Origin of the sequence: Streptomyces daghestanicus (assembly GCF_020521275.1) — a bacterium.
GTDB classification, from domain to species: domain Bacteria; phylum Actinomycetota; class Actinomycetes; order Streptomycetales; family Streptomycetaceae; genus Streptomyces; species Streptomyces griseoviridis.
The window spans coordinates 1,203,004-1,259,861 of the sequence record NZ_BNDX01000016.1; the positions used below are offsets into that span (position 1 = coordinate 1,203,004).

General features: G+C 73.1%; 50 protein-coding genes and 1 pseudogene (1 of these 51 running past the window's edge). 34 read left to right on the plus strand and 17 right to left on the minus strand.

The genetic code is table 11. The features are described 5' to 3' along the window. A protein-coding gene (locus tag Sdagh_RS32095) for a DivIVA domain-containing protein (RefSeq protein WP_189413642.1) crosses the window boundary here: on the plus strand, positions 1-709 show its 3' portion. The gene continues 515 nt to the left of window position 1, outside the view; 709 of the gene's 1,224 nt are visible here — the last part of the coding sequence; its start codon lies beyond the left edge, outside the window; its stop codon occupies positions 707-709. 296 nt (positions 710-1,005) lie between these two features. Here the strand turns inward: Sdagh_RS32095 and ileS are convergent, their stop codons facing one another. Then, positions 1,006-4,146 carry an isoleucine--tRNA ligase gene (gene ileS, locus Sdagh_RS32100; protein ID WP_189413644.1) on the minus strand — a complete coding sequence of 1,047 codons (3,141 nt, stop codon included), beginning with the start codon at positions 4,144-4,146 and terminating at the stop codon, positions 1,006-1,008. 455 nt (positions 4,147-4,601) lie between these two features. Between ileS and Sdagh_RS32105 the strand changes: the two are divergent. The 5 genes and pseudogenes from Sdagh_RS32105 to Sdagh_RS32125 form a co-directional block, all read left to right on the plus strand. Continuing rightward, positions 4,602-5,243 (plus strand): annotated as a pseudogene (locus tag Sdagh_RS32105) (TraR/DksA family transcriptional regulator); the annotation flags it as partial. Positions 5,244-5,293: 50 nt separating this feature from the next. Further along, complete coding sequence (lspA, locus tag Sdagh_RS32110; RefSeq protein WP_189413650.1) at positions 5,294-5,872, plus strand: signal peptidase II; 579 nt, start codon at positions 5,294-5,296, stop codon at positions 5,870-5,872. A gap of 44 nt (positions 5,873-5,916) precedes the next feature. Further along, positions 5,917-6,861, plus strand: coding sequence for an RluA family pseudouridine synthase (locus tag Sdagh_RS32115; protein WP_189413653.1), 945 nt, complete (start codon positions 5,917-5,919; stop codon positions 6,859-6,861). Then, positions 6,858-7,325 (plus strand): GNAT family N-acetyltransferase, encoded by a 468-nt coding sequence (locus tag Sdagh_RS32120; protein ID WP_189413655.1) that lies wholly within the window; start codon positions 6,858-6,860, stop codon positions 7,323-7,325. The genes Sdagh_RS32115 and Sdagh_RS32120 overlap by 4 nt, the downstream gene beginning before the upstream one ends. Before the next feature lie 90 nt (positions 7,326-7,415). Further along, on the plus strand, positions 7,416-9,002 hold the full coding sequence (locus Sdagh_RS32125) for a Na+/H+ antiporter (RefSeq protein WP_189413657.1): 1,587 nt from the start codon (positions 7,416-7,418) through the stop codon (positions 9,000-9,002). A 14-nt stretch (positions 9,003-9,016) separates the two neighbouring features. On the opposite strand, the gene Sdagh_RS32130 is transcribed toward Sdagh_RS32125, so the two are convergent. Beyond that, complete coding sequence (locus tag Sdagh_RS32130) at positions 9,017-10,141, minus strand: mechanosensitive ion channel family protein (protein ID WP_189413674.1); 1,125 nt, start codon at positions 10,139-10,141, stop codon at positions 9,017-9,019. 114 nt (positions 10,142-10,255) lie between these two features. Between Sdagh_RS32130 and Sdagh_RS32135 the strand changes: the two genes are divergently transcribed. After that, positions 10,256-10,825 (plus strand): dienelactone hydrolase family protein, encoded by a 570-nt coding sequence (locus tag Sdagh_RS32135; RefSeq protein ID WP_190008177.1) that lies wholly within the window; start codon positions 10,256-10,258, stop codon positions 10,823-10,825. Between the two features lie 3 nt (positions 10,826-10,828). On the opposite strand, the gene Sdagh_RS32140 is transcribed toward Sdagh_RS32135, so the two are convergent. The 3 genes from Sdagh_RS32140 to Sdagh_RS32150 form a co-directional block, all read right to left on the minus strand. Continuing rightward, entirely contained in the window at positions 10,829-11,674 is an 846-nt protein-coding gene (locus Sdagh_RS32140) for a thioredoxin domain-containing protein (protein ID WP_190077357.1), read from the minus strand. An 82-nt stretch (positions 11,675-11,756) separates the two neighbouring features. Then, positions 11,757-12,461 carry a hypothetical protein gene (locus Sdagh_RS32145; protein WP_189413682.1) on the minus strand — a complete coding sequence of 235 codons (705 nt, stop codon included), beginning with the start codon at positions 12,459-12,461 and terminating at the stop codon, positions 11,757-11,759. Between the two features lie 55 nt (positions 12,462-12,516). Continuing rightward, positions 12,517-13,854: a DUF2252 domain-containing protein gene (locus Sdagh_RS32150; protein WP_189413684.1), complete on the minus strand. Its 1,338-nt coding sequence runs from the start codon at positions 13,852-13,854 to the stop codon at positions 12,517-12,519. Positions 13,855-14,077: 223 nt separating this feature from the next. Here Sdagh_RS32150 and dnaE point away from each other — a divergent pair, with 223 nt between their 5' ends. Then, on the plus strand, positions 14,078-17,617 hold the full coding sequence (gene dnaE, locus Sdagh_RS32155) for a DNA polymerase III subunit alpha (protein ID WP_189413686.1): 3,540 nt from the start codon (positions 14,078-14,080) through the stop codon (positions 17,615-17,617). Positions 17,618-17,714: 97 nt separating this feature from the next. Here dnaE and Sdagh_RS32160 read toward each other — a convergent pair whose 3' ends face one another. Next, positions 17,715-17,882: a hypothetical protein gene (locus tag Sdagh_RS32160; RefSeq protein WP_189413687.1), complete on the minus strand. Its 168-nt coding sequence runs from the start codon at positions 17,880-17,882 to the stop codon at positions 17,715-17,717. 222 nt (positions 17,883-18,104) lie between these two features. Here Sdagh_RS32160 and Sdagh_RS32165 point away from each other — a divergent pair, with 222 nt between their 5' ends. The 4 genes from Sdagh_RS32165 to Sdagh_RS32180 all read left to right on the plus strand — a co-directional run bounded on the left by Sdagh_RS32165 (position 18,105) and on the right by Sdagh_RS32180 (position 22,073). Further along, entirely contained in the window at positions 18,105-19,334 is a 1,230-nt protein-coding gene (locus tag Sdagh_RS32165; RefSeq protein WP_190077356.1) for an NYN domain-containing protein, read from the plus strand. A 120-nt stretch (positions 19,335-19,454) separates the two neighbouring features. Then, positions 19,455-20,429 carry an ABC transporter ATP-binding protein gene (locus tag Sdagh_RS32170; RefSeq protein WP_189413691.1) on the plus strand — a complete coding sequence of 325 codons (975 nt, stop codon included), beginning with the start codon at positions 19,455-19,457 and terminating at the stop codon, positions 20,427-20,429. Between the two features lie 83 nt (positions 20,430-20,512). Next, the gene (locus Sdagh_RS32175) at positions 20,513-21,334 is read left to right on the plus strand and encodes an ABC transporter permease (protein WP_190077355.1); all 822 of its coding nucleotides are present in this window, start codon (positions 20,513-20,515) and stop codon (positions 21,332-21,334) included. Between the two features lie 34 nt (positions 21,335-21,368). After that, positions 21,369-22,073 carry an AAA family ATPase gene (locus Sdagh_RS32180; RefSeq protein WP_189413695.1) on the plus strand — a complete coding sequence of 235 codons (705 nt, stop codon included), beginning with the start codon at positions 21,369-21,371 and terminating at the stop codon, positions 22,071-22,073. Between the two features lie 85 nt (positions 22,074-22,158). Here Sdagh_RS32180 and ybaK read toward each other — a convergent pair whose 3' ends face one another. The 4 genes from ybaK to Sdagh_RS32200 form a co-directional block, all read right to left on the minus strand. Next, complete coding sequence (ybaK, locus tag Sdagh_RS32185) at positions 22,159-22,659, minus strand: Cys-tRNA(Pro) deacylase (protein WP_190008191.1); 501 nt, start codon at positions 22,657-22,659, stop codon at positions 22,159-22,161. A gap of 26 nt (positions 22,660-22,685) precedes the next feature. Continuing rightward, positions 22,686-23,426 (minus strand): LON peptidase substrate-binding domain-containing protein, encoded by a 741-nt coding sequence (locus Sdagh_RS32190; RefSeq protein WP_189413707.1) that lies wholly within the window; start codon positions 23,424-23,426, stop codon positions 22,686-22,688. 11 nt (positions 23,427-23,437) lie between these two features. Beyond that, the gene (locus Sdagh_RS32195) at positions 23,438-24,481 is read right to left on the minus strand and encodes a hypothetical protein (RefSeq protein ID WP_372478486.1); all 1,044 of its coding nucleotides are present in this window, start codon (positions 24,479-24,481) and stop codon (positions 23,438-23,440) included. A gap of 168 nt (positions 24,482-24,649) precedes the next feature. After that, positions 24,650-26,227, minus strand: a complete 1,578-nt coding sequence (locus Sdagh_RS32200; RefSeq protein WP_190077354.1) for an oxidoreductase — start codon at positions 26,225-26,227, stop codon at positions 24,650-24,652. A gap of 187 nt (positions 26,228-26,414) precedes the next feature. On the opposite strand from Sdagh_RS32200, the gene hisD reads away from it, so the two are divergent. The 8 genes from hisD to hisF are packed head-to-tail and all read left to right on the plus strand — an operon-like array spanning position 26,415 to position 32,165. After that, complete coding sequence (hisD, locus tag Sdagh_RS32205) at positions 26,415-27,737, plus strand: histidinol dehydrogenase (protein ID WP_190077353.1); 1,323 nt, start codon at positions 26,415-26,417, stop codon at positions 27,735-27,737. After that, entirely contained in the window at positions 27,734-28,843 is a 1,110-nt protein-coding gene (locus Sdagh_RS32210) for a histidinol-phosphate transaminase (RefSeq protein WP_189413713.1), read from the plus strand. Before hisD ends, Sdagh_RS32210 begins: the two co-directional genes overlap by 4 nt. Beyond that, positions 28,840-29,433 (plus strand): imidazoleglycerol-phosphate dehydratase HisB, encoded by a 594-nt coding sequence (gene hisB, locus Sdagh_RS32215; RefSeq protein WP_189413715.1) that lies wholly within the window; start codon positions 28,840-28,842, stop codon positions 29,431-29,433. The genes Sdagh_RS32210 and hisB overlap by 4 nt, the downstream gene beginning before the upstream one ends. Continuing rightward, positions 29,430-29,594, plus strand: coding sequence for a CG2302 family histidine operon protein (locus tag Sdagh_RS32220; protein WP_189413716.1), 165 nt, complete (start codon positions 29,430-29,432; stop codon positions 29,592-29,594). The genes hisB and Sdagh_RS32220 overlap by 4 nt, the downstream gene beginning before the upstream one ends. A 20-nt stretch (positions 29,595-29,614) precedes the next feature. After that, positions 29,615-30,271, plus strand: a complete 657-nt coding sequence (gene hisH, locus Sdagh_RS32225) for an imidazole glycerol phosphate synthase subunit HisH (RefSeq protein ID WP_189413828.1) — start codon at positions 29,615-29,617, stop codon at positions 30,269-30,271. A gap of 4 nt (positions 30,272-30,275) precedes the next feature. After that, the gene (gene priA, locus Sdagh_RS32230) at positions 30,276-31,001 is read left to right on the plus strand and encodes a bifunctional 1-(5-phosphoribosyl)-5-((5-phosphoribosylamino)methylideneamino)imidazole-4-carboxamide isomerase/phosphoribosylanthranilate isomerase PriA (RefSeq protein WP_190077352.1); all 726 of its coding nucleotides are present in this window, start codon (positions 30,276-30,278) and stop codon (positions 30,999-31,001) included. After that, complete coding sequence (locus tag Sdagh_RS32235; RefSeq protein WP_189413719.1) at positions 30,998-31,393, plus strand: RidA family protein; 396 nt, start codon at positions 30,998-31,000, stop codon at positions 31,391-31,393. Before priA ends, Sdagh_RS32235 begins: the two co-directional genes overlap by 4 nt. Positions 31,394-31,409: 16 nt before the next feature. Beyond that, positions 31,410-32,165 (plus strand): imidazole glycerol phosphate synthase subunit HisF, encoded by a 756-nt coding sequence (gene hisF, locus Sdagh_RS32240; RefSeq protein ID WP_189413721.1) that lies wholly within the window; start codon positions 31,410-31,412, stop codon positions 32,163-32,165. 126 nt (positions 32,166-32,291) lie between these two features. Here the strand turns inward: hisF and Sdagh_RS32245 are convergent, their stop codons facing one another. After that, positions 32,292-32,927 carry a TIGR03085 family metal-binding protein gene (locus Sdagh_RS32245; protein WP_189413723.1) on the minus strand — a complete coding sequence of 212 codons (636 nt, stop codon included), beginning with the start codon at positions 32,925-32,927 and terminating at the stop codon, positions 32,292-32,294. An 83-nt stretch (positions 32,928-33,010) separates the two neighbouring features. On the opposite strand from Sdagh_RS32245, the gene hisI reads away from it, so the two are divergent. From hisI to lgt, 11 genes are all read left to right on the plus strand, one after another. Beyond that, positions 33,011-33,418, plus strand: a complete 408-nt coding sequence (gene hisI / locus Sdagh_RS32250; RefSeq protein WP_189413725.1) for a phosphoribosyl-AMP cyclohydrolase — start codon at positions 33,011-33,013, stop codon at positions 33,416-33,418. 11 nt (positions 33,419-33,429) lie between these two features. Beyond that, positions 33,430-34,920, plus strand: coding sequence for an anthranilate synthase component I (locus tag Sdagh_RS32255; RefSeq protein ID WP_189413727.1), 1,491 nt, complete (start codon positions 33,430-33,432; stop codon positions 34,918-34,920). A gap of 52 nt (positions 34,921-34,972) precedes the next feature. Continuing rightward, positions 34,973-35,614, plus strand: coding sequence for a TIGR02234 family membrane protein (locus Sdagh_RS32260; protein WP_189413729.1), 642 nt, complete (start codon positions 34,973-34,975; stop codon positions 35,612-35,614). A 210-nt stretch (positions 35,615-35,824) separates the two neighbouring features. Continuing rightward, on the plus strand, positions 35,825-36,082 hold the full coding sequence (locus Sdagh_RS32265; protein ID WP_189413730.1) for an HGxxPAAW family protein: 258 nt from the start codon (positions 35,825-35,827) through the stop codon (positions 36,080-36,082). Positions 36,083-36,189: 107 nt separating this feature from the next. Further along, positions 36,190-36,630 (plus strand): DUF2752 domain-containing protein, encoded by a 441-nt coding sequence (locus Sdagh_RS32270; RefSeq protein ID WP_189413732.1) that lies wholly within the window; start codon positions 36,190-36,192, stop codon positions 36,628-36,630. 124 nt (positions 36,631-36,754) lie between these two features. Then, positions 36,755-37,564 (plus strand): indole-3-glycerol phosphate synthase TrpC, encoded by an 810-nt coding sequence (gene trpC / locus Sdagh_RS32275; protein WP_189413733.1) that lies wholly within the window; start codon positions 36,755-36,757, stop codon positions 37,562-37,564. Positions 37,565-37,586: 22 nt separating this feature from the next. Beyond that, entirely contained in the window at positions 37,587-37,814 is a 228-nt protein-coding gene (gene trpM, locus Sdagh_RS32280; protein WP_189413735.1) for a tryptophan biosynthesis modulator TrpM, read from the plus strand. A gap of 58 nt (positions 37,815-37,872) precedes the next feature. After that, on the plus strand, positions 37,873-39,156 hold the full coding sequence (gene trpB, locus Sdagh_RS32285) for a tryptophan synthase subunit beta (protein WP_189413737.1): 1,284 nt from the start codon (positions 37,873-37,875) through the stop codon (positions 39,154-39,156). Next, entirely contained in the window at positions 39,153-39,968 is an 816-nt protein-coding gene (trpA, locus tag Sdagh_RS32290) for a tryptophan synthase subunit alpha (protein ID WP_189413739.1), read from the plus strand. The genes trpB and trpA overlap by 4 nt, the downstream gene beginning before the upstream one ends. Before the next feature lie 63 nt (positions 39,969-40,031). Then, entirely contained in the window at positions 40,032-40,805 is a 774-nt protein-coding gene (locus Sdagh_RS32295) for a DsbA family protein (protein ID WP_189413740.1), read from the plus strand. 83 nt (positions 40,806-40,888) lie between these two features. Continuing rightward, on the plus strand, positions 40,889-41,887 hold the full coding sequence (gene lgt / locus Sdagh_RS32300; protein ID WP_189413742.1) for a prolipoprotein diacylglyceryl transferase: 999 nt from the start codon (positions 40,889-40,891) through the stop codon (positions 41,885-41,887). Positions 41,888-41,961: 74 nt separating this feature from the next. On the opposite strand, the gene Sdagh_RS32305 is transcribed toward lgt, so the two are convergent. The 6 genes from Sdagh_RS32305 to Sdagh_RS32330 are packed head-to-tail and all read right to left on the minus strand — an operon-like array spanning position 41,962 to position 49,219. Further along, positions 41,962-42,777 carry an HpcH/HpaI aldolase/citrate lyase family protein gene (locus Sdagh_RS32305; RefSeq protein ID WP_189413744.1) on the minus strand — a complete coding sequence of 272 codons (816 nt, stop codon included), beginning with the start codon at positions 42,775-42,777 and terminating at the stop codon, positions 41,962-41,964. Continuing rightward, on the minus strand, positions 42,774-43,970 hold the full coding sequence (locus Sdagh_RS32310) for a CaiB/BaiF CoA transferase family protein (RefSeq protein WP_189413746.1): 1,197 nt from the start codon (positions 43,968-43,970) through the stop codon (positions 42,774-42,776). Before Sdagh_RS32310 ends, Sdagh_RS32305 begins: the two co-directional genes overlap by 4 nt. Further along, positions 43,967-45,328, minus strand: a complete 1,362-nt coding sequence (locus Sdagh_RS32315; RefSeq protein WP_189413748.1) for an ADP-ribosylglycohydrolase family protein — start codon at positions 45,326-45,328, stop codon at positions 43,967-43,969. Before Sdagh_RS32315 ends, Sdagh_RS32310 begins: the two co-directional genes overlap by 4 nt. Then, a complete protein-coding gene (locus tag Sdagh_RS32320; protein ID WP_189413750.1) occupies positions 45,316-46,509 on the minus strand; it encodes an ADP-ribosylglycohydrolase family protein in 1,194 nt (397 codons plus the stop codon). The genes Sdagh_RS32315 and Sdagh_RS32320 overlap by 13 nt, the downstream gene beginning before the upstream one ends. Beyond that, entirely contained in the window at positions 46,506-47,849 is a 1,344-nt protein-coding gene (locus tag Sdagh_RS32325; protein WP_189413752.1) for an ADP-ribosylglycohydrolase family protein, read from the minus strand. Before Sdagh_RS32325 ends, Sdagh_RS32320 begins: the two co-directional genes overlap by 4 nt. After that, entirely contained in the window at positions 47,846-49,219 is a 1,374-nt protein-coding gene (locus tag Sdagh_RS32330; protein WP_306885397.1) for an ADP-ribosylglycohydrolase family protein, read from the minus strand. Before Sdagh_RS32330 ends, Sdagh_RS32325 begins: the two co-directional genes overlap by 4 nt. Positions 49,220-49,468: 249 nt before the next feature. Between Sdagh_RS32330 and Sdagh_RS32335 the strand changes: the two genes are divergently transcribed. The 3 genes from Sdagh_RS32335 to Sdagh_RS32345 all read left to right on the plus strand — a co-directional run bounded on the left by Sdagh_RS32335 (position 49,469) and on the right by Sdagh_RS32345 (position 56,637). After that, entirely contained in the window at positions 49,469-50,200 is a 732-nt protein-coding gene (locus Sdagh_RS32335; protein ID WP_189413754.1) for a VIT1/CCC1 transporter family protein, read from the plus strand. Positions 50,201-50,585: 385 nt separating this feature from the next. After that, positions 50,586-55,181 carry a glutamate synthase large subunit gene (gene gltB, locus Sdagh_RS32340; RefSeq protein ID WP_226536012.1) on the plus strand — a complete coding sequence of 1,532 codons (4,596 nt, stop codon included), beginning with the start codon at positions 50,586-50,588 and terminating at the stop codon, positions 55,179-55,181. Continuing rightward, positions 55,174-56,637 carry a glutamate synthase subunit beta gene (locus Sdagh_RS32345; protein ID WP_189425213.1) on the plus strand — a complete coding sequence of 488 codons (1,464 nt, stop codon included), beginning with the start codon at positions 55,174-55,176 and terminating at the stop codon, positions 56,635-56,637. Before gltB ends, Sdagh_RS32345 begins: the two co-directional genes overlap by 8 nt. Positions 56,638-56,858: the final 221 nt, after the last annotated feature.

Here is a 56,858-nt window from a genome sequence, read left to right on the forward strand (position 1 = left end):
GGGCCCGGGTCCGATGCAGGGACAGATGGGCCCCGGCCCGATGGGCGGCCCCATGGGCGGTCCGCAGGGTCACGGCGGTCCCGGCATGCCCGGCCAGGGCGGCCCGGGCGGCGACAGCGCCGCGCGCGTCCTGTCGCTGGCCCAGCAGACCGCCGACCAGGCGATCGCCGAGGCCCGGTCCGAGGCCAACAAGATCGTCGGCGAGGCGCGTTCGCGGGCCGAGGGCCTGGAGCGGGACGCCCGTGCCAAGGCCGACGCCCTGGAGCGGGACGCGCAGGAGAAGCACCGCGTCGCGATGGGCTCCCTGGAGTCCGCCCGCGCCACGCTGGAGCGCAAGGTCGAGGACCTGCGCGGCTTCGAGCGCGAGTACCGCACGCGGCTGAAGTCCTACCTGGAGTCGCAGCTGCGTCAGCTGGAGACCCAGGCCGACGACTCGCTGGCCCCGCCGCGGACGCCCGCGACGGCTTCCCTCCCGCCGTCCCCGGCGCCCTCGATGGCACCGGCCGGCGCGAGCGCCCCGTCCTACGGCGGCAACCAGTCCATGGGCAGTGGTCCGGGCGGGTCGTCCGGTCCGTCGTACGGCTCGCAGCAGCAGATGTCGCCGGCGATGACGCAGCCGATGGCGCCGGTGCGGCCGCAGGGGCCTTCGCCGATGGGGCAGGCGCCGTCGCCGATGCGCGGTTTCCTCATCGACGAGGATGACAACTGAGCGGTGCTGAGCGTTAGTACGGCGTTGTAGTCGGCGGCGTTCAGGGCGGGCCCTGGGTTTTGACCCGGGGTCCGCCTCTTTTGTTGGGTACGGGGCGTCGGCGGGGGCTGGGGGCGCGGCCCGGCGGGGCGGGGTGCCGGCCGCGCCCGCCCGTGCCGCCCTGGGGGTACCTCCCCGGCCGGTCAGGCACGGGGGGAGGCACGTATGCCAGCGGATCGGGGCGAGCACGGCGCCGCAGGGCGGGTGCGCGAAGGCCCGGCTCCCCGCACAGGGAGCCGGGCCTCGGGGAGCGGTGGTTATGCCTTGCGGAGCTGGAAGGCCAGGGTCAGGCCCTCGTCCGTGAAGGCGTCTCCGTACCCGGTTTCCGGCTCGCCCTCGGCGAAGTCCGTGGCCAGGACCTCGTCGGCGATCAGGGACGCGTGGGTGGTCAGGGCGGCGACGGTCGCCGGGTCCGTGGCCGTCCAGCGCAGGACGATGCGGTCGGCGACGTCCAGACCGCTGTTCTTGCGGGCCTCCTGGATCAGGCGGATCGCGTCCCGGGCGAGGCCCGCGCGCCGCAGCTCCTCCGTGATCTCCAGGTCGAGGGCGACCGTGGCGCCGGAGTCGGAGGCGACCGACCAGCCCTCGCGCGGGGTCTCCGTGATGATCACCTCGTCGGGAGCGAGGGTGATCGTCTCGCCGTCGACCTCCACCGACGCCGTGCCCTCGCGCAGGGCCAGGGAGAGCGCCGCCGCGTCCGCGTTCGCGACCGCCTTCGCGACGTCCTGGACGCGCTTGCCGAACCGCTTGCCCAGCGCGCGGAAGTTGGCCTTGGCGGTGGTGTCGACCAGGCTGCCGCCGACCTCGGACAGCGAGGCGAGCGACTCGACGTTCAGCTCCTCCGTGATCTGCGTGTGCAGTTCGGGGGTGAGGGTGTCGAAGCCGGTCGCCGCGATCAGCGCGCGGCGCAGCGGCTGGCGGGTCTTGACGCCGGACTCCGCGCGGGTGGCGCGGCCCAGCTCGACCAGGCGGCGGACCAGGACCATCTGCTTCGACAGCTCCGGGTCGACGGCCGTCAGGTCGGCCTCCGGCCACGCGGAGAGGTGCACGGACTCCGGGGCGCCCGGGGTGACCGGCACGATCATGTCCTGCCAGACCCGCTCGGTGATGAACGGGGTCAGCGGGGCCATCAGCCTGGTGACCGTCTCCACGACCTCGTGCAGGGTGCGCAGCGCCGCCTTGTCGCCCTGCCAGAAGCGGCGGCGCGAGCGGCGGACGTACCAGTTGGAGAGGTCGTCGACGAACGCGGACAGCAGCTTGCCGGCGCGCTGGGTGTCGTAGCCCTCCAGGGCCTGGGTGACCTGGTCGGTGAGCGCGTGCAGTTCGGACAGGAGCCAGCGGTCCAGCACCGGGCGGTCGGCCGGGGCCGGGTCCGCCTCGCTCGGCGACCAGCCCGTGGTGCGGGCGTACAGAGCCTGGAAGGCGACCGTGTTCCAGTAGGTGAGGAGCGTCTTGCGGACGACCTCCTGGATGGTGCCGTGGCCGACCCGGCGGGCCGCCCAGGGGGAGCCGCCGGCCGCCATGAACCAGCGGACGGCGTCGGCGCCGTGCTGGTCCATCAGCGGGATCGGCTGGAGGATGTTGCCCAGGTGCTTGGACATCTTGCGGCCGTCCTCGGCGAGGATGTGGCCGAGGCAGACCACGTTCTCGTACGAGGACTTGTCGAAGACCAGGGTGCCGACGGCCATCAGCGTGTAGAACCAGCCGCGGGTCTGGTCGATGGCCTCGCTGATGAACTGGGCCGGGTAGCGGGACTCGAACAGGTCCTTGTTCTTGTACGGGTAGCCATACTGCGCGAACGGCATCGAGCCCGAGTCGTACCAGGCGTCGATGACCTCCGGCACGCGCGTGGCCGTCTTCTCGCACCGGGGGCACGGGAAGGTGACCGCGTCGATGTACGGGCGGTGCGGGTCGAGACCGGACTGGTCGGTGCCGGTCAGCTCGGTCAGTTCCGCGCGGGAGCCGACGGCGGTGAGGTGGTCGTCCTCGCAGCGCCAGATGGGCAGCGGGGTGCCCCAGTAGCGGTTGCGGGAGAGCGCCCAGTCGATGTTGTTGTCCAGCCAGTCGCCGTAGCGGCCGTGCTTGACGGAGTCCGGGAACCAGTTGGTCCGCTCGTTCTCCTCGATGAGGCGGTCCTTGATCTGGGTGGTGCGGATGTACCAGGACGGCTGCGCGTAGTACAGCAGCGCGGTGTGGCAGCGCCAGCAGTGCGGGTAGCTGTGCTCGTACGGGGTGTGCCTGAAGAGCAGGCCGCGGCCGGCAAGGTCCTCGGTGAGCTGCTCGTCGGCCTTCTTGAAGAAGACGCCGCCGACCAGGGCGAGGTCCTCCTCGAAGGTGCCGTCGGGGCGGACCGGGTTCACGACCGGCAGGCCGTAGGAACGGCAGACCTTGAAGTCGTCCTCACCGAAGGCGGGGGACTGGTGGACGAGACCGGTGCCGTCCTCGGTCGTCACGTAGTCGGCGTTGACGACGAAGTGGGCGGGCTCGGGGAACTCGACCAGCTCGAAGGGGCGCTGATACGTCCAGCGCTCCATCTCGGCGCCGGTGAAGCTCTGGCCGGTGGTCTCCCAGCCCTCGCCGAGGGCCTTGGCGACCAGCTGCTCGGCGACGACCAGCTTCTCCTCGCCGTCGGTGGCGACGACGTAGGTGACCTCGGGGTGGGCCGCGACGGCGGTGTTGGAGACCAGCGTCCAGGGCGTGGTCGTCCAGATCAGCAGCGCGGCCTCGCCGGCCAGCGGGCCGGAGGTGAGCGGGAGGCGGACGTAGACCGACGGGTCGACGACCGTCTCGTAGCCCTGGGCCAGCTCGTGGTCGGACAGGCCCGTGCCGCAGCGGGGGCACCAGGGGGCGACGCGGTGGTCCTGGACCAGCAGGCCCTTGCCGAAGATCTCCTTCAGCGACCACCAGACCGAGTCGACGTACTCGGGGTCCATGGTGCGGTACGCGTCGTCCAGGTCGACCCAGTAGCCCATGCGGGTCGTCAGCTCGGTGAAGGCGTCCGTGTGCCGGGTCACCGACTCGCGGCACTTGGCGTTGAACTCCGCGATGCCGTACGCCTCGATGTCCGGCTTGCCGCTGAAGCCCAGCTCCTTCTCGACCGCCAGCTCCACGGGCAGGCCGTGGCAGTCCCAGCCGGCCTTGCGGGCCACGTGGTAGCCGCGCATGGTGCGGAAACGGGGGAAGACGTCCTTGAAGACGCGGGCCTCGATGTGGTGGGCGCCGGGCATGCCGTTGGCGGTGGGCGGACCCTCGTAGAACACCCATTCGGGGCGGCCCTCGGACTGCTCCAGGCTCTTGGCGAAGATCTTCTGCTCGCGCCAGAAGTCGAGCACCGCGTGTTCGAGCGCGGGCAGGTCGACCTGGGCGGGTACCTGGCGGTACTGCGACGGCGTGTTCAACGCGATTCCTCCGGCGGACGTGCTGCCTTCCGTCGGAGGGACGAGAGCGCTGGGCTCCCGCGGTACCACCCTCCTTGGCTCCCGTGCGCCCTGTGCGCCGGTGAGCCCCCTCATTGGGGTCGCGAGGCCGGGTCTACTCGCCCCCAGGGGGGCTTTCTTCCGGCGGCTCCGGGGTGATCTTCACGTCGCGCTCGCCCCCGGGCTCCCACCGTCCCCGGGTCGCTCTGGGCCGCGTACGCCGCTACTCGTCCCCATCCACGCTTTTCGCTCCGCCCAGTGTACGGCGCCCCGCGGACAGCGGCCGACCGGTTTCCGTGTCGGGCATACCTGCCGGGGAGCTGGGCACAACGGATGCAGGTTCGTCCACCGGGGCGGTGCGTCCCGTTGCCGCGAGGCTCAAGTCGATTTATCGTCCCAGCACGATTCGTGTGCATGATCACCATGTGTGAAGGGGCCGCGGCACGGTGGCGGGGAAGACCGCGGCGGGGACCACGCCGGCGAGGAGGACGCCGGCGGCGAAGGCCGCTTCCGAGGAGAGCGCGGTGCGGAAGGACACGGCCGGGAAGAACACGGCCGAGAAGGCGGGCGCGGCCGAGGCCGCCGAGCAGACGGGAGCCACGACGGTGGTTGCGAAGAAGAGTCCTGGCACGGCCACGGCGGCCACGACGGCCGTACCGAAGGCGCGGGGCGGTGCGGTGGAGCCCGGAGACCTCGCGGTACGCCCCGGGGAGGACCCCTGGACGCCCGAGGAGGTCGAGGAGGCCCGCGGGGAGCTCGAGTCCGAGGAGAGCCGGCTCCGGGCCGAGCTGGACTCCTCCGAACGGGCGCTCCAGGGCCTCATGCGGGACTCCGGGGACGGCGCCGGTCACGACGAGGCGGACACCGGCACGAAGAACATCACGCGCGAGCACGAGCTGGCGCTGGCGGCCAACGCCCGCGAGATGCTCTCCCAGACCGAGCACGCCCTGGAACTGCTGGACGCGGGCACCTACGGGCTGTGCGAGAACTGCGGCAAGCCGATCGGCAAGGCCCGGATGCAGGCGTTCCCGCGGGCCACCCTGTGCGTGGAGTGCAAACAGAAGACGGAGCGGCGGTAGGCGGTGCCGTACCCTCTTCCTCAGTCAGGTACCTAGGTCGAGGGACTCACGTGGCAGAGGCGGAGCGCATCATCGGTACGCCGGACACCCCGGACGCTCCGGGGGACGGGCAGCAGGAGACCGCCGACGCCGAGCGGCCCCGGGGCAGGCGCCGGATCGCCGTGCTGTTCGCGGTGGCGGTCCTGGCGTACGCGCTGGACCTGGTCAGCAAGATGATCGTGGTGGCGAAGCTGGAGCACCACGAGCCGGTCGAGATCGTCGGGGACTGGCTGCGGTTCGAGGCGATCCGCAACGCGGGGGCCGCCTTCGGCATCGGCGAGGCCTTCACCGTGATCTTCACGGTGATCGCGGCGACCGTGATCGTCGTGATCGCCCGGCTCGCCCGCAAGCTCTACAGCCTGCCCTGGGCGATCGCGCTCGGCCTGCTGCTCGGCGGCGCCCTCGGCAACCTCACCGACCGGATCTTCCGCGCGCCCGGCGTCTTCGAGGGCGCGGTGGTCGACTTCATCGCGCCCAAGCACTTCGCGGTCTTCAACCTCGCCGACTCGGCGATCGTGTGCGGCGGCATCCTGATCGTGCTGCTCTCCTTCCGGGGGCTGGACCCGGACGGGACCGTCCACAAGGACTGAGCGCGCGTACGGCGGTGTCGGCGCCGTCCGGCATACTCGACCGAGTGAGCACGCTTCCCGAGATCCGTACCCTGCCCGTGCCCGACGGCCTGGAGGGCGAGCGCGTCGACGCCGCCATCTCCCGCATGTTCGGCTTCTCCCGTACCAAGGCCGCCGAGCTGGCGGCGGCGGGGAAGGTGGCGGTCGACGGCTCGGTGGTCGGCAAGTCGGAGCGGGTGCGCGGCGGGGCCTGGCTGGAGGTCGAGATGCCGCCGGCGCCGGCGCCGGTGCAGGTCGTCGCCGAGCCGGTCGAGGGCATGGAGATCGTCCATGACGACGAGGACGTGGTCGTCATCGTGAAGCCGGTCGGGGTCGCCGCCCATCCGTCGCCCGGCTGGACCGGCCCGACCGTGATCGGCGGGCTCGCCGCCGCCGGGTACCGGATCTCGACGTCCGGGGCGGCCGAGCGGCAGGGCATCGTGCACCGCCTGGACGTGGGCACCTCCGGCCTGATGGCGGTCGCCAAGTCCGAGCGGGCCTACACCTCGCTCAAGCGGCAGTTCAAGGAGCGCACGGTCGACAAGCGCTACCACACGCTGGTGCAGGGCCATCCGGACCCGACCAGCGGCACCATCGACGCCCCCATCGGCCGTCACCCGCAGCACGACTACAAGTGGGCGGTCACCGCGGACGGCAAGCCCTCGGTGACGCACTACGACCTGATCGAGGCGTTCCGCGCCGCGTCCCTGCTCGACGTGAAGCTGGAGACCGGCCGCACCCACCAGATCCGCGTCCACATGGCGGCCCACCGCCACCCCTGCGCCGGCGACCTGACCTACGGCGCCGACCCCACCCTCGCCAAGCGGCTGGGCCTGAGCAGGCAGTGGCTGCACGCCGTCCGGCTCGGCTTCGAGCACCCCGGCACCGGCGACTGGGTGGAGTACGCCAGCGACTACCCGGACGACCTCCAGCAGGCCCTGGACCGGGTCAGGGAGGAGACCTACGCATGAGTCCGGGCCACGAGGTGCGCCTCGCCGAGGACCCCGCCGACCGCGAGGCGTGCTTCGCGGTGCGCAAGGAGGTCTTCGTCGCCGAGCAGGGCGTCGACGAGGAGATCGAGTACGACGCGTACGACGCCGTCGCCGTGCACGTCCTGGCGGTCCGCGAGGACGGCGTGCCGCTCGGCACCGGGCGGCTGCTGTACGGCGAGGCGGCGGCCGGGAAGACCGGCGGCGACCGGGGCGTGGGCTCGCTGGGGCGGCTCGCCGTGACCCGGGCGGCCCGCGGGCTGGGCGTCGGGGCCGCGCTGGTGCGGGCGATCGAGGAGGCCGCGCGGGCGCGCGGGCTCACCGCGGTCGACCTGCACGCCCAGACCCACGCCCTCGGTTTCTACGAGCGGCTCGGCTACACGGCGTACGGGCCGGAGTTCCCGGACGCGGGCATCCCGCACCGCGCGATGCGACGCGTGCTGTGACCCACAGCTTCTCCGGAGGCTGACGGGGCAGGTGAAGTGGCAGGCTGGAAGCCTGTCCAGTGATCGCCGAGACCCCCCGGAGCGCTGATTGTGGATCAGTTGGCCCTGTTGTTCGTGCTGTTGCTCGGGGCCCTGCTGAGCGTGCCGGTCGGTGACCGGCTCAAGCTCCCGGCGCCGGTGCTGATGACGGTGCTCGGCATGGTCCTGGCCCTGCTCGACTTCGTGCCCAATGTCGACATCCCGCCGGACCTGATCCTGCCCGCCCTGCTGCCGCCGCTGCTGTACGCGGCGGTGCGGCGCACCTCCTGGCGGCAGTTCGCGGCCAACAAGCGGCCCATCTTCCTGCTCGCCGTCGCGCTGGTCTTCGTCACCATGACCTGCGTGGCCGCCGTGGCCCACGCCATCGTGCCGGGGCTCGGCCTGGCCGCCGCCTTCGCGCTCGGGGCGCTGGTCGCGCCGCCCGACCCGGTCGCCGCCACCGCCGTCGCCGGACAGCTCGGGCTGCCGCGCCGGCTGGTGTCCATCCTGGAGGGCGAGGGGCTGTTCAACGACGTGACGGCCATCGTGCTCTACCACGTCGCCATCGCCGCGGCCGTCGGCGGCACCTTCTCGCCCTGGTCGGCCGGGCTCGACCTGGTGCTGTCCGCGGTGGTCGCCGTCGCCGTCGGCCTCGCCCTCGGCTGGGGCGCCAACCGGCTCCTCGACCTGCTCGGGGACGCCACGCTCCAGATCGGGCTGACGCTGCTGGTGCCGTACGCCTCCTACGTGCTCGCCGAGGAACTGCACGGCTCCGGGGTGCTGGCCGTGCTCACCACCGCGATGTTCCTCGCCGAGTACGCCTCCGACGCCGACGACGTGCTGACCCGGCTCGCCGGGCACACCGTCTGGGACGTCGTCGACACGCTGGTCACCGGGGTCGCCTTCGGGCTGATCGGCCTGGAGCTGCACAACGCGGTACGGACCGCGTCCGGCCACTGGGGCGAGCTGCTGGGCTGGGCCGGGGCCGTGGTGGGCGTGGTGATCCTGGTGCGGCTGCTGTGGCTGCTGCCGGCGACCTGGCTGACCAAACGGCTGCACGCCCGGCGCGACCAGGACGAGGACATCCCGATGAGCCTGCGGGAGACCGTCGTCATGTGGTGGGCGGGGATGCGCGGCGTGGCCTCGGTGGCGCTGGCGCTGGCCATCCCGCTCCGGACGGAGGACGGCTCGCCCTTCCCGCACCGCGAGGAACTCATCTTCATCGCGTTCGGGGTGATCCTGGTGACCCTGCTGCTGCAGGGACTGACCCTGCCCTGGCTGGTCGGGCGGCTCCACGTGCGGGCCGACACCGAGCAGGAGAAGGAGTTCGAGCGGACCCTCGCCCGGCGCGCGGCCAAGGCGGCCCGGCAGCGGCTGCGGGAGATCGAGGCGGTCGAGGAACTCCCCGAGGAGCTGACCGAGCAGATGCTGCGCCGGGCCTTCGACATCGGGGTGCGGATCAGCCCGGAGATCGGCGACGAGGAGCGGCGCGAGGCCCAGGAGCAGCGGGCGCGGCGGATCAAGCGGGTCCGCCGCATCCAGGGCGAGATGCTGAGCGCCGCCCGGCACGAGGTGCTGGCGGCACGCAGCGAACCCGGCGCCGATCCGGAGATCGTCGACCGGGTCCTGCGCCACCTCGACGTCCGCAGCCTGCGGTGAGCGCCCCCCCCCGCTCAGTGCGGCGTCCCCCGCACCGGCTGGTACGGGACGCGGCGCGCCGCGCCGTCCGGGGAGTGCTTGCGCAGCCGGTCCCGGCCGGGCGGCAGAGCGGCGTCGGCGGTGTTGACGCGGGGCAGCGCGTAGGGGTGCTCGTCGGCCAGCCAGCGGATCATCCGCTCGCGCACCTCCACCCGTACCGTCCAGATGTCGTCCGCGTCCTTCGCCGTCACCAGCGCCCGCACCTGCATGGTGTTGGGGGTGGTGTCGGTGACGGTCAGGTTGTAGGCCCGGCCGTCCCAGGCCGGGCAGGACCGCAGGATGTCGCGGAGCCGCTCGCGCATGGCGTCCACCGGCGCCGAGTGGTCGACGTACCAGAAGACGGTGCCGGTCATCTGCGGGGTGCCCCGCGACCAGTTCTCGAACGGCTTGGAGGTGAAGTACGACACCGGCATGGTGATCCGGCGCTCGTCCCAGGTGCGTACGGTCAGGAAGGTCAGCGTGACCTCCTCGACCGTGCCCCACTCGCCGTCGACCACCACCGTGTCCCCGATGCGGACCATGTCGCCGAAGGCGATCTGGAAGCCGGCGAACATGTTGCTCAGCGTGGACTGCGCGGCGATGCCGGCGACGATGCCCAGCACACCGGCCGAGGCCAGCAGCGAGGCGCCGGCGGTGCGCATCTCCTGGAAGGTCAGCAGCATCGAGGAGACCGCCACCACGCCGACCACCGCGGAGACCACGCGCATGATCAGCGACACCTGGGTGCGCACCCGGCGCACCCGGGCGGGATCGCGCTGCGCGCGGGCGTGGGCGTAACTGGTGTACGACGTCTCCACGATCGCCGCGGCGATCCGGACCACCAGCCAGGCGGCCGACCCGATCAGCACCAGGGTGAGGATGTGCCCGATCAGGCCCCGGTGCGCGGGGAAGACCCGGGCCTCGATGTACGAGCCTCTCAGCAGCGCCGCGCAGAGCAGCAGCTGGTAGGGGATGCGCGCGCGGCGCAGCAGCCCCCAGAGGGGCGTCTCCGGGTGCCGTCCGTCGGCCTTGCGCAGCAACAGGTCGGTGGCCCAGCCGATGACCAGGGTCAACAGGACCGAGCCGCCGACCACGGTCAGCGGGCGGAGTATGTTCTCCATCCCCAGAACGTAACCGGCACCGCGCCGTCTGAACCTGTGACATGGAGGACATCCCGGGCGGAACCGGCCGGGTGCGGGGGCCGTGTCGTCGTACCCGGCTGGCACGATGGGCCCATGGACATCGTGCTCTTTCACTCGACCTTCGGCCTTCGGCCCGCGGTGCGGCAGGCCGCCGACCGGCTCCGCGCGGCCGGTCATGAGGTGCGGACGCCCGACCTCTTCCAGGGCCGGACGTTCGACACGGTGGAGGAGGGGATGGAGCACAACGAGTCGGTCGGCCGGGAGGAGCTGCTGAAGCGCGCCGTGCTGGCCGCCGCGCCCTACTCGGAGCGGGGCCTGGTCTACGCCGGGTTCTCGCTCGGCGCCTCGATCGCCCAGACCCTCGCCCTCGGCGACCACCGGGCCCGCGGGCTGCTGCTCCTGCACGGCACCTCGGACATCGCGCCCAACGCCTCGGCGGACGGCCTGCCCGTGCAGTTGCACGTCGCCGAGCCCGACCCGTTCGAGACCGACGACTGGCTCAGCGCCTGGTACCTCCAGATGGGCCGGACCGGCGCCGATGTGGAGGTGTACCGCTACGCGGGGGCGGGACACCTCTACACCGACCCGGACCTGCCCGACTACGACGAGGAGGCCGCCGAGGCCACCTGGCGGACGGCGCTCGGCTTCCTCGACTCCCTGTGACGCCTACTTCAGGGCGGCGCCGACGACCTCGGTGAACTCGGCGGCGGTCATCGGCGCGTTGCCGCTGGACGTCTGGAGCTGCTTGCCGTCCATGACGAAGCTCGGGGTGCCGGTGACGCCGTCCTTGTTCGTGTTGAACGTGTTGGACATGGCCAGCGCCCAGGCGTCGTAGGTGCCCTTCTTCACGGCGTCCTGGAACTTGGCGTTGTCCTTCAGCGCCGGGACGGTGTCGGCGACCTTGATCAGGTAGTCGTCGTCCTTGAACTTGTCGTCGCTCTCCTCGGGGTGCCACTTGGCCGAGTAGAGCGCCGACTTGTACTTCAGGAAGGCCTCCGGGCTGACGTTCAGCGCGGCGCCCATGGCGCTCATGGCGTTCTTGGAGCCCTCGCCGTGCGAGCCGACCTCGAACTCGCCGTCCTTCTCGGTGTCGCCGTCGAGGAAGGTGCCGCCGACGTACTGGACCTTGTACTTGCCGTCCTCGACGTCCTTCTCCAGGGTCGGGCCGGCCGCCTGCTCGAACGCGGCGCAGACGGGGCAGCGCGGGTCCTCGTAGACCTTGAGGGTCTTCTTGGCGCTGTCCTCGCCGATGACCACGGTGGTGCCGTTCTTGCCCGTGGTGTTGGCCGGGGCGACGATCTTGGTCTCGTCGGCCACGGTCTCCCAGTGGGTGGGCTTGTTGCCCTGGACGACGGCGTAGCCGATGCCGCCGGCTATCGCCAGCACGCCGACGATGGAACAGGCGACGATGACCTGCCGCTTGACCTTGTCGCGCTTGGCCTGGCGCTCGCGCTCCTGACGCAGCCGCTCGCGGGCCGCGGTCTTCTGCTGCTGGCTGTTTCGCTTGCTCATGGTGTCGTGACTCCGTGGGGAGGCGCACACGGGCGTGTGCGGGGGTGTACGGCGTACCGGGGACTGCCGGCACTCGGTCGGTTCAGGCGAAGGCGACCGGGCGGGGCGGTCCGCGGCGTCCCAGGGAGTGGGTGAGGACGCGGTCGCGGGCGGCGGCGGTGCGGCGGACCGGGCGCGCGGCCCGGCCCGGCGCCGGAGCCGGGCGGACGGTGACCGCGGCGACCGCGAGCAGCAGCGGCCGGAAGGTGACCGCGGCGGCGGCCCGCAGCAGCTGGGCCAGCGCGTGCTCGCCGTACCGCAGCCAGGCGGCGGCCAGCAGGCCCACGCCGACGTGCGCGGCGAGCAGCAGCCAGGCGGTGCCGGGGGTGGCGTCGGCCAGCAGCGCGGCGAACCGGTCGGTGCCGGCGCCGGTCACCTGGGTGAGCGGGTTGCCGGCACTGGCGTGCAGCGCGGTGCCGTCGCCGCACAGCACGTCGAGGCCGACCGAGCGCAGCGGACCGGCGACGGGGCCGCCCGCGGGGCCGTAGCAGACGTGCTGGCCGGTGGTGAAGACGGTGTCGGCGGCCAGCTCCAGCGGGATCAGCAAGGCGGCGATCCGCCCGTAGGAGCGCTCGCGGCCGGCCAGGGCGTACGCGAGGAGGAAGACCCCGGCCGTGACCGGGGCCACCGTGGGCAGGGGCAGCGGGACCCCGGACAGCAGCACGTGCGACGCGGTGCCGAGCGTCACGACCAGTGCCGTGAACAGTGCCGCGCGTACGGCTCTGAGGGGGGTCCCGGATATGTCCATCGCACAGGAGTGTGTCACGGGCTCCGGTAAAGGAACCCTAAAGGGTGGCTGTGAGTCACAGCCCGGGGATGCGGCCGTTGCGGAACAGGTCGACGAAGATCTGGTGGTCGGCACGCGCGCGTGCCCCGTAGGCGTGCGCGAAGTCGACCAGGAGAGGCGCGAAGCCCTCCTCGTCGGCGGCGATCGCGGCGTCGATGGCACGCTCGGTGGAGAACGGCACCAGGGACTCGCCGGACTGGTCGTCGGCCGCCGCGTGCATCGCGGCCGTGGCCCGGCCCAGGTCGGCGACGACCTCGGCGATCTCCTCCGGGTCGTCGATGTCGCCCCAGTCCAGGTCGACGGCGTACGGCGAGATCTCGGCGACCAGCTGGCCCGCGCCGTCCAGCTCGGTCCAGCCCAGCCACGGGTCGGCGTGCGCCTGGAGCGCGCGCTGGGAGATGACCGTGCGGTGCCCCTCGTGCTGGAAGTAGTCGCGGATCGCCTGGTCGGTGATGTGCCGGGAGACGGCCGGGGTCTGGGCCTGCTTGATGTAGATCACCACATCGTTCTCCAGGGCGTCGCTGTTGCCCTCCAGGAGGATGTTGTACGACGGCAGCCCGGCCGAGCCGATGCCGATGCCGCGGCGGCCGACCACGTCCTTGACGCGGTAGGAGTCGGGGCGGGTCAGGGACGACTCGGGGAGCGTCTCCAGGTAGCCGTCGAAGGCGGCCAGCACCTTGTAGCGGGTGGCCGCGTCCAGCTCGACGCTGCCGCCGCCGGGGGCGAAGCGGCGCTCGAAGTCACGGATCTCCGTCATCGAGTCCAGCAGCCCGAACCGGGTCAGCGAGCGGGCGTCGCGCAGCGCGTCGAGCAGCGGCCCCTGGGCGGTGTCCAGGGTGAACGGCGGCACCTCGTCGCTCTTGGCGCCGGTGGCCAGGGCGCGGATGCGCTCGCGGTACGCGCCCGCGTACACCGTGACCAGCTCGGTGATCTGCTCGTCGCTGAGCGCCTTGGCGTACCCGATCAGCGCGACCGAGGCCGCGAAGCGCTTGAGGTCCCAGGTGAAGGGGCCGACGTACGCCTCGTCGAAGTCGTTGACGTTGAAGATCAGGCGGCCGGTGGAGTCCATGTACGTGCCGAAGTTCTCCGCGTGCAGGTCGCCGTGGATCCACACCCGGGAGGTCCGCTCGTCCAGGTACGGGCCGCGGTCGCGGCCGTCGTGGTCGCCGGCGTCCAGGTCGCGGTAGAACAGGGAGGCCGTGCCCCGGTAGAACGCGAAGGCCGACGCCGCCATCTTCCGGAACTTCACCCGGAACGCGGCCGGGTCGGCGGCCAGGAGCTGGCCGAAGGCGGTGTCGAAGACGGCGAGGATCTCCTCGCCGCGGTGCTCGTCGCTGAGCTGCGGGACCGGCATCGCTGGGTGCCTCCTGGTGCGTACGGTGCGTGAGAGCGGGTGATCGCGGTACGGATCCTCCGACCGGACCAACGTGCGGCGGGGCACGGGAGTGCCCGCGCGACGCCTCGCCCGAAGGTACGCGGGGAGGGCCCCGAAGTGTCAGCTCCGAGGCATAGACTTCGACGCTGACCCCCCGGACTGCCCGCAGCCCGTCACCCGAAGTTCTCCCAGGAGGCCGAACGTGTCCAAGCCGCCGTTCACGCACCTGCACGTCCACACCCAGTACTCGCTGCTGGACGGTGCCGCGCGGCTGAAGGACATGTTCGACGCCTGCAACAACATGGGCATGACACACGTCGCCATGTCCGACCACGGCAACCTGCACGGGGCGTACGACTTCTTCCACTCCGCGCAGAAGGCCGGGATCACCCCGATCATCGGGATCGAGGCGTACGTCGCCCCCGAGTCGCGGCGGAACAAGCGCAAGATCCAGTGGGGCCAGCCGCACCAGAAGCGGGACGACGTCTCCGGTTCCGGCGGTTACACCCACAAGACGATGTGGGCGGTGAACAAGACCGGCCTGCACAACCTCTTCAAGCTCTCCTCGGACGCCTATGCCGAGGGCTGGCTCCAGAAGTGGCCCCGGATGGACAAGGAGACGATCTCCCAGTGGTCCGAGGGGATCGTCGCCTCCACCGGCTGCCCCTCCGGCGAGGTGCAGACCCGGCTGCGGCTCGGCCAGTTCGACGAGGCGCTGAAGGCCGCCGCCGAGTACCAGGACATCTTCGGCAAGGACAAGTACTTCCTGGAGCTGATGGACCACGGCATCGACATCGAGCACCGGGTCCGTGACGGCCTCCTGGAGATCGGCAGGAAACTCGGCATCCCGCCGCTGGTCACCAACGACTCGCACTACACGTACGCGCACGAGGCGACCGCCCACGACGCCCTGCTGTGCATCCAGACCGGCAAGAACCTCTCCGACCCCGACCGCTTCAAGTTCGACGGCACCGGCTACTACCTGAAGTCCACGGAGGAGATGTACGCCATCGACTCCTCCGACGCCTGGCAGGAGGGCTGCGCCAACACGCTGCTGGTCGCCGAGATGGTCGACACCACGGGCATGTTCGAGAAGCGCGACCTGATGCCCAAGTTCGACATCCCCGAGGGGTACACCGAGGTCACCTGGTTCCAGGAGGAGGTCCGCCGCGGCATGGAGCGCCGCTACCCGGGCGGCGTCCCCGAGGACCGGCAGAAGCAGGCCGAGTACGAGATGGACGTCATCATCCAGATGGGGTTCCCGGGCTACTTCCTCGTCGTCGCCGACTTCATCATGTGGGCGAAGAACCAGGGCATCGCCGTCGGCCCCGGCCGAGGCTCCGCGGCCGGCTCGATCGTCGCGTACGCCATGGGCATCACCGACCTCGACCCGATCCCGCACGGCCTGATCTTCGAGCGGTTCCTCAACCCCGAGCGCGTCTCCATGCCCGACGTCGACATCGACTTCGACGAGCGCAGGCGCGTCGAGGTGATCCGGTACGTGACGGAGAAGTACGGCGCCGACAAGGTCGCCATGATCGGCACGTACGGCAAGATCAAGGCGAAGAACGCGATCAAGGACTCCGCGCGCGTGCTGGGCTACCCGTACGCGATGGGCGACCGCCTCACCAAGGCGATGCCCGCCGACGTCCTCGGCAAGGGCATCGACCTCGACGGCATCACCAACCCCTCGCACCCCCGCTACAGCGAGGCCGGCGAGATCCGCTCGATGTACGAGAACGAGCCGGACGTGAAGAAGGTCATCGACACCGCCAAGGGCGTCGAGGGCCTGGTCCGGCAGATGGGCGTGCACGCGGCCGGCGTGATCATGTCCAGCGAGCCGATCGTCGACCACGCCCCGATCTGGGTGCGGCACACCGACGGCGTGACCATCACGCAGTGGGACTACCCGCAGTGCGAGTCGCTCGGCCTGCTGAAGATGGACTTCCTCGGCCTGCGCAACCTCACGATCATGGACGACGCCGTCAAGATGGTGAAGTCCAACAAGGGCGTCGAGCTGGACCTGCTCTCCCTGCCGCTGGACGACCCCACGACCTTCGAACTGCTCCAGCGCGGCGACACCCTCGGCGTCTTCCAGTTCGACGGCGGCCCCATGCGCTCCCTGCTGCGCCTGATGAAGCCCGACAACTTCGAGGACATCTCCGCCGTCTCGGCCCTGTACCGCCCGGGTCCGATGGGCATGGACTCGCACACCAACTACGCGCTGCGCAAGAACGGCCTCCAGGAGATCACCCCGATCCACAAGGAGCTGGAGGAGCCGCTCAAGGAGGTCCTGGACGTCACCTACGGCCTGATCGTCTACCAGGAGCAGGTGCAGAAGGCCGCCCAGATCATCGCCGGGTACTCGCTCGGCGAGGCCGACATCCTCCGCCGCGTCATGGGCAAGAAGAAGCCCGACGAACTGGCGAAGAACTTCGTCCTCTTCCAGGCCGGCGCCCGCAAGAACGGCTACAGCGACGAGGCGATCCAGGCCCTGTGGGACGTGCTGGTCCCCTTCGCCGGCTACGCGTTCAACAAGGCGCACTCCGCCGCGTACGGACTGGTCTCCTACTGGACCGCCTACCTCAAGGCCAACTACCCGGCCGAGTACATGGCCGCCCTGCTCACCTCCGTCAAGGACGACAAGGACAAGTCGGCCGTCTACCTCAACGAGTGCCGGCGCATGGGCATCAAGGTGCTCCCGCCGAACGTCAACGAGTCCATGGCCAACTTCGCCGCCCAGGGCGACGACGTGATCCTCTTCGGCCTCTCCGCGGTGCGCAACGTGGGCACCAACGTGGTGGAGTCGATCATCAGGAGCCGCAAGGCGAAGGGGAAGTTCGCCTCCTTCCCCGACTACCTCGACAAGGTCGAGGCCGTCGTCTGCAACAAGCGGACCACGGAGTCGCTGATCAAGGCCGGCGCCTTCGACGAGATGGGCCACACCCGCAAGGGCCTCACCGCGCAGTACGAACCGATGATCGACAACGTGGTCGCGGTCAAGCGCAAGGAGGCCGAGGGTCAGTTCGACCTCTTCGGCGGCATGGGCGAGGAGGACAACAGCGAGCCGGGCTTCGGCCTGGACGTGGAGTTCTCCACCGACGAGTGGGACAAGACCTATCTCCTCGCCCAGGAGCGGGAGATGCTCGGCCTCTACGTCTCCGACCACCCGCTCTTCGGCCTGGAGCACGTCCTCTCCGACAAGGCCGACGCGGGCATCTCCCAGCTCACCGGCGGTGACTTCGGCGACGGCGCGGTCGTGACCATCGGCGGCATCATCTCCGGCCTCCAGCGCAAGATGACCAAGCAGGGCAACGCCTGGGCGATCGCCACCGTCGAGGACCTCGCCGGTTCCCTGGAGTGCATGTTCTTCCCGGCGACGTACCAGCTGGTGTCGACGCAACTCGTCGAGGACGCCGTGGTGTTCGTCAAGGGCCGCCTCGACAAGCGCGAGGACGTGCCCCGGCTGGTCGCGATGGAGCTCCAGGTCCCCGACCTGTCCAACGCGGGCGCCAACGCGCCCGTGGTGCTCACCATCCCGGCCACCCGGGTCACCCCGCCGATGGTCAGCCGCCTCGGCGAGATCCTCACCCACCACCGGGGCGACAGCGAGGTCCGGATCAAGCTCCAGGGCCCGACCAGGACCACCGTCTTGCGCCTGGACCGGCACCGGGTCAAGCCCGACCCGGCGCTCTTCGGCGACCTGAAGGTGCTGCTGGGGCCGTCCTGCCTGGCGGGCTGAGCCGACGCCGTACAGCGTGCGGCACGAGGTGCGGTACGACGTGAGGGGGCGCATCCGGCATTCGGATGCGCCCCCTCACGTCGGGCGGGTACGGCCGTCAGTTGTGGCCGAAGCGCTTCTGGCGCTTGCCGCGCACGGCCGTGTCGCCGGACGCCAGCGGCGGGGCGAGCTGCTCCTCGCGGGGTGCCGTGGCGGTCGGGGCCGTCTGCTGCGCACGCTCGGACCGGGGCTGCTTACGGTCACGGTTGTTCCTGTTCTTGGCCATGGTGGTGCCTCCTGCGGGGATTTAGGGGCCAGGGCCGCGACCAGATTCACATAGGCCGATAAAGAACGCATGTTGGACAATTACCGTCTGTGACAGAGTTCGTCGGGCCGTCCGCGGCCGGAAACGCCACGCCGAAGATCCAGTTCCGACCGTTAACCCCCGCGTGGTCGGGCAGACTCGAAGGAAGCCCGAAGCAAACCTCCCGGAAAGAGGGTGGATCGCGTGGACCGCTGCATCGTCCTGGTGGACGCCGGGTACCTCCTGGGGGCGGCGGCCAGTCTCCTCGCCGGGGAACCCTCGCGCTCCCGCATCACCGTCGACCACGCCGCCCTCATCCAGGGCCTGCGCGAACGCGCCGAGGCCGACACCGCACAGCCCCTGCTGCGCATCTACTGGTTCGACGGCGCCCCCGACCGGGTGCCGCAGCCCGAGCACCGCAGGCTGCGCGTGATGCCCCGGGTCACCGTCCGGCTCGGCGCGCTGACCCGCAGCGACGGCCGCTGGGCCCAGAAGGGCGTGGACGCCGCGATGCACGCCGAGCTGACCGAGCTGGCCCGCAACCGGGCCTGCTCCGACGTCGTCCTGGTCACCGGCGACGGCGATCTGCTGCCGGGCATGATGGCCGCCAAGGAGCACGGCGTCGCCGTCCACCTGTGGGCCGTGCAGGCCGCCGACGGCGACTACAACCAGTCCGAGGACCTGGTCGCCGAGGCCGACGAGCGCCGCGTGCTGGACCGGACCTGGATCACCAGGGCCGTCCGCCCCAAGGAGCTGACCGGGGTGTGCGCGCCCCCGCCGGCGCCCCGCCCGGAGATCGCCGCGATCCTCTCCGCGCCGCTGCCCGAGTCCGCGCTGGCCGCCGCGGCCGAGCGGCCCGCCGAGGAGCGCCCCCACCCCGCCGCCACGGCCCCCCGCAACGGGGGCGAGGAGCGGGGCCCCGCCGTCAAGGGCGTCCCCACCCCCAAGGACCTGGCCGCGCTGCGCGCCTCCGGTGCGCAGACCGCCCAGTCCGCCGGGTCCGCCCCGCACCCCGCCAACGCCACCCTGCGCTGGTCCTCCGACAAGGGCTGGGTCGACCGGCCGGCCGCCGAGCCCCCCGAGGCCGCCTCCATGCCGACGCTTGCCCAGCTCACCAGCGCCGAGCAGCGCTGGGCCGACCGGGAGGAGGACATCACGACCGTGGGCGGAGACCCGTACGAGGTCGGACAGGTGTTCGCCCGGCGCTGGGTGGAGCGGCTCGGCGACCAGGCCCACCTGCAGAAGCTGTCCGGGATGTACCCCCGCGTCCCGCACCGCATCGACGGGGAGCTGCTGCGCTACGCCGCCCGGTTCGGGCTGCTCGCCCACAAGGACGACCAGATCGACGAGCAGGACCGGTACGCGATCCGGGCCGGTTTCTGGCGGGAGATCGGCGTGCGGACGAGCGTGGAGCACAGCCCCGCGGGAGAGTGAGAGGCCCGGCGAACCGGCCCTTATGGGCCGACCCGGGCGCGGCCCGGACGGGCGGACCCCTTAGTCTCGTCCCTTGTGAGTACGCGCGCGGCACAGGCACTTCGACCCGGTGGCGATGCCGTGTGCGTGGTGCGGGGGCTGACCAAGACCTATGCCGCGGTACGCGGCCGGCGCGGCACCCCCGGCACCCCCGAGGTCCGGGCCACCGACGAGGTGACGCTGGACATCCGGCGCGGTGAGATCTTCGGACTGCTCGGGCCGAACGGCGCCGGCAAGTCCACCCTGGTACGCCAGTTGACCGGGCTGATGCGCCCCGACTCCGGCACCGTGCACATCCTCGGCCACGACATCGTCCGGCACCCGGAGCGGGCCGCGCGCATCCTCGCCTACCTCGGGCAGGAGTCGACCGCGCTGGACGAGCTGACCGTCTCCCTCGCCGTCGAGACCACCGGGCGGCTGCGCGGCCTGGAGGCGCGGCGGGCCCGTGCGGAGACCGACGCCGTCCTCGGTGAACTCGGCCTGACCTCCCTCGCCTCCCGCGCCCTGAAGAAGCTCTCCGGCGGGCAGCGGCGGCTGGCCTGCTTCGCCACCGCGCTGGTGGGGGAGCGCCCGCTGCTGGTCCTGGACGAGCCGACCACCGGCATGGACCCGGTGGCCCGCCGGGCCGTCTGGGCCGCCGTCGACCGGCGCCGCGCCGAGCGCGGCACGACGGTGCTGCTGGTCACCCACAACGTCATCGAGGCGGAGACGGTCCTGGACCGGGTCGCCGTCCTGGACCGGGGCCGGGTCATCGCCTGCGACTCGCCGGCCGGGCTGAAGGAACGGGTCGCCGGTGAGGTCCGGGTCGACCTGGTGTGGCGCGAGGCCGCGCCGCTGCACGTCCCCGAGGTGGCCGCGCTGCGCGACCGGATCACCGAGTCGGGCCGCCGCTGGACGCTGCGGCTCGCCCCCGAGGAGGCCCGCGCCGTCGTCGCCACGGTCACCGGCGGTTCCGCCTTCGCCGCCCTGGACGACTTCACGCTGGCCACGCCCAGCCTGGAGGACGTCTACCTGGCGCTGGGCGGTGCCGCGCGGCAGGGGCTGGTGAGAGCGTGAAGGGCGGAGCGCCGAGCACGCCGGCCGTCACGGCCGTACGTACCGAACAGGACGCCCGCCGGAGCGAAGAGGAGCAGCGCGACGTGAGTGTCGTACCCGCCGATGTCCTGCCGGGCGGTGTCCTGGCCGCCGAGGAGACGACCGCGGACGAGGCCGAGCTGGCGCCGCGGGCGCGGCTGTGGCCGTCGCTGGTGGCCGTCTACCGGGCGCAGCTCTCGCGGGCGCGGGTCGCGCGGATCCCGCTGCTGTTCGTGGCCACCTTCCAGTCCATCGGCATCATGATCCTGATGCGCGGGGTGGTGGACGGCGGCGGCGAGGCGCAGGCCGTGGTCGCCGGGTCGGCGGTGCTGGTCGTGGCGTTCGTCGCGCTGAACCTGCTGGCCCAGTACTTCGGGCAGCTGCGGGGCAGCGGCGGCCTCGACCACTACGCCACGCTGCCGGTGCCGCCGGCCGCGGTGGTGCTGGGCGCGGCGGGCGCGTACGCCTCCTTCACCGTGCCGGGGACCGTGGTCACCGCGGTCTTCGGCTGTCTGCTGTTCGGGCTGCCGCTGACCCACCTGTGGGTGCTGGTGGCGGTGATCCCGCTGGCCGGTGCCGCGCTGGCCGGGCTGGGCGCGGCGCTGGGGCTGCTCGCGCCGCGGCCGGAGCTGGCCACGCTGCTGGGGCAGCTCGGCATGTCGGCGGCGCTGCTGCTCGGGGTGCTGCCCGCCGACCGGATGCCGGAGGTGGTGCGCCTCGCCCGGGACCTGCTGCCGTCGACGTACGGCGTGGAGGCGTTCGCGCGGACGTTCGGGGAGCGGCCCGACTGGGCCTTCGTCCTCGGCGACCTCGCGGTGTGCGGGGCGGTCGGCGTGGTCTCGCTGGCCGTCGCCACCTGGGCCTACCGCCGGGCGGCCGTCCGGTGACGCGCCGCACAGCCGGGCCTGGCACGATGTCAGGGTGACCGCACCGCTGACTCCTCCTCCGCCACCCCACGAACATTCGTCCGCGTCGCAGCAGGACGGGCCGGGGCCGGTGCCGCCGGCCGGCGCGCACGGGGCGGACCTCGCGTCCGGCAGGTATGACCGGCCCGCTGAACAGGACGGCCCGGGGATGAAGACCGAACTGCGGCAGGCCGCCGTGGTCACCGTGCTGCTGACGGTCTGCGGGGCGCTGCTGGGCGTGCTCTGGTGGCGGCTGGCGCCGAGCGTACCGCTTGTCGGGGATGTGGTGGACAAGAGCTGGGTGGTCTACCTCAAGGACTCCGAGGGCGAGCAGGCGGTCGGTGTCGACGGGACCTTCACCCTGCTCGCGCTGGCCTTCGGCGTGGTGAGCGCGCTGGCCGTCTTCCTGGTACGGCGGCGCGGCGGCGTACCGCTGGTCGTGGCGCTCGGGGTCGGCGCGCTGCTCGGGTCGCTGCTGGCGTGGCGGCTCGGGGTGTGGCTCGGGCCGACCGGGGACGTGCTCGCGCACGCGCGGCAGGCGGGCAAGGGGGTCACGTTCCCGGCGCCGCTGAAGCTGGGGGCGAAGGGGGCGCTGCTGGCGTGGCCGCTGTCGGGGCTGCTGGTGCACCTCGGGCTGACCGCGCTGTTCGCGCCGCGGGACCCCGAACCGTACGCGTACGAGCCCTACCTGCAGTCACCGCCGCAGGGGCCCGGCGAGTAGCCGGCCGCCCCCGGGCGCCGCTCCGTCGCGGCCGGTCGCGCGGTTCCCCGCGCCCCCGGGGGCACGGTCGCCGGCGCCGGTTTCCTCAGGCGCGGCCGACCGGGGCCAGGACCGCTTCGGTGAGGTGGGCCAGGTCGGTGGGGGACAGCTCGATCTCCAGGCCGCGCCGGCCCGCCGAGACGCAGATCGTCGGGTGCGACGGCGCCGAGTCGTCGAGCACGGTGGGGAGCCGCTTGCGCTGGCCCAGCGGGGAGATGCCGCCCCGGACGTACCCCGTGGTGCGCTCGGCGAGCGCCGGGTCGGCCATCGTGGCGCGCTTCCCGCCGACCGCCGCCGCCAGCGCCTTGAGGTCCAGCTTGCCCGCGACCGGGACCACCGCGACCGTCAGCCTGCCGTCGACGTCCGCCACCAGCGTCTTGAAGACGCGGTCCGGTGAGACGCCCATCGCCTCGGCGGCCTCCTCGCCGTAGGACGGGTGCGCGGGGTCGTGGTCGTAGGAGTGGACCGTGTACTCCACCCCCGCCGCCGTCAGGGCCACCGTCGCCGGTGTGCCCCCCGGCTGCTGCTTCTTCGCCTTCTTCGCCATCGTCGGCAGGTACCTCGGTCGCGTGATCAGTTGAGACTGGTCGGGGCCCGCGTCAGATCCGCCGCGGGCAACGAGGGCAGCGTACGGATGACGGCCGTCTCGGTGCGAAGGAGTTTCAGCTCGTCCCGGAGGCGGGAGGCGGTGTCGGGCGCCTGGAGCAGCCGCTGCTTGGTCGGGGTGTCCAGCATCATCGCGGCGGCCACCAGGTACGACACCACGCCCGGCTCGTCCGGCAGCTCGGCGCCGGTGGTCAGCGTCCGCTCCCGCGCCCCGGCCAGCCGCTTCTGGTACTGCCGGAACGCCCGCAGCACCCCCTCGGCCAGCGCGCCCGCCTCGTCGCCGGGCTCCTCCTCCAGGTACTCCAGCTCGCCCGTGAGGAACGGGCCCGAGGCGTCCACGGAGAGCAGCCGCACCCGGGTCGTGCCGGTCGCCAGCACCTCGAAGGTGCCGTCGGGACGCTCCCGGATCGTCGCGGCGTCCGCGACACAGCCCACCTTGTGCAGCGCCTTGGCCGGGTCGGTGCCGAACCCGGCCGCGGCCCCGCGCTCGGGCTCGGCGGTCGGATCGGGCAGCCCCGGCAGGCTGGGCGCCACCTCGTGGCCGTCCCGGATCGCCATGACGGCGAACCGGCGCGGCTCCTCCTCGGGGGTCTTCAGCAGCTCGCGCATCATGGCGCGGTAGCGCTCCTCGAAGACGTTGAGCGGAAGCACCAGCCCCGGGAACAGCACCGAGTTCAGGGGGAAGAGCGGAAGCCGGACGGTGGTCACGAAAGGGAAGCCTAATGCGCTCCGGGACCGGCGGGGGACCCGCGCCCGCCGCAACCCGCCGCCGGGGTCCGGTCCGCCACCGCCGCGCGGACGCCCTCGCGCACCTGGAGGAAGCGGCCGAGCGCGTCGTCCGCCTCCCGGTCCCACGGGAAGGAGGTCGCGTACGGGCCGGTCAGCCGGAGCTGCTCCAGGGCGTCCGACCAGCGCTCCAGCCGGACCAGGACATAGACGAGCAGGTTGCGCAGCTCCGCCGGCCACGGGTCGGCGGCCGGCTGGGCCGCCGACAGCGCGAGGGCCAGATCGGCCGCCGTCTCCAGCCGCGCCGGTTCCACCGCGCCCGCCCCGCCCTCGGTCAGGCAGCGGAAGGCGGCCCGCAGCGGCAGCTCCCGCAGCGGTGAGCCCTCGGGAGCGTCCCGGGCGGCGGTCTCGGCGAAGTCCAGGCACTCGCGGTGGGCGCCGGGGGAGGCGGCGGCCAGGTAGGCGAGGGCCGCGACATGGCAGCCGTAGTGGTGCGGGCAGCGGCGGACCGCCTCGGCCCACAGCCGCTCGAACTCGGCGTGCCCGGCGCCCCGTCCGCGCGCCGAGTCCAGCGCGACCCGCCAGGGCACCGGGTCGTCGCCGCCGCGCTCGGCGGTGTCGGCGACCATCGGCGCGATCTCGCGCAGCAGCCCGGCGCGGTCCGGCGACTCCCAGCACCGGTCCACCGCCAGCCGGACCGCGACCAGCCGGCCGTCCGGGTCGTCGGGGGCGGCGGCGTGCCAGGACCGCAGCCACTCGGGGCGGGAGCGGGCGAAGGCGGCCAGCCGGGACACATACCGGTCGCGGTGGTCCCAGTCGGCCCGGTCGCGGGTGCCGGCCAGCAGCGCGGCGGCGGGCCCGTGCGCGCCGTGCGCCGCGGCGACCAGGGCGGGGGCCAGGCGGTCGTCGGGCGCGTCGAGGAGCACCTCCTCGCCGGCCGGGGAGCCGGCGAAGGCGCCCGCGAGGGCACCGGCGGCCGGGCGGCGGGAGGCGCCGCGCAGCCGGGGCGTGGGGAGGAACGCGCGTAGACGGGCCATGGTGTCGACCATTGAAGGACCGCTGGTCGGCACGGCGCCAGAGGGTTCACCGAACCTCTGGAAAGTTGTAGAGACGTCGGTAAAGGGAGAGTAAAAGGTGAAGATTCCTCGCGTTCTGTCGGGTTCGGGCGAAGATCCGCAGCCGGGGCGCGGCGGGGGTGCGGGAGGTCAGTTCCGCCGCAGGGTGCGGGTCGCCCCCGCCGCCACCGTCGTCGCCAGCACCCAGCCCAGCAGGACCAGCGCCGCCGCCAGCCACTGCCAGGCGCCGGCCAGCCGCCAGAAGCTCACCTGCCCCAGGTCGACGATGGGCAGCAGCAGGTCCAGCGCGAGCAGCCAGGGGTTCCACGCCGGATGCTCGCCGCTCTTGAGGGGCGGCAGGTCGGAGTAGGTGAACGCCAGCGAACCGGCCGCCCACAGCAGCGCCAGCCACACCGCCGCCCGGCCCGGCCGGTAGCCGTAGCCCACCGTCAGGTCCTGGAGGTACCCCCAGAGCTTGGTGCCGAGGGGCAGGCTCTCCCGGCGGCGGCGCTGCTTGGCGAGCAGCACCTCGCGGGCCTCCTCCTCCGCGCCCCCCGCCTTCAGCACGGCCGCCAGCAGCTCGTACGGCTCCGGGCTGTACTCGGCGGTCGCGGCGGACAGCCACCGGAGCCGGTCGGCCAGCGGGAACGGGCCGCGCGGCACGATGTTCTCGTAGGTGAAGCCGCCCATGTGCAGCCGGCCCGGGCCCGGCCAGCTGTCGGCGCGGTCCATCAGGTTGACGATCCGTGCCCCGGACAGCGCCACCCGGCCCCGCGCGGGCCGCTCCCCGAGGAAGCGCAGCTCGGGCGTCTGCACCCGGCGCAGCGACAGGTCCTGGTTCTCGGTGAGGGCGAACCGGGCCTGCTCGAGGTCGAGGGCGTCGCCGAAGCGGCCGTCGTCCAGCCGTATCCCGCCCTGGCTCTCGAAAGGCTGGATGCGGGTGCCCTCCACCGGAGTCGTGCCCATGAGCTGCGGTCCGCCGACACCCGCCGGGGTCAGGTACAGGGTGCGCTCGACGGTCAGCTGCGGCGCGTTCAGCGCCCAGCGGCCGCCCGGGTTGGAGAGCCGGGCGCCCCGCAGGCTCAGCGACACTCCGATCTGGGCGCCGCGCAGGCTCAGTTCACCGCACGACTCCAGCATCTCCGCCTGGAGGTCCTGGCCGACGGACAGGCCGTCCCCGGCGATGGACCGGCCGCTGCGGTCGCGGTGCACCACCGCCTGGCTGAGCAGCAGGTCGGTGCCTATCCGCGCGTCGGTCAGCCGCACCCCGCCCGGGAAGCGGCAGCGCGGCAGGTGCAGGTCACCCTCGGTCTGCAGCCGGGCCGCCTCCAGCCGGGGCACCCAGCAGTCCACCAGCCGCAGGGTGGTGAAGCGCGCCTCCGGCAGCAGCACCTCCCGATCGAACCGGCAGCGGCGCAGCTCGACGTAGGGCGCCACGGTCCCGCCCGCCAGGTCGAGCACGCCGGTGATCCGCACCCCGACCAGCTTCAGCGAGGACACCCGGCCCGCGAGCGCGGGCGGCCCGTCCAGCAGCAGCCAGCACACCACGCGGGCCCGCACGGACCGCTCGGGTCCCCACGGCAGCCCGCCGGACGGATCGTCGGCAGCGGCGTCGCCGCTGCTCAGGTCGTACACGCTGCCGTTGCGGAACGCCTGCCACATGCCCGCCTCGGCCGCGGTCAGCTCGTCGGGCAGCTCCGCCGCGCGGAGTCCGGCCCTCTGGGTCACGGTCGTCACTTCCTCCCCGGCTGTGTCCGGAACATCCCCTCGTACAACCGTTCATGCCCAAGGAGTCAGGGGTTGAACACTCTTGGTGACGAAGAACTGGAAAAACTCACGCTCGGTCATCTCGGCCCCGTATCAGTGAGTGATACGCGCGGACGGTGCCCGACGCGGGTCTGAGAGAATTGGTCGCGTGATCTCCCGAATCGATCTGCGCGGCGACGCCCTCCCCGAGGGCCCCGCCCTGCGCGACCTGCTGCCCCGAGCCGACTTCGACGTCGCGGCCGCCCTGGAGAAGGTGCGGCCCATCTGCGAGGACGTGCACCATCGGGGCGACGCGGCGCTGATCGACTTCGCCGAGAGGTTCGACGGCGTGCGGCTCGAGCGGGTCCGGGTGCCCGCCGAGGCGCTCACCCGCGCCCTGGACGAACTGGACCCGGCCGTGCGCGCGGCCCTGGAGGAGTCCATCCGCCGCGCCCGCGTCGTCCACCGCGAGCAGCGCCGCACCACGCACACCACCCAGGTCGTACCCGGCGGCACGGTCACCGAGAAGTGGGTGCCGGTGGACCGCGTGGGCCTGTACGCGCCCGGCGGCCGCTCGGTCTACCCCTCCTCCGTGATCATGAACGCGGTGCCCGCGCAGGAGGCCGGCGTCCCCTCCATCGCGCTCGCCTCCCCGGCGCAGGCGGAGTTCGGCGGCCTGCCGCACCCGACCATCCTCGCCGCCTGCGCCCTGCTCGGCGTGGACGAGGTGTACGCGGCCGGCGGAGCCACCGCCGTCGCGATGTTCGCGTACGGCACCGAGTCCTGCCCGCCCGCCACCATGGTCACCGGCCCCGGCAACATCTGGGTCGCCGCCGCCAAGCGCTACTTCACCGGGAGGATCGGCATCGACGCCGAGGCCGGCCCGACCGAGATCGCGGTCCTCGCCGACGCCGGCGCCGACCCGGTGCACGTCGCCGCCGACCTGATCAGCCAGGCCGAGCACGACCCGCTCGCGGCGGCCGTCCTGGTCACCGACTCCGCCGAACTGGCCGACGCGGTGGAGCGGGAACTCCAGCCGCAGGTCGCCGCCAGCAAGCACGTCGAGGACCGGATCGTCCCCGCGCTCAAGGGCGAGCAGTCCGCGATCGTTCTCGTCGACGGCATCGATGCGGGCCTCCGGGTCGTCGACGCCTACGGCGCGGAGCACCTGGAGATCCAGACCGCCGACGCCGCCGAGGTGGCCGGGCGGGTGCGCAACGCGGGCGCCGTCTTCGTCGGCCCCTGGGCGCCCGTCTCGCTCGGCGACTACGCGGCCGGGTCCAACCACGTCCTGCCCACCGGCGGCTGCGCCTGCCACTCCTCGGGCCTGTCCGTGCAGTCCTTCCTGCGCGGCATCCACATCGTCGACTACACGCGCGACGCGCTCGCCGAGGTCGCCCACCACGTGGTGACGCTGGCCGAGGCGGAGGACCTGCCGGCCCACGGCGCGGCGATCAAGGCGAGGTTCGGCTGGAAGGTGCCCGGTCAGTGACTCCGCGTATCGACGATCTCCCCGTACGGGACGAGCTGCGCGGCAAGTCCCCCTACGGCGCGCCCCAGCTGGACGTCCCCGTACGGCTGAACACCAACGAGAACCCCTACCCGCTCCCCGAGGAGCTGGTCGACCGCATCGCCGAGCGGGTCCGCGAGGCCGCCCGGAACCTCAACCGCTACCCCGACCGGGACGCGGTCGAGCTGCGCACCGGGCTCGCCGCGTACCTCACCGACACCACCGGCCACCGCGTCGGCGTGGAGAACGTGTGGGCGGCCAACGGTTCCAACGAGGTCATCCAGCAGCTCCTGCAGACCTTCGGCGGCCCCGGCCGCACCGCCCTGGGCTTCGAGCCGTCGTACTCGATGCACGGCCTCATCGCGCGCGGCACCGGCACCGGCTGGATCTCCGGTCCGCGCAACGAGGACTTCACCATCGACCTCGCGGCGGCCGAGCGGGCCATCGCCGAGCACCGTCCCGACGTGGTCTTCATCACCACCCCCAACAACCCCACCGGCACCGCCGTCCCGCCGGAGACCGTCCGCGCCCTGTACGACGCGGCGCAGGCGGCGAAGCCGTCGATGGTCGTCCTGGACGAGGCGTACATCGAGTTCAGCCACGGCGACTCGCTGCTGGCGCTGCTCGACGGCCGCCCGCACCTCGTCGTGTCGCGCACCATGTCGAAGGCGTTCGGCGCGGCCGGGCTGCGCCTGGGCTACCTCGCCGCCGACCCGGCCGTGGTCGACGCCGTCCAGCTCGTCCGGCTGCCGTACCACCTCTCCGCCGTCACCCAGGCGACCGCGCTGGCCGCCCTGGAGCACACCGGCACGCTGCTGAAGTACGTCGAGCAGCTCAAGTCCGAGCGGGACCGGCTGGTTTCCGAACTGCTCGCGCTCGGCTACGAGGTGACCGAGTCGGACGCGAACTTCGTCCAGTTCGGACGGTTCGACGACGCCCACGCGGTCTGGCGGCAGATCCTCGACCGGGGCGTCCTGGTCCGGGACAACGGCGTACCGGGATGGCTGCGGGTCACCGCCGGCACCCCGGCCGAGAACGACGCGTTCCTCGACGCGGTACGTGAACTGAAGAAGGAGCAGACGGCATGAGCCGCGTAGGACGCGTGGAGCGCGTGACCAAGGAGACCTCGGTCCTCGTCGAGATCGACCTCGACGGCACCGGCAGGACCGACATCGCCACCGGCGTCGGCTTCTACGACCACATGCTTGACCAGCTCGGCCGGCACGGTCTGTTCGACCTCACCGTGAAGACCGAGGGCGACCTGCACATCGACTCCCACCACACCATCGAGGACACCGCCCTCGCGCTGGGCGCCGCCTTCAGGCAGGCCCTCGGCGACAAGGTGGGGATCTACCGCTTCGGCAACTGCACGGTCCCGCTGGACGAGTCCCTCGCCCAGGTGACCGTCGACCTGTCCGGCCGCCCCTACCTCGTGCACACCGAGCCCGAGACCATGGCGCCGATGATCGGCGAGTACGACGTCACCATGACCCGGCACATCCTGGAGTCCTTCGTCGCCCAGGCCCAGGTCGCGCTGCACGTCCACGTCCCCTACGGGCGCAACGCGCACCACATCGTGGAGTGCCAGTTCAAGGCGCTCGCCCGTGCGCTCAGGTACGCCTCCGAGCGGGACCCGCGCGCCGCCGGCATCCTGCCCAGCACGAAGGGCGCGCTGTGAACGGCACCTCGACCGTACTGATCGTCGTCGGGCTCTTTCTGCTCGGCGGGATCATCTCCTTCGCCAAGCAGCAGATGCCCAAGAGCCTGATCGTGCTGCTCTCCATCGGCGCCGCGATGTGTCTGCTCGCGGGCATCCTGCGACTGGACGTGTGGAATTGAGCACCCCCATGAGCACTCCCATGAGCACCTCGACGAGCACCCCCAAGAAGAAAGTGGTCGTCTTCGACTACGGCTTCGGCAACGTCCGCTCCGCCGAGCGGGCCCTCGCCCGCGCGGGAGCCGACGTGGAGATCACCCGCGACTTCGACACCGCCATGAACGCCGACGGGCTGCTGGTGCCCGGCGTCGGCGCCTTCGCCGCCTGCATGAAGGGCCTCAAGGAGGCGCGCGGCGACTGGATCGTCGGCCGGCGCCTGGCCGGCGGGCGCCCGGTGATGGGCATCTGCGTCGGCATGCAGATCCTCTTCGCGCGGGGCATCGAGCACGGCGTGGAGGCCGAGGGCCTCGACGAGTGGCCCGGCACGGTCGGCCCGCTCCAGGCCGACGTCGTCCCGCACATGGGCTGGAACACCGTCGACGCCCCGGACGGCTCCCAGCTCTTCGCCGGCCTGGACGCCGACGCCCGCTTCTACTTCGTCCACTCCTACGCCGTCCACGACTGGACGCTGGAGTCCCACAACCCGGCGCTGACCGCCCCCAAGGTCACCTGGTCCACCCACGGCGAGCCCTTCGTGGCCGCCGTGGAGAACGGCGCCCTGTGGGCCACCCAGTTCCACCCCGAGAAGTCCGGCGACGCCGGTGCCCAGCTCCTCACCAACTGGATCGGAACCCTGTAGAGACATGGCCACGCTCGAACTCCTCCCCGCCGTCGACGTCCGCGACGGCCAGGCCGTCCGCCTCGTGCACGGCGAGTCCGGCACCGAGACCTCCTACGGCTCCCCGCTGGAGGCCGCCCTCGCCTGGCAGCGGTCGGGCGCCGAGTGGCTGCACCTGGTCGACCTGGACGCCGCCTTCGGCACCGGCGACAACCGCGCACTGATCGCCGAGGTCGCGGGCGCCATGGACATCAAGGTGGAGCTGTCCGGCGGCATCCGCGACGACGACACCCTCGCCGCCGCCCTCGCCACCGGCTGCACCCGCGTCAACCTGGGCACCGCCGCCCTGGAGACCCCCGAGTGGGTCGCCAAGGTCATCGCCGAGCACGGCGACAGGATCGCCGTCGGTCTCGACGTACGCGGCGCCACCCTGCGCGGCCGGGGCTGGACCCGGGACGGCGGCGACCTCTACGAGACGCTGGACCGCCTGGACAAGGAGGGCTGCGCCCGGTACGTCGTCACCGACATCGCCAAGGACGGCACCCTCCAGGGCCCCAACCTGGACCTGCTGAGGAACGTCTGCGCGGCCACCGACCGGCCGGTCGTCGCCTCCGGCGGCGTCTCCTCCCTGGACGACCTGCGGGCCATCGCCGAGCTGGTCCCGCTCGGTGTCGAGGGCGCGATCGTCGGGAAGGCCCTCTACGCGAAGGCGTTCACCCTGGAAGAGGCCTTGGAGGCTGTGTCGTCATGACATCGGAAGCCGTGCGGCGCGTGCAGAGCGGGAATCCCTGGGAAGAGACCTTCGGTTTCGCACGCGCCGTCGCGGCGGGCGACCGGGTCGTCGTGGCGGGCACGACGGCCTTCAAGGGCGATGTGCTGTACGGCGAGGGCGACCCGTACGAACAGGCCAAGGTCGCCTTCGCCACCGCGCTGGACGCGGTCGGCGAGTTCGGGCTCGGTGCCGAGTCCGTGATCCGCACCCGTGTGTACCTGGCGCACTCCCGGGACGTCGACGCGGTGGGCCGGGCCCACAAGGAGCTGTTCGACGCGGTACGCCCCGTCACGACCCTGCTGGTCGTACAGGGGTTCATCGACTCCCGGGTGCTGGTGTCGGTGGAACTCGAAGCATTCAGAGGACAGTAAGAGGAGCCGTGGATTCATGACCCTGGCGGTCCGAGTCATCCCCTGCCTGGACGTCGACAACGGCCGGGTCGTCAAGGGCGTCAACTTCCAGAACCTGCGTGACGCGGGCGACCCGGTCGAGATGGCCAAGGTCTACGACGCCGAGGGCGCCGACGAGCTGACCTTCCTGGACATCACCGCCTCGTCGGGCAACCGGGAGACGACGTACGACGTGGTGCGCCGCACCGCCGAGCAGGTGTTCATCCCGCTCACCGTCGGCGGCGGCGTGCGCACCGCCGAGGACGTCGACAAGCTGCTGCGCGCGGGCGCGGACAAGGTCGGCGTCAACACCGCCGCGATCGCCCGCCCCGACCTGATCCGCGAGATCGCCGAGCGGTTCGGCCGGCAGGTGCTGGTGCTCTCCGTGGACGCCCGCCGCACCGAGGGCGGCTCCTTCGAGGTCACCACGCACGGCGGCCGCAAGGGCACCGGCATCGACGCGGTCGAGTGGGCGCACCGCGCCGCCGAGCTGGGCGCCGGGGAGATCCTGCTGAACTCCATGGACGCCGACGGCACCAAGGACGGGTACGACCTGGAGATGATCGCGGCGGTCCGCAAGCACGTGACCGTTCCGGTGATCGCCTCCGGCGGCGCGGGCGCGCTCGCCCACTTCCCGCCGGCCATCGGCGCCGGCGCGGACGCGGTGCTCGCGGCGTCGGTGTTCCACTTCGGTGACCTGCGGATCGGCGAGGTCAAGGAGACGTTGCGGGAGGCGGGGCACGCCGTGCGGTGACGGGCGCCGCGCCGTGCGGGGTCACGCCGCCCGAGGGGCGGGGGGCTTCGCGTCGCGAGGCGGCTGCGGGCGCGTCGTGGCCGCCCGCGGGGTCCCCGCGCCCCTGAGGGCGCTCCCGTACGGGTCTCAGAGACCGAGCTGCTTCGTCTCGTGGACCCGCGCGATCGCCGCCTCGTCGCCGTCCAGTTCCACCTTCGCCGCGCTCTGCCGCCCGAAGGCGAACATCAGCAGCTCGGACGGCTCGCCGGTCACCGTCACCACCGGCGTGCCGCGGTGGGCGACCGCCGTCTGCCCGTCCGGGCGGCGCAGCACCAGACCGGCCGGCACGCCCCGGCCCAGCATCCGGGCGGTGCGCTCCAGCCGGGACCACAGGGTGTCCTGGAACACCGGGTCCAGCTCCCGCGGCGTCCACTGCGGCTGCGCCCGGCGGACGTCCTCGGTGTGGACGTAGAACTCCACCGTGTTCGCCACCTCGTCGAGCTGCTTGAGGGCGAACGGCGAGTACCGCGGCGGCCCCGAGCGCAGCAGCCGGACCAGCTCCTCGTAGGGCTTCGCGGCGTACTCCCGCGTCACCCGGTCGAGCCGGGACGCCAGCGGTTTGATCATGGCGCCGCCGATGGCGTCCGGCCGGTGCTCGCGGACCACCACGTGGGCGGCGAGGTCCCGGGTGCGCCAGCCCTCGCACAGGGTGGGGGCGTCCGGCCCCGCGGTCTCCAACAGATCGGCCAGCAGAAGGCGTTCACGCTTGGCGAAAGTCGACATGGTCCTCACCCTACGGCCGGGCCGGGGGTCCGCACAGTGGACCGCGCCGGGCCACCGGGTCCGTACCCGGCACAATGGACGGCATGACCAGCACGCCCCCCGGCCCCTCCGGCGCCCCCGGCGCACTCGACCCGGAGGTCGCCGCCCGCCTCAAGCGCGGCGCCGACGGCCTCCTGCCCGCCATCGCCCAGCAGTACGACACCGGCGAGGTGCTCATGCTCGGCTGGATGGACGACGAGGCACTGCGCCGCACGCTGACCACCGGCCGCTGCACCTACTGGTCGCGCAGCCGCAAGGAGTACTGGGTCAAGGGCGACACCTCCGGGCACGTCCAGTGGGTGAAGTCCGTCGCCCTCGACTGCGACGGCGACACCGTCCTGGTCAAGGTCGACCAGGTCGGCGCCGCCTGCCACACCGGCGACCGCACCTGTTTCGACGCCGACGTCCTGCTGAAGGACGGCGACAACGACGCGGTAACCGGCGATCAGTAAGGTCTGCGGCCATGGACCTCGACACCTTCCGCAAGCTGGCCGCGGACCGCCGCGTCATCCCGGTCACCCGCAAGCTCCTCGCCGACGGCGACACCCCGGTCGCGCTCTACCGCAAGCTCGCCGCCGAACGCCCCGGCACGTTCCTGCTGGAGTCCGCGGAGAACGGCAGATCCTGGTCCCGCTACTCCTTCGTCGGCGTCCGCAGCGCCGCCACCCTCACCGAACGCGACGGCCGGACCCACTGGCTCGGCACCCCGCCCGTCGGCGTCCCGGTCGACGGCGACCCGCTCGCCGCGCTGCGCGCCACCGTCGAGGCCCTGCACACCCCCCGCGACCTCGCCCAGGACCTGGGCCTGCCGCCCTTCACCGGCGGCATGGTCGGCTACCTCGGCTACGACATCGTCCGCCGCCTGGAGAAGGTCGGCCCGGGGGAGCGCGACGACCTGAAGCTGCCCGAGCTGACCATGCTCCTGACCAGCGACCTGGCCGTGATGGACCACTGGGAGGGCTCGGTCCTGCTGATCGCCAACGCGATCAACCACAACGACCGGGACACCGGCGTCGACGAGGCGTACGCCGACGCCGTCGCCCGCCTGGACGCCATGGAGGCCGACCTGTCGCGCGCCGTGGCCCAGCCGCCCGCCGTGCTCCCGCCCTCCGAACTGCCCGAGTACACCGCCCGCTGGGGCGGCCCCGACTTCCAGCGGGCCGTCGAGGACGTCAAGGAGCGCATCCGGGCCGGCGAGGCCTTCCAGGTCGTCCCCTCCCAGCGCTTCGAGACACCGTGCGAGGCGAGCGCCCTGGACGTCTACCGGGTGCTGCGGGCCACCAACCCGTCCCCGTACATGTACCTCTTCCGCTTCGACGGCTTCGACGTCGTCGGCTCGTCCCCCGAGGCGCTGGTCAAGGTCGAGGACGGCCGGGCGATGCTGCATCCCATCGCCGGGACCCGGCCGCGCGGCGCCACCCCGCAGGAGGACCAGGCCCTCGCCGAGGAACTCCTCGCCGACCCCAAGGAGCGCGCCGAGCACCTCATGCTCGTCGACCTCGGCCGCAACGACCTCGGGCGGGTCTGCGAACCCGGTTCCGTGGAGGTCGTCGACTTCATGTCCGTCGAGCGGTACTCGCACGTCATGCACATCGTCTCGACCGTCACCGGGCGGGTCGCCGCGGGCCGCACCGCCTTCGACGTCCTCACCGCCTGCTTCCCGGCCGGCACCCTCTCCGGCGCCCCCAAGCCGCGCGCCCTCCAGATCATCGACGAACTCGAACCCTCCCGGCGCGGCCTGTACGGCGGCTGCGTCGGCTACCTCGACTTCGCCGGCGACTCCGACACCGCCATCGCCATCCGCACCGCCCTGCTGCGCGACGGCACCGCCTACGTCCAGGCGGGCGCCGGCGTCGTCGCCGACTCCGACCCGGTCGCCGAGGACACCGAGTGCCGCAACAAGGCGGCGGCGGTGCTCCGCGCGGTCCACACGGCGAACCGGCTCGGCGGATAGGACCAGGCTCACGTGAACCCCGGGTGCCCGTCCGCCCGGGGTTCAGGCGATAGTGGAGTACGTGACTGCTGTTCCTCACCCCCGTACCGAAGCCGCGGGACCCGCCCGGTCCGGCCGCCGGAGCCTCGCCCTCGCGCTGCTGTCCGGCGCCCTCGGCGCGGCCGTCGCGCTGCTGGCCACCCGCCAGGAGTGGTCCCACGGCACCGCGTCGGTGGCCGGCGGCGACTTCCCCCTGACCGCCCGGGGCAGCGACGTCACGGGCGTCCCCGCGGCGCTCGCCATAGTCGGCCTCGCCGCGCTCGTCGCCGTCTTCGCCGTCCGCCGGGCCGGCCGCGTCGCCGTCGCCGCGCTGCTCGCGCTGAGCGGCGCCGGCATCATCGCCGCCGCCCTGGCCGGCGCCTCCGACAGCGCCGCCCTCGACGACCAGGCGGCGCAGGCCGCCGGTGCCACCTCGGCCACCGTCGACGCCCTCGGCCACACCGCCTGGCCCTATGTCGCGGCGGCCGGCGGCGCGCTGATCCTGCTCGCCGGACTGCTCGCCCTGCGCTACGGCCGCCGCTGGCCCGCCATGTCCGGCCGCTACGAGCGCTCCGGCGCCCCCCGCCCCCGCCGCACCGCCCGGCCCGCCGACCCCGAGCGCCCCGAGGAGCTGTGGAAGGCCCTGGACCGGGGCGAGGACCCGACCGGGGCCTGACCCGCGCGGCGCGCGGTTCGGCCACGTGCCCGGGGGCACCCGGAGGCACGCGGCACCGGCCGGCAATGCACGTCCTCGCCCCGGCCCGCGTTGCGCACCCCAGCGCACGCCGCTCGCGCGCGTGCGGAAGAATGGGCCCGAGCGTCCTGCTCAGACACGTACACAGTGATACGTCCTTCGGGACACGTACACAGCAACGAGGAGCCAGCAATGTCGGACAGCAGCCACGGCCACACCCCGGCGGCCTGGACCGGTGTCATCATCGCCTTCATCGGGTTCTGCGTCGCGGGCGTCTTCATGGTGGCGGCCCAGCCGGTGGGCTTCTGGGTCGGCATCGCGATCACCCTCCTCGGTGCGGTCGTCGGCGGGATCATGCGCATGATGGGCCTGGGCCAGCCGAAGGACACCCACCCGGTGCACAAGACCACCGAGCCCGGCCAGCGCCGGCCCGCCGACATCCAGGCCTGACGGCACGGCCCGACCGGGCGCGACGCGCGGACGACTCGGCCGAGGGGCGGCCGGCACCCGAGTGCCGGGACCGCCCCTCATGCGTGCCCAGGGGGCAGAATGCGGCCATGGACGCCGAAGCCGACCGCCGCGACCCGCGGCACCCGCCCGCCCGGGCCGCAGCCCGGCTGGCCGTCCCCGCCGGCCTGCTCGCCGCCGTCGCCGGGGCCTTCGCCTACGTCGGCGCCGTCGACCCCAACGAGCCCGGCCACTACCCCGTCTGCCCGCTGCTGCGCGTCACCGGCGTCTGGTGCCCCGGCTGCGGTGGCCTGCGCAGCGCCCACGCCGTCGTCCACGGGGACCTCCTGACCGCCCTCCACGCCAACGCGCTGGCCGTCGTGGGCTATGCGGCCCTGGCCGCCCTCTGGACCGTCTGGGTGGTCCGCGCCGCCCGCGGCCGCCCGTTCCGCGTCGGCCTGGCCCCCGCCCACCTGTGGACGCTGGGCGCGGTCGTCCTGGTCTTCACCGTTGTCCGGAACCTGCCGTTCGGTGGCCTGCTCCACCCTTGATCGGCCCGAGAGCGTTCCGGTAAACGGGACGGCGGCCACCGGATGCGGGTCCCGTGCCCCGCGGCGGATACCATCGAATACGTAGTCGTACCGAGAACCGAACCGTCTGAAAGGGGGCCGCTCGGTGAGCGTGCTCGACGAGATCATCGACGGAGTCCGTGCCGACCTCGCGGAGCGGCAGGCGCGGGTCAGCCTCGACGAGCTCAAGGAGCGCGCGGCCAAGGCCCCCGCGGCCCGGGACGGTGCCGCCGCCCTCAAGGGCGACGGTGTCAAGGTCATCTGCGAGGTCAAGCGCTCCAGCCCCTCCAAGGGCGCGCTGGCCGCCATCGCCGACCCCGCGGCCCTCGCCGCCGACTACGAGGCGGGCGGCGCCGCCGTCATCTCCGTCCTCACCGAGCAGCGCCGCTTCGGCGGCTCGCTGGCCGACCTGGAGGCCGTCCGCGCCCGGGTGGACATCCCCGTCCTGCGCAAGGACTTCATCGTCACCTCGTACCAGCTCTGGGAGGCCCGTGCCTACGGCGCCGACCTCGCGCTGCTGATCGTCGCCGCCCTGGACCAGCCCGCCCTGGAGTCGCTGATCGAGCGCGCCGAGTCCATCGGCCTCACCCCGCTGGTCGAGGTCCACGACGAGGACGAGGTCGACCGCGCCGTCGACGCCGGCGCCCGGGTCATCGGGGTCAACGCGCGCGACCTGAAGACGCTCAAGGTCGACCGCGGCACCTTCGAGCGGGTCGCCCCCGAGATCCCCGAGGGCCTGATCAAGGTCGCCGAGTCCGGCGTCCGCGGCCCGCACGACCTCATCGCCTACGCCAACGAGGGCGCCGACGCCGTCCTGGTCGGCGAGTCCCTGGTCACCGGCCGCGACCCCAAGACCGCGGTGGCCGACCTGGTGGCGGCCGGCGAGCACCCCGCACTGCGGCACGGCCGGAGCTGACCTCCCGGTAAACTCGCTGCCGATGTCCCTCACGCACACCCCGAGGACCCTCCGGGACCCGTACGCCCGCCTCGCGCGCGGCTGCCGGCCCCGGGGCTGCCGCGCGCCCGCCCGCCGGGTCCACGGCCGCCGGGTGCGCTACGTCATCGGTGACGAGCCCGGCCAGGTCAACGGCATGCGATGGCCTCGGCGCCCCGTGAGGGGCGCGGGGATCGGCGCGACCGGCCGCAACCGGCCCGCAGGCGCCTGACCACCCCGCCCCCACGGCGATCCGTGTCTTCTTCACACACTCACCGTGAGGCTCACGCATGCCCAGCACCTTCTTCATCCCCGACCCCGAGGGCCGGCTCCCCAGCGCCGAGGGCTACTTCGGCGCGTTCGGCGGCAAGTTCATCCCGGAGGCCCTCGTCGCCGCCGTCGACGAGGTCGCCGTCGAGTACGACAAGGCCAAGCACGACCCCGAGTTCGCCCGCGAACTCGACGACCTGCTCGCCCACTACACCGGCCGGCCCTCCGCCCTCACCGAGGTGCCCCGGTTCGCCGAGCACGCCGGCGGCGCCCGCGTCTTCCTCAAGCGCGAGGACCTGAACCACACCGGCTCGCACAAGATCAACAACGTGCTCGGCCAGGCCCTGCTCACCAAGCGCATGGGCAAGACCCGGGTCATCGCCGAGACCGGCGCGGGCCAGCACGGTGTCGCCACGGCCACCGCCTGCGCCCTCTTCGGCCTGGACTGCACCGTCTACATGGGCGAGGTCGACACCCGGCGCCAGGCCCTCAACGTCGCCCGGATGCGCATGCTCGGCGCCGAGGTCGTCGCCGTGAAGTCCGGCAGCCGCACCCTGAAGGACGCCATCAACGAGGCGTTCCGCGACTGGGTCGCCAACGTCGACCACACCCACTACCTCTTCGGCACGGTCGCCGGACCGCACCCCTTCCCGGCGATGGTCCGCGACTTCCACCGGGTCATCGGCGTCGAGGCCCGCCGCCAGCTCCTGGAGCGGGCCGGCCGCCTCCCCGACGCCGCGATCGCCTGCGTCGGCGGCGGCTCCAACGCCATCGGCCTCTTCCACGCCTTCATCCCCGACGCGTCCGTCCGCCTCATCGGCTGCGAGCCCGCCGGGCACGGCATCGAGACCGGCGAGCACGCCGCCACCCTCTCCGCCGGCGAGCCCGGCATCCTGCACGGCTCCCGCTCCTACGTCCTCCAGGACGACGAGGGCCAGATCACCGAGCCGTACTCGATCTCGGCCGGCCTGGACTACCCCGGCATCGGCCCCGAGCACAGCCACCTCAAGGACTCCGGCCGCGGCGAGTACCGCGCGGTCACCGACGCCGCCGCGATGGAGGCCCTGCGCCTGCTGTCGCGCACCGAGGGCATCATCCCGGCCATCGAGTCCGCGCACGCGCTGGCCGGCGCCCTGGAGGTCGGCAGGGAACTGGGCCCGGACGGGCTGATCGTCGTCAACCTCTCCGGCCGCGGCGACAAGGACATGGACACCGCCGCCCGCTACTTCGGGCTCTACGACACCGACGCCGAGGTCGCCGACGACGCCACCGGCACCGCCGAGATCGAGGAGGACGCCAAGTGAGCGGCAACCTGCGTCTGCTGGACGACACCCTCGCCGCGGCGAAGTCCGAGGGCCGCGCCGCCCTCATCGCCTACCTCCCGGCCGGCTTCCCGACCGTGGACGGCGGCATCGAGGCGGTCAAGGCCGCCATCGACGGCGGCGCCGACATCGTCGAGGTCGGCCTGCCGCACAGCGACCCGGTGCTGGACGGCCCCGTCATCCAGACCGCCGACGACATCGCCCTGCGCGGCGGCGTCCGCATCGCCGACGTGCTGCGCACGGTCCGCGAGGCGTACAAGGCCACCGGCAGGCCGATCCTGGTCATGACGTACTGGAACCCGGTCGACCGCTACGGCGTCGAGCGCTTCACCGCCGAACTCGCGGAGGCGGGCGGCGCCGGGTGCATCCTGCCCGACCTGCCCGTGCAGGAGTCGGGACTGTGGCAGGAGCACGCCGAGAAGCACGGTCTGGCCACCGTCTTCGTCGTCGCCCCCAGCAGCAAGGACGAACGGCTCGCCCGGATCACCGCCGCGGGCACCGGCTTCGTCTACGCCGCCTCCCTGATGGGCGTCACCGGCACCCGGGAGACGGTCAGCTCGCAGGCCGAGGACCTGGTCCGGCGCACCCGCGCCACCACCTCCACCCCGGTCTGCGTCGGCCTCGGCGTCTCCACCCCGGCCCAGGCCGCCGAGGTGGCCCGCTTCGCCGACGGCGTGATCGTCGGGTCCGCGTTCGTCAAGCGGATGCTGGACGCCCCCGACCACGCGGCCGGCATCGAGGGCGTCCGCGCCCTCGCCGGGGACCTCGCCCGGGGCGTGCGCGCCCACGCGTAACTCGTACGGGTGGACCTGTGACCGGGGAGGCGCGGTGCGCCTCCCCGGTTCGTTCTGCGGGGTGTGAGCGAGAAGAACCGAGAGGGAAAGCGCACCGCCCGCGAGCGGCTGGCGGTCGAGCGTGAGAAGCAGAAGAGCGCGGACAAGCGCCGGCGCACCCTGATCGTGGGCGCCACCGTCGTCGGCGTCCTCGGCGTCGCCGCGGCCATCGGCGTGGTCGCCGCCGAGGCGGGCAAGGACGACGGCGGCGAGGCGTCGGGCCCGGTCGTCGCGCCCTCGGGCGCCCAGGGCAAGGACGGTCTCGCGATCCCCGTCGGCGAGGAGAGCGCCAGGTCGACGCTCACCGTCTGGGAGGACTTCCGCTGCCCCGCCTGCAAGAACTTCGAACAGGCGTACCGGCCGGTGATCCACGAGCTGACCGAGGCCGGCCGGCTCAAGGTCGACTACCACCTGGCGACCATCATCGACGGCAACATGGGCGGCACCGGGTCCCGCACCGCCGCCAACGCCGCCGCCTGCGCCCAGGACGCCGGGAAGTTCACCGCGTACCACGACGTGCTCTACGACAACCAGCCCCGGGAGGTGGACGACGCCTTCGCCAGGACCGACAAGCTGATCGAGCTGGCCGGCAAGGTCGACGGCCTCGACACCCCCGCCTTCCGCCGCTGCGTCACCGAGGGCACGCACAACGCCTGGGTGGACAAGTCCGCCACCGCCTTCCGCACGGGCGGCTTCACCGGCACGCCCACCGTCCTCTTCGGCGACAAGAACATCTACGCGGACCGGTCGATGACCCCGGCGAAGCTGAAGCGGATGGTCCAGGACGAGAACAAGTAGGCGCAGCGGCCGCCGCCCGTTATGGACCCGTAGCCGGGCTGCCCGGCGCGGGCCCGGTCCGGCACGGTAGCGTCGACCCTGCCATGGAACTTGCCTTCATTCCCAGCCCGTCGCGCGGGGTGCTGCACCTCGGCCCCATTCCGCTGCGCGGTTACGCGTTCTGCATCATCATCGGCGTCTTCGTTGCCGTCTGGCTCGGCAACAAGCGCTGGATCGCCCGCGGCGGGCGGCCCGGCACGGTGGCCGACATCGCGGTGTGGGCCGTCCCGTTCGGCCTCGTCGGCGGCCGGCTCTACCACGTGATCACCGACTACGAGCTGTACTTCAGCGAGGGCCGGAACTGGGTGGACGCCTTCAAGATCTGGGAGGGCGGCCTCGGCATCTGGGGCGCGATCGCGCTCGGCGCGCTGGGCGCGTGGATCGGCTGCCGCCGTCGCGGCATCCCGATGCCCGCCTACGCCGACGCCGTCGCCCCCGGCATCGTGCTGGCCCAGGCGATCGGCCGCTGGGGCAACTGGTTCAACCAGGAGCTGTACGGCCGGGCCACCGACCTGCCCTGGGCGCTGGAGATCACCTCCACCGCCGACGGCCGGGTCCCCGGCACCTACCACCCGACGTTCCTGTACGAGTCGCTGTGGTGCGTCGGCGTGGCGGTGCTGGTGATCTGGGCCGACCGCCGTTTCACGCTGGGCCACGGCCGGGCGTTCGCCCTGTACGTCGCGGCGTACTGCGCGGGCCGGTTCTGGATCGAGTACATGCGCGTCGACGACGCCCACCACATCCTGGGCCTGCGGCTGAACAACTGGACCGCGCTGCTGGTCTTCCTGCTGGCGGTGACGTACATCGTCGTGTCGGCGAAGAAGCGGCCGGGGCGGGAGGCCGTGGTCGAGCCGGGCGCGGCGGACGACGCGGACGGTGCCGAGGGTTCCGAAAACCCCGAGGGCTCCGAGGGTTCTGAAAGCTCCGAGGGCTCCGAGGGTTCCGAGAGCGTCCAGGGCGAGAAGGCCGACGGCGCGGACGCCGGGAAGGGCGACGCCCGGAAGGACGCGGCCAACGGGGCCGGCCCGGCGAAGAAGGGCTGACCGGCGGCAGTACGCGCGAGGGTGTCCAGGGATCGTCCTGGGCACCCTCGTCCGCGTCCGCGTCCGCGTCCGGGTCAGGGACGGCGGGCCAGGGACAGCGTCCGCCGGGCCGCCGCGACCACCGCCGCGTCCACGAACCGTCCGTCCGGCAGCGCCTGGGCGCCCGGCTCCTGGGCCGCCGCCTTCAGCACCTCCTCGGCCGCGTCCAGCTCCGCCGCGCCCGGCAGGTACGCCCGTTCGATGACGGGCAGCTGCCGGGGGTGGACGGCGGCCCGGCCCAGGAAACCCAGGGCGCGGCCGTGCGCGCAGGACGCGGCCAGCCCCTCCAGGTCGCGGAGGTCGGGGTGGACCGACTGGCAGGGCGGGGCGAGGCCCGCCGCTCGGGCGGCCAGGACCAGCCGGGAGCGGGCGAAGTCCAGACCCGCGTCGCCGCTCACGCCCAGGTCGGCGCGGAGGTCCGCCTCACCGAGGGCGACCCCGGCCACGGCGGGGTGCGCGCCGGCGATCGGGTACGCCCGCTCCACGCCCAGCGCCGACTCCAGCAGCGCGTACAGCGGATGGCCGGGGGCGGTGGCGGCGACCCGGGCGACCTGCTCGGGCGCGGTCACCTTGGGCAGCCGCAGCCCGGACAGACCGGGGAGCCCGGCGAGGACGGCCAGGTCGGCGGCGGCCAGCGGGCCGTCCAGGGCGTTGATCCGGACGTGCACCGGGACCGGCTGGGGCGCGCCGAGCAGCTCGGCGGTGGCGGCGCGGGCGTACTCCTTGCGGTCCGGGGCGACCGCGTCCTCCAGGTCCACGATCACCACGTCCGCCCCGGCCAGCAGTGCCCTGGCGACCACACGCGGGCGGTCGCCGGGGGCGTAGAGCCAGGTCAGCGGGGGCGGGGTCATACGGCACCGGTCTCCCGCAGCTCCTTCAGGTCGCCCGGGGTCAGGCCCAGCTCGGTGAGGACCTCCTCGGTGTCCGCGCCGTGCGGACGGCCCGCCCAGCGGATCGAGCCGGGGGTGGCCGAGAGCCGGAAGAGGACGTTCTGCATCCGGATCGGGCCCAGTTCGGGGTCGTCGACGGTGGTGACGGTGTCCAGTGCCTGGTACTGGGGGTCGGCCATGACGTCCCGTACGTCCTGGACCGGGGCGACGGCCGCCTCGGCCGCATCGAAGGCGGCGAGCACCTCGGCGCGGGGGCGGCGGGCGATCCAGTCACCGACCGCCGTGTCCAGCACGTCGGCGTGCCGGGCCCGGCCCGCGCCGCTCGCGAACCAGGGTTCCTCGGTCAGCTCGGGCCGTCCCACCAGGCGCATCACCCGCTCGGCCACCGACTGGGCGGAGGTGGAGACGGCGACCCAGGTGCCGTCGGCGGTGCGGTAGGTGTTGCGCGGGGCGTTGTTCACGGAGCGGTTGCCGGTGCGCGGCTGGACGTGGCCGAGCTGGTCGTACCAGAGGGGCTGGGGGCCGAGCACGGTCAGGATGGGTTCGATGATCGCCATGTCGACGACCTGGCCCTCGCCGGTGCGGTCGCGGGCGGCGAGCGCGGTCAGCACGGCGTACGCGGTGGCCAGCGCGGCGATGGAGTCGGCCAGGCCGAACGGCGGCAGGACCGGCGGGGCGTCGGGTTCGCCGGTCATCGCGGCGAACCCGCTCATCGCCTCGGCGAGGGTGCCGAAGCCGGGGCGGTGCGCGTACGGCCCGTACTGGCCGAAGCCGGTGACGCGGGTGAGGACCAGGCGGGGGTTGACCCCGCGGAGGTCGTCCCAGCCGAGGCCCCAGCGTTCCAGGGTGCCGGGGCGGAAGTTCTCGACGACGACGTCGGCGCCGGCGGCGAGGCGGAGCAGGGTGTCCCGGCCGCCGGGCTTGGACAGGTCCAGGGTGATGGCGCGTTTGTTGCGGCCGAGCAGTTTCCACCACAGGCCGATGCCGTCCTTCGACGGGCCGTGGCCCCGGGACGGGTCGGGCCGCTCGGGGTGTTCGACCTTGACGACGTCGGCGCCGAAGTCACCGAGCATGGTCGCGGCGAGCGGGCCGGCGAAGAGCGTGGCGAGGTCCAGGACGCGCAGGCCCGCCAGGGGCGCGGGAGCGGGGGTCATGGGCGGGTGGCCTCCCGGTGCGTGAGGTGGGCGAGGGTGTCGAAGCCGGCGCCGTCGAAGCCCGCGACGGAGGTGGCGAGGCGGTTCTTGAGCGGGGCGGTGAAGCGCGGCGGGAGGGCGGCGGGGTCGCCGGTGAGCAGGGCGGCGACGCCGCCGGCGGTCGCCCCGTTGGAGTCGGTGTCCCAGCCGCCGGAGACGGCCCGGCAGACCGAGCCCGCGAAGTCGCCGTCCGCGTGGGTGAGGGCGGCGGCGATCAGCGCGGTGTTGGGGACGGCGTGCACCCAGTGGTGGGTGCGGTCGTGCCGGGCGTGGAGGGCGTCCACCACCGTGTCGAAGTCGTCGTGCGACGCGGCCAGCGCGACGGCCTCCTCCACGGCCGTCGCCAGCCGGGAGCCGGGCGGTACGACGGTGAGGCCGGCGGCGAGACAGGCGTGCACGTCGTACCTGCCGGACGCGGCGGTGGCGATCACGGCCGCCGCGAACATGGCCGCGTAGACGCCGTTGGCGGTGTGGGTGAGGACCGCGTCGCGGTGGGCCTGCTCGGCGGCGGCGGCCGGGTCGCCGGGGTGGGTCCAGCCGTGCAGGTCGGCGCGGATCAGGGCGCCGATCCACTCCCGGAAGGGGTTGCGGTGGCGGGCGGTGTCCGGGGGTTCGAGGCCGGCGAGGAGGTTGCGGTAGGCGACGCGTTCGGCGGTGAAGGCCCGGCCCGCCGGGAGTTCGTCGAGCCAGAGGCGGGCGACGTCGGCGGTGGTGAAGGCGCGGCCGTGGCGCTGGAGCAGCAGGAGGTTCAGCAGGGGGTAGTCGAGGTCGTCGTCCTCGGGCATGCCGTCGATGTTCTCGGCGAGGGAGGTGGCGGCCGAGCGGCGGTTCCACGGATACGCGGCGGCCAGTTCGCCGGGGACGCCACGGGCGGTGAAGTACGTGGTCAGGGGCCAGTTCCCGGTGGCGCGGGCGAGACGGCGGATGCCGTCCAGGGGGAGTTTCTCCACGGGTTTGCCGAGCAGGCAGCCGGCCGCGCGGCCGAGCCAGGCGGCCTCCAGGCGGGCGGGGTCCGGGGCGAGCCGCCCGGCGGGGGACGGCCAGTGCGGGCACAGCTTCTTGATCCGGCCGAGGTCGGTGGGTTCGGCGTCGGCCGACGGGCAGGGCAGACCGGCCAGTTCGTCGAGGAGGTCCTCCGCGAGGCGCCGCAGCGAACGGGGGGCGGGCCCGGGGGAGGCGCCCGCGCGGGCCGGGGCGTCGTGGCCGCCGGCCGCCCGCCAGCGCGCGGCGACCGCCGACGCGTCCCGGCCGTCCTGCGCGGCCTGGCGCAGTTCGTGACCGAGCAGGTCCTCCGGCTGGACCCAGGTCAGACGGAGCACCGGGGGCCTCCCATCCCGGCGAAGGCCCGCTCGTGCGCGCGGCGCCGGCACACGTCCCGCTCGAAGACCTCCCGGGCCACCTCGGTGAGCGTGGCGGCCGGTTCCCACAGGTCGAGCCGGCTCGCCTCCGCCACCGTCCTCGCCCACTCCTCCGGCACCGGCGAGCCCAGCGCCCCCGTGATCGCCCCGGCCATGGTGGCGATCGAGTCGCAGTCCCGGCCGTAGTTGACCGCGCCGAGGACCGCGTGGCGGAAGTCGCCGCCGGAGACCAGCAGCAGGCCCAGGGCGACGGGCAGTTCCTCGATGGCGTGCAGCCGGGACGGGCGGCGGGCGCCGAGGGAGGGGGAGCGGTAGTCGGGGCCGACCGTGTCGTACGGGGCGACGGCCGCGCGCAGCGGCGCGAGGGCCGACTCGAAGTCGCTGTACCCGGCGGCCACCTGGCACACCGTCTCGATCGCCTCTCGGGTGCCGTCCTTGGCCAGTGACAGACAGGCGGCCACCACCGACTCCGGGGTCGCGCCCGGCGCGCAGGCCGCCGCGACCGCCGCCGCGAAGACACCGGCCGCCTCCCGGCCGTACGACGACTGGTGCGCGCCCGCGAGGTCGAGGGCCTCGGCGTACGCGCCGCGCGGGTGGGCGGCGTTGACCAGGCCGACCGGGGCCATGTACATCGCCGCGCCACAGTTGACGATGTTGCCGACGCCGGCCTCGCGCGGGTCGACGTGGCCGTAGTGCAGCCGGGCGACGAGCCACTTCTCCGCCAGGAAGATCCGGTGCAGGGGCAGCGCCTCGGCCTCCAGCTCCGGAATCCAGCGGGGGGTGGTCATGAGGTCCGGGACCAGGTGCTCCGCGAGGGCGTGGGCGTCGAGGTGGTCGCGGACGGTGGCGTACACCCTGATCAGCGCGTGGGTCATGAGGGTGTCGTCGGTGACGTGCCCGTCGCCCTTGTGGTACGGGGCGATCGGGCGGGCGGTGCGCCAGCGGTCGCCGTGCCAGGGGCCGACGACGCCGCGGACGCGGCCGCCGTGGCGCTCGGCGATCTGCTCGGGGGAGTACCCCTCGACGGGGCCGCCGAGCGCGTCGCCGACGGCGGCGCCGACCAGGGCGCCGGTGATCCGCCCGGCCAGGGGAGCGCCGGTCGGTGAGGTGTCCGGGGCTGCTTCTTCCGTTTCGGGTGTCATGTCCCGCTGGGTCCTTCCGGTAGGGGCGGGCGCGCGGCCTCCAGGCGCCCGGCGAGGTCCACCAGGTCCGTGCCGGTGAGCCGGGGCAGCACACAGCCGGGGAGGGTGCGGCAGGTGTCCCGCCAGGCCGCCGGGATCGCCGCGGCGCCGCCGAGGGCTCCGGTGAGGGCGCCCGCCAGGGCCGGGGCGGAGTCCGCGACCCGTGACAGGCAGGCCGCCGCCGGGACCGCCTCGGCGATCCGGCCGCGGGCGGCCGTGGCCAGGGCGAGGGCGACCGGGACCGTCTCGGCGGCGGCGATGCCGTAGCTGTAGACGTGGTCGACGATCTGGTGCTCCAGGAGGGGGACCAGCGCGAAGGTGCTGTCGGCGGTCCCGGCGAGGGCCAGTGCCTGGCGGGCGTTGCGGCCGATCTCGGTCTCCGGGGGCAGCTCGGCGAGCGCGGCCGTGACACAGGTCCGTACGCCGGCGCCGGCGAGGGCGCACGCGAGGGCCGCGGCCATCGCCCGCGCGCCGTGCACGCCGTCGCCGTCCTGGGTGTACCGGGCGTCGAACTCCGCGAGGGCGGCGGCGAGCCGGGGCTCGCCGGGGTGGGCGGCGGCGAGCGCGCAGGCCCGGACGCAGGCGGCGTCGTCGAAGTAGTGCGGGTTGTCGTGGCCGGTGGCGGGCGGACGCAGTCCGGCGGCGAGGTTGCCGAGGCCGGCCCGCACGGAGATCCGGGCGCGCAGCGGCAGTACCGCCGACTCGACCTCGGGGGCGCGGTCCGCCGCCGCGGCGACCTCGGCGGCGATCGCGCTCCAGGCCAGATCGATGGCGGTGCGGACACGGCGGTCCCGGCTCAGGTCGCCGAGGGTGCCGGCGTCCCCGGCCCGCAGCACGGCCTCCGCCGCGAACGCCGCCCACTCGGCGTCGTCGGAGGGGCCGAGGCGCAGCGGCTCCGGGGGCTGGTTGAGGGCGATGGGCACGGGGAGGGTGGTGGTGGCGTTCTGTTCGGCGAAGGTGTCCAGCTCGCGGGTGAGGCGGCGGGTCCACTCCGGCATCCGCGCGGCCCGGTGCCGGGCGGCGGGCCACCCGGCGGCATCGCCTGCGGCGAGTCCGAGGAGGAGGCCCTCGATGCGACGGGGGGCGGGCGGGACGGGCGTGGCTGCGGGGGCGGGGGCGTGGGCGTGGGCGTGGGCGGGGGTGGCGCTGGTCGTGCCGGTGCCGGTGCCTGTGTCCGTGCTCGTGCCGGGACCGGCACGGTGGGGGCTGCCGGCCGTCGGGGGCGGGGCCGTGACGCCGGGGGGCGCGGCGGCGTAGGCCGTGGTGGCGGGCTCCTCGTTCGGGAGGTGGTACCGGGTCATGACGCCACGCACGGGGGGCGGGAGTCCGGGGCGCGGTGACCGGCGTCTCCGGGCGGTGCCGGGAGGGCGGGCGGTGCCGGGAGGGCGGGCGGTGCGGAGTCCGTGCCGCCCGGGTCCGGCGGCGTCGGGAGGGCGGGCGGCCCGGGGACGGTGGTGGCCGTGCCCGGCGTCCGCGCCGCCAGGGTGGCCGACGGTGCGGGGGCCGCGCAGGCGAGGGTTCTCACGGAGGTGTCCGGGGCCGGGTCGGCGGGGGACTTCCCCGAGGTGTCCGGGGCCGCGCCGGCGGGGGTTCTCGCGGTGGTGTCCGGGGCCACGCCGGCGAGGGTTCTCACGGAGGTGTTCGGGGTCGGGTCGGCGGGAGACTTGCCCGAGGTGTCCGGGGCCGGGTCGGCGGGGGTTCTCATGGAGGTGTCCCGGGTCAGGGTGAGGAGGTCCGCCACCTCCAGTACGTGGTGGCCGGCCATCGCCGGCAGGCAGCTGCCGCGGGCCGGGCCGATCACGGCGGCCCACTCCGCCGGGATCGCGGCGGCGCCCCCCGTCGCCCCGGCCAGCGCGCCCGCGACCGCCGCCGTCGTATCGGCGTCGCGGCCCATGTTGACGGCCGTCAGCACCGCGTCCCTGAAGTCGCCGCCGGCCGCCGCGTACGCCCCGAAGGCGAGGGCGACCGCCTCCGGGGCGAGGTCGGTCCAGGGGTAGCCGCCGACGACCACCGCGGAGCGGACCGCGCGTTCGCCGCGGTGGGCCGCCGTCACCGCCCGGCGCAGCGAGCGCGCCGTCCAGGAGTCGTCCGGTACGACGGCCAGCGCCGCGGCCACCACCGCGACGACCGGCGCCCCGGCCATCGCCGCCGCCACCCCGGCCGCCACCGCCTGGCCGCCGTAGATGCCCTCGCCGTCATGGCTGACGGAGCCGTCGACCGCCACCAGCCGGGCCGCCTCGGCGGGGCGGCCGGCCGCGAACACCCCGTAGGGCGCGGCCCGCATCGCCAGGCCGTCGCTCCAGGCGTGCCGGTGCTGGGCGGAGATCGGGGCGGCCAGCCCCCGGCGCAGGTTCTCCAGTGTGCCGCGCTCGCTGAAGCCCGCGCCCCGGAAGGGACCCTCGTCGCGGTCGGCGATCCACTCGTGCCAGGCCGCCTCCACATGGGCGGGCGTGAGCGCCGCCCCGTGCCGGGCCAGCAGCAGCCCCGAGAAGATCGCGTATTCGGTGTCGTCGGTGCCGGCGGGGCGTTCGGCGACGTAGCCGGTGACGCGGCCCCAGCGGGCGCGGATCTCGGAGGGCTTCAGGTTCTCGGCCGGCGCCCCGAGGGCGTCGCCGACGGCCAGACCGAGCAGCGCACCGCGCGCCCGTTCACGGAGTGCGGTCCCCGCCATGCGGCCGCTCCTCTCCCTCGGGCCCCTTCGGGGCTTTGCGGAACTGGTCCCCGGTGCGGGCCGCCGCGCAGCCTCATGGGCCTCAGCGTCACCCGGTCGACATATGTGCGAGGTAGTACACGAATGAGCGCCGGACGGTAAAAGCGCAGGTTAGCCCAGCCTTTCCTTGCTGGCGGGCCGGGAATCGGCGGCGTACCTTTGTTGTTGTCGAGAAATGGACGACGTCTAAAGAAGTAGTGGGGGACCCTCGTGGCCATCATCGAAACCGAAGCGACCCTCCATGAGGCGCACCGCGACAACCACACCCACCGCGACGTCAACGGCGGCTGGCTGCGCCCCGCCGTCTTCGGAGCGATGGACGGTCTCGTCTCCAACCTCGCCCTGATGACCGGCGTGGCCGGCGGCACGGCCAGTCAGCACACCGTCGTGATCAGCGGCCTCGCGGGCCTGGCGGCCGGCGCGTTCTCCATGGCCGCCGGCGAGTACACCTCCGTCGCCTCCCAGCGTGAGCTGGTCGAGGCCGAGCTGGACGTCGAACGCCGGGAACTGCGCAAGCATCCGAAGGACGAGGAGGCCGAGCTGGCCGCCCTCTACGAGGGGCGCGGCGTCGACCCCGGCCTGGCCCGTGAGGTCGCCCGGCAGCTCTCCCGCGACCCCGAGCAGGCGCTGGAGATCCACGCCCGCGAGGAGCTGGGCATCGACCCCTCCGACCTGCCGTCGCCGCTGGTCGCGGCCGTGTCGTCGTTCGGTTCCTTCGCCCTGGGCGCGCTGCTTCCCGTGCTGCCGTACCTGCTCGGCGCGAGCGCGCTGTGGCCCGCGGTGCTGCTGGCGCTGGCCGGGCTCTTCCTCAGTGGTGCCGTGGTGGCCAAGGTGACCGCGCGCAGCTGGTGGTACAGCGGACTGCGGCAGCTCTTCCTGGGTGGCGCGGCGGCCGGTGTGACGTACGCCCTGGGCACATTGTTCGGAACGGCCGTAGGATAGCCCGGCCCCGGACTTATGCGTTGGGCCGCATAAGTAGTCGTTACTCGATGGTTTCGGGCACATGACCACCGGGCATGAGCCGTAAGCGCTGTGGGCAATGGTGCCCGCGGCGCGTCCGCGGAACGGGTGACGACGCCCGCTCCGCCCCTCGGTCCGCGAGACACCGATCTGTTTCGGCCGGACCCCCACAGCTTTCGCCGACGGGTGTCGCACCCCGCCCCGCACCCCAGGGCGTCCGCATGTTGGAACGGAATATCCGCTTTCCGAGAAGCGCTCCATCATGTAACCTGCACGAAATTTTGCGCTCACATCGAGCACGCAGAGGGCCAACGTCGTCCCTCGGCACGCACTCAGCACATTGCCACTGACGACGACGGGAGAGCCGATGCGTACGCCGCGCCAGCCGTCCCAGCACTCCGCGAATGGCCAGAACTGGTCCTTCATGGATGCTCGCCCTGCTGCGCAGGGTATGTACGACCCCCGCAACGAGCACGACGCCTGCGGCGTCGGCTTCGTCGCCACTCTTACCGGCGAGGCGTCCCACACGCTGGTCGACCAGGCACTCACCGTGCTGCGCAACCTGGAACACCGCGGCGCCACCGGCTCCGAGCCCGACTCCGGCGACGGCGCGGGCATTCTCTCCCAGGTCCCGGACGCCTTCTTCCGCGAGGTGGCCGGATTCGACCTCCCCGAGGCCGGTCACTACGCCGTCGGCATCGCCTTCCTGCCCGAGGCCGGCACGGAAGACGCCGTCGCACGCATCGACACGATCGCGGCCGAGGAAGGGCTGACCGTCCTCGGCTGGCGGGAGGTCCCCGTCGCCCCCCAGCTGCTCGGCGTGACCGCCCGCTCGACCATGCCGGTCTTCCGCCAGATCTTCGTCGCCGACGGCGCGTCGGAGGGCATCGTCCTGGACCGCCGCGCCTTCGCGCTGCGCAAGCGCGCCGAGCGCGAGGCCGGCGTCTACTTCCCGTCGCTGTCCGCCCGGACCATCGTCTACAAGGGCATGCTCACCACGGGCCAGCTGGAGCCGTTCTTCCCGGACCTGTCCGACCGCCGCTTCGCCTCCGCGATCGCGCTCGTGCACTCCCGGTTCTCCACCAACACCTTCCCGTCCTGGCCGCTGGCCCACCCGTACCGCTTCGTCGCGCACAACGGCGAGATCAACACGGTCAAGGGCAACCGCAACTGGATGGTCGCCCGCGAGTCCCAGCTCGCCTCGGACGTCTTCGGCTCCTCCGCGGACCTGGAGCGCCTGTTCCCGATCTGCACGCCCGACGCCTCCGACTCCGCCTCCTTCGACGAGGTCCTGGAACTGCTGCACCTGGGCGGCCGGTCGCTGCCGCACTCCGTGCTGATGATGATCCCGGAGGCGTGGGAGAACCACGACTCCATGGACCCGGCCCGCCGCGCGTTCTACCAGTACCACTCCACGATGATGGAGCCCTGGGACGGCCCGGCCTGCGTCACCTTCACCGACGGCACCCAGGTCGGCGCGGTCCTCGACCGCAACGGCCTGCGCCCCGGCCGCTACTGGGTCACCGACGACGGCCTCGTCGTCCTCGGCTCCGAGGTCGGCGTCCTCGACATCGACCCCGCCAAGGTCGTCCGCAAGGGCCGCCTCCAGCCGGGCCGCATGTTCCTCGTGGACACCGCCGAGCACCGCATCATCGAGGACGACGAGATCAAGGCGTCCCTCGCCGCCGAGAACCCGTACGCCGAGTGGCTGGAGGCCGGTGAGATCGAGCTCTCCGACCTGCCCGAGCGCGAGCACATCGTCCACACCCACGCCTCGGTCACCCGCCGCCAGCAGACCTTCGGCTACACCGAGGAGGAACTGCGCGTCATCCTCGCGCCGATGGCCAAGGCCGGCGCCGAGCCGATCGGCTCCATGGGCACCGACTCGCCCATCGCCGCGCTCTCCGACCGCCCCCGGCTGCTGTTCGACTACTTCACCCAGCTCTTCGCGCAGGTCACCAACCCCCCGCTGGACGCCATCCGCGAGGAACTGGTCACCTCCCTGCGCTCCGCGCTCGGCCCCCAGGGCAACCTCCTGGAGCCGACCGCCGCGTCCTGCCGCTCCGTCGTCCTGCCCTTCCCGGTGATCGACAACGACGAGCTGGCCAAGCTCATCCACATCAACGCCGACGGCGACATGCCGGGCATGAAGGCCGCGACCCTCTCCGGTCTCTTCCGGGTCTCCGGCGGCGGTGACGCGCTCGCCGCCCGGATCGAGGAGATCTGCGCCGAGGCCGACGCCGCCATCGAGAACGGCGCCCGGCTGATCGTCCTGTCCGACCGGCACTCCGACGCCGAGCACGCGCCGATCCCGTCGCTGCTGCTCACCGCGGCCGTCCACCACCACCTCATCCGCACCAAGCAGCGCACCCAGGTGGGCCTGCTGGTCGAGGCCGGCGACGTCCGCGAGGTCCACCACGTCGCCCTGCTCATCGGCTACGGCGCCGCCGCCGTCAACCCGTACCTCGCCATGGAGTCCGTCGAGGACCTGGTCCGCGCGGGCACCTTCCTGTCCGGCATCGAGGCCGAGCAGGCCATCCGCAACCTGATCTACGCCCTCGGCAAGGGCGTCCTGAAGGTCATGTCCAAGATGGGCATCTCCACCGTCGCCTCCTACCGCGGCGCCCAGGTCTTCGAGGCCGTCGGCCTCGACCGGTCCTTCGTGGAGAAGTACTTCAACGGCACCGCCACCAAGATCGGCGGCGTCGGCATCGACGTCATCGCCGAGGAGGTCGCCGCCCGGCACGCCAAGGCGTACCCCGTCTCCGGCATCGCGCCCGCGCACCGGGCGCTGGACATCGGCGGTGAGTACCAGTGGCGCCGCGAGGGCGAGCCGCACCTGTTCGACCCGGAGACGGTCTTCCGCCTCCAGCACTCCACGCGCTCCGGCCGCTACGACATCTTCAAGAAGTACACGGACCGGGTGAACGAGCAGTCCGAGCGGCTCATGACGCTGCGCGGCCTCTTCGGCTTCAAGTCCGACCGCCCCTCGATCCCGGTCGAGGAGGTCGAGCCGGTCTCGGAGATCGTCAAGCGGTTCTCCACGGGCGCCATGTCCTACGGCTCCATCTCGCGCGAGGCCCACGAGACCCTCGCCATCGCCATGAACCAGCTGGGCGGCAAGTCCAACACCGGTGAGGGCGGCGAGGACCCCGAGCGCCTGTACGACCCGGCCCGCCGCTCAGCCATCAAGCAGGTCGCCTCCGGCCGCTTCGGCGTGACCAGCGAGTACCTGGTCAACTCCGACGACATCCAGATCAAGATGGCCCAGGGCGCCAAGCCCGGCGAGGGCGGCCAGCTCCCCGGCCACAAGGTCTACCCGTGGGTCGCCAAGACCCGGCACTCCACGCCGGGCGTCGGCCTGATCTCCCCGCCGCCGCACCACGACATCTACTCCATCGAGGACCTCGCCCAGCTCATCCACGACCTGAAGAACGCCAACCCCCAGGCGCGCATCCACGTCAAGCTGGTCTCCGAGGTCGGCGTCGGCACCGTCGCCGCGGGTGTCTCCAAGGCACACGCGGACGTCGTCCTGATCTCCGGCCACGACGGCGGCACCGGCGCCTCGCCGCTCACGTCGCTCAAGCACGCCGGCGGCCCCTGGGAGCTGGGCCTCGCCGAGACCCAGCAGACCCTGCTGCTCAACGGCCTGCGCGACCGGATCGTCGTCCAGACCGACGGCCAGCTCAAGACCGGCCGCGACGTCGTCATCGCCGCGCTGCTCGGCGCCGAGGAGTTCGGTTTCGCCACCGCGCCGCTCGTCGTCTCCGGCTGCGTCATGATGCGCGTCTGCCACCTGGACACCTGCCCGGTCGGCATCGCCACCCAGAACCCGGTGCTGCGCGACCGGTTCTCCGGCAAGGCCGAGTACATCGTGAACTTCTTCCGGTTCATCGCCGAAGAGGTCCGCGAGATCCTCGCCGAGCTGGGCTTCCGCTCCATCGAGGAGGCCGTCGGCCACGCCGGGACCCTCGACGTCACCCGCGCCGTCCGGCACTGGAAGGCGCAGGGCCTGGACCTCGCGCCGCTGTTCCACGTGCCCGAGCTGCCCGCCGGCGCGGTCCGCCACCGGGTCACCGAGCAGGACCACGGCCTGGAGAAGGCGCTCGACAACCAGCTCATCAAGCTGGCCGCCGACGCCCTGTCCGCCACCGGCGCCGCCGACGCGGCCCCGGTCCGCGCCCAGGTCCCGATCCGCAACATCAACCGCACGGTCGGCACCATGCTCGGCCACGAGGTGACCAAGAAGTTCGGCGGCGCCGGCCTGCCCGACGACACCATCGACATCACCTTCACCGGCTCCGCCGGCCAGTCCTTCGGCGCCTTCGTGCCGCGCGGCGTCACACTCCGCCTGGAGGGCGACGCCAACGACTACGTCGGCAAGGGCCTCTCCGGCGGCCGGATCATCGTCCGCCCCGACCGGGGCGCCGACCACCTCGCCGAGTACAGCGTCATCGCCGGCAACACCATCGGCTACGGCGCCACCGGCGGCGAGATGTTCCTGCGCGGCAGGACCGGCGAGCGCTTCTGCGTCCGCAACTCCGGCGCGCTGGTCGTCTCCGAGGGCGTCGGCGACCACGGCTGCGAGTACATGACCGGCGGCCGGGCCGTCGTCCTCGGCGAGACCGGGCGGAACTTCGCGGCCGGCATGTCCGGCGGCGTCGCCTACGTCATCGACCTCGACCGGGACAACGTCAACGCCGGCAACCTCGGCGCGATCGAGGAACTCGACGACACCGACCGGGAATGGCTGCACGACGTGGTGCGCCGGCACGCCGAGGAGACCGGCTCCACGGTCGCGGGCAAGCTGCTCGCCGACTGGACCGCGTCCGCCCGGCGCTTCAGCAAGATCATCCCCAGCACGTACAAGGCAGTGCTCGCCGCCAAGGACGCCGCCGAGCGAGACGGTCTCTCCGAGTCCGAGATCACCGAGAAGATGATGGAGGCGGCGACCAATGGCTGACCCCAAGGGCTTTCTGAACCACGGCCGCGAGGTCGCCACCTCCCGCCCGGTCGAGGAACGCGTCCGGGACTTCAAGGAGGTCTACGTCCCCGGCTCGCTGCTGCCCATCATCAGCAAGCAGGCCAGCCGCTGCATGGACTGCGGCATCCCGTTCTGCCACAACGGCTGTCCGCTCGGGAACCTGATCCCCGAGTGGAACGACTACGCCTACCGCGAGGACTGGTCCGCCGCCTCCGAGCGGCTGCACGCCACCAACAACTTCCCGGAGTTCACCGGCCGCCTCTGCCCGGCCCCGTGCGAGTCGGCGTGCGTGCTCGGCATCAACCAGCCGCCGGTGACCATCAAGAACGTCGAGGTCTCCATCATCGACAAGGCGTGGGACAGCGGCAGCGTCGCGCCGCAGATCCCCGAGCGCCTCTCCGGCAAGACCGTCGCCGTGATCGGCTCGGGCCCGGCCGGACTCGCCGCCGCCCAGCAGCTCACCCGGGCCGGCCACACCGTCGCCGTCTACGAGCGCGCCGACCGGATCGGCGGCCTGCTGCGGTACGGCATCCCCGAGTTCAAGATGGAGAAGCGGCACATCAACCGCCGTATCGAGCAGATGCGCGCGGAGGGCACCCGGTTCCGCACCGGCGTCGAGGTCGGCCGCGACATCCAGGCCGGCGACCTGAAGAAGCGCTACGACGCCGTCGTCCTCGCCGTCGGCGCCACCACCGCCCGCGACCTGCCGGTCCCCGGCCGCGAACTCAAGGGCGTGTACCAGGCGATGGAGTACCTGCCCCTGTCCAACAAGGTCCAGGAGGGCGACTACGTCACCGCCCCCATCTCGGCCGAGGGCAAGCACGTCGTCGTCATCGGCGGCGGCGACACCGGCGCCGACTGCGTGGGCACCGCCCACCGCCAGGGCGCGGCCTCCGTCACCCAGCTGGAGATCATGCCCCGGCCGGGCGACGAGCGGAACCCGGTCACCCAGCCCTGGCCGACCTTCCCCATGCTGTACAAGGTCACCTCGGCGCACGAGGAGGGCGGCGAGCGGATCTACTCCGTCTCCACCACCCACTTCGAGGGCGACGAGGACGGCAACGTCCAGTGGCTGCACATGACCGAGGTCGAGTTCGTCGACGGCAAGCTGACCCAGAAGCCGGGCACCGAGCGCAAGATCCCGGCCCAGCTCGTCACCCTCGCCATGGGCTTCACCGGCACCGACCGGGAGAACGGCCTGGTCGACCAGTTCGGCCTGGAACTGGACGCGCGCGGCAACATCGCCCGGGACGCCGACTTCCAGACCAACGTGCCCGGCGTCTTCGTCGCCGGCGACGCCGGCCGCGGCCAGTCGCTCATCGTCTGGGCCATCGCCGAGGGCCGCTCCGCCGCCAAGGGCGTCGACCGCTTCCTGACCGGCGCCAGCGACCTGCCGGCCCCGATCCGCCCGACCGACCGCGCCCTGACGGTCTGACGGCCACCCCGAGAACTGTCCCGTACAAAGGCGTACGGAACACAGACGGCGCCCGCCTCCTGTCCCCGACCGGACCCGGAGGCGGGCGCCGCCGCACGTCCGCCCGCGGAACCCCGTACGGGTCCCCTCAAGGGATCTCGCACCGGTCCCCGTACACCTCCCACCTCGTCGCCGCCCCGGCCGGCGCGTCGGCGCGGTCCGCCGGCGCCGGGACGTACGCC

Excerpts from the sequence above, each read along its gene's own strand:
- Sdagh_RS32245 (WP_189413723.1), bottom strand. The coding sequence starts at position 32,927 with ATGTCGACTTTCGCCAAGCGTGAACGCCTTCTGCTGGCCGATCTGTTG.
- hisF (WP_189413721.1), top strand. The coding sequence starts at position 31,410 with ATGACCCTGGCGGTCCGAGTCATCCCCTGCCTGGACGTCGACAACGGC.
- Sdagh_RS32325 (WP_189413752.1), bottom strand. The coding sequence starts at position 47,849 with ATGACCCGGTACCACCTCCCGAACGAGGAGCCCGCCACCACGGCCTAC.
- hisI (WP_189413725.1), top strand. The coding sequence starts at position 33,011 with ATGACCAGCACGCCCCCCGGCCCCTCCGGCGCCCCCGGCGCACTCGAC.
- Sdagh_RS32130 (WP_189413674.1), bottom strand. The coding sequence starts at position 10,141 with ATGGAGAACATACTCCGCCCGCTGACCGTGGTCGGCGGCTCGGTCCTG.
- hisB (WP_189413715.1), top strand. The coding sequence starts at position 28,840 with ATGAGCCGCGTAGGACGCGTGGAGCGCGTGACCAAGGAGACCTCGGTC.
- priA (WP_190077352.1), top strand. The coding sequence starts at position 30,276 with ATGGCCACGCTCGAACTCCTCCCCGCCGTCGACGTCCGCGACGGCCAG.
- Sdagh_RS32120 (WP_189413655.1), top strand. The coding sequence starts at position 6,858 with ATGAGTCCGGGCCACGAGGTGCGCCTCGCCGAGGACCCCGCCGACCGC.
- Sdagh_RS32345 (WP_189425213.1), top strand. The coding sequence starts at position 55,174 with ATGGCTGACCCCAAGGGCTTTCTGAACCACGGCCGCGAGGTCGCCACC.
- Sdagh_RS32265 (WP_189413730.1), top strand. The coding sequence starts at position 35,825 with ATGTCGGACAGCAGCCACGGCCACACCCCGGCGGCCTGGACCGGTGTC.
- Sdagh_RS32195 (WP_372478486.1), bottom strand. The coding sequence starts at position 24,481 with ATGGCCCGTCTACGCGCGTTCCTCCCCACGCCCCGGCTGCGCGGCGCC.
- Sdagh_RS32160 (WP_189413687.1), bottom strand. The coding sequence starts at position 17,882 with ATGGCCAAGAACAGGAACAACCGTGACCGTAAGCAGCCCCGGTCCGAG.
- Sdagh_RS32330 (WP_306885397.1), bottom strand. The coding sequence starts at position 49,219 with ATGGCGGGGACCGCACTCCGTGAACGGGCGCGCGGTGCGCTGCTCGGT.
- Sdagh_RS32135 (WP_190008177.1), top strand. The coding sequence starts at position 10,256 with ATGGACATCGTGCTCTTTCACTCGACCTTCGGCCTTCGGCCCGCGGTG.
- Sdagh_RS32235 (WP_189413719.1), top strand. The coding sequence starts at position 30,998 with ATGACATCGGAAGCCGTGCGGCGCGTGCAGAGCGGGAATCCCTGGGAA.
- Sdagh_RS32305 (WP_189413744.1), bottom strand. The coding sequence starts at position 42,777 with ATGACCCCGCCCCCGCTGACCTGGCTCTACGCCCCCGGCGACCGCCCG.
- gltB (WP_226536012.1), top strand. The coding sequence starts at position 50,586 with ATGCGTACGCCGCGCCAGCCGTCCCAGCACTCCGCGAATGGCCAGAAC.
- Sdagh_RS32255 (WP_189413727.1), top strand. The coding sequence starts at position 33,430 with ATGGACCTCGACACCTTCCGCAAGCTGGCCGCGGACCGCCGCGTCATC.
- trpB (WP_189413737.1), top strand. The coding sequence starts at position 37,873 with ATGCCCAGCACCTTCTTCATCCCCGACCCCGAGGGCCGGCTCCCCAGC.
- lgt (WP_189413742.1), top strand. The coding sequence starts at position 40,889 with ATGGAACTTGCCTTCATTCCCAGCCCGTCGCGCGGGGTGCTGCACCTC.
- Sdagh_RS32310 (WP_189413746.1), bottom strand. The coding sequence starts at position 43,970 with ATGACCCCCGCTCCCGCGCCCCTGGCGGGCCTGCGCGTCCTGGACCTC.
- Sdagh_RS32150 (WP_189413684.1), bottom strand. The coding sequence starts at position 13,854 with ATGCCGGTCCCGCAGCTCAGCGACGAGCACCGCGGCGAGGAGATCCTC.
- ybaK (WP_190008191.1), bottom strand. The coding sequence starts at position 22,659 with ATGGCGAAGAAGGCGAAGAAGCAGCAGCCGGGGGGCACACCGGCGACG.
- trpM (WP_189413735.1), top strand. The coding sequence starts at position 37,587 with ATGTCCCTCACGCACACCCCGAGGACCCTCCGGGACCCGTACGCCCGC.
- Sdagh_RS32140 (WP_190077357.1), bottom strand. The coding sequence starts at position 11,674 with ATGAGCAAGCGAAACAGCCAGCAGCAGAAGACCGCGGCCCGCGAGCGG.
- Sdagh_RS32145 (WP_189413682.1), bottom strand. The coding sequence starts at position 12,461 with ATGGACATATCCGGGACCCCCCTCAGAGCCGTACGCGCGGCACTGTTC.
- Sdagh_RS32320 (WP_189413750.1), bottom strand. The coding sequence starts at position 46,509 with ATGACACCCGAAACGGAAGAAGCAGCCCCGGACACCTCACCGACCGGC.
- Sdagh_RS32270 (WP_189413732.1), top strand. The coding sequence starts at position 36,190 with ATGGACGCCGAAGCCGACCGCCGCGACCCGCGGCACCCGCCCGCCCGG.
- hisH (WP_189413828.1), top strand. The coding sequence starts at position 29,615 with ATGAGCACCTCGACGAGCACCCCCAAGAAGAAAGTGGTCGTCTTCGAC.